Genomic DNA, 57671 nt, shown 5'->3' on the forward strand with positions numbered 1-57671 from the left:
CGACGTAGGGGCGCCGTCAACGAACCTGTCGCCTGTCGCAAGCGGGACCCTGCGGTTTGGTTGAACCGCAGTTTCAGGTGGTTCCACAAGCGCGTTCGCGGACTCGATACACTGTGGCGTGACTGACGGAGAACAGTTCGGCGAGGTCGGCGATGGGGTGCTCACCGGTGACCCGCCGCTCGGCCAGGCGGGCATGCCGGCGGGTGGCCGGCTTCGACTGCTTGCCTTCATCCCCTTCCCCCAAAGTGTCTGATACGCGCCCGCGACCGCCCGTCAGGTTCCACCGGCATCCGGAAACCGAGGCCGGCGGCCCCGCACACGGCCAGGTACCAGCCGGTGCCGAACCCACGACGGCGCGTGCTGCCGGCCGTGCGGCCCATGACCTCGTGCGCGCGACCGGCCGACAACACGGCCGAGCCCACGGCCCCCGAACCAACAGCCGTCCGGGGAATCCTGACGATGCACCAGTCGCCTGAAGCCTTGTGCATCGCAGCGGAGGAGCGGTCAAGGACGTCCGGGCGGCCGGTAGCCGTCTGAAGCGGTGCACGCACCGCTCGAGCGAAGCTTGCGACTGCAGGTCTTGGCGATCGACACGAGGTCTGACAATGTGATGTGACTCACAGATCGACGATCGAACTTTCGAACGTCCCCTCCGTCATGCCTTTCATCCGGCTCGAGCAGAATGGAAGGTCTCCATGCCATTCCCAACGTCACCAGCCTCGGACGGCGGCAATCACCCCGCGGACGGAGACCGCGCGCGTTCGGCGGGGGGCCTCGTCGGGCGGTCCTCGGAGCGGGCTCTCATCAACGATCTCTTCGATTCCGCCGCCGGGGGCGCCGCACTGATGCTGACGGGAGAGGCCGGGGTAGGGAAGAGCGCCTTGCTGGACGCCGCAGCGGAACGGGCGTCCGACGCGGGCTTCACCGTCGTCAGGATCGTGGGCTCGCAGTTCGAGCAGAGTGTCAGCTTCTCGGGCCTCACCCAACTGCTCCAGCCGCTGGCCGAGGAGATCCCGGCTCTGCCGGCGCGGCAGGCGGAGACGCTCCAGGCAGTGCGAGGCCTGTCCGACGAGCAGCCGGCCGAACTGCTCGCCATCGCCAACGCTGTACAGGTCCTGCTGTCCCAGACCGCGGCGAAGCGTGGCCCCATCACGCTGGTCATCGACGACTCAGCCTGGCTCGACCGCCCCAGCGCCATGGTTGTGGGCACCGTCGCCCGTACCATCCGGTCCGGCTCCCTGATCCTGCTCGCGGCATCCCGGACCGGCGACGAATCCTTCCTGAGCAGCACCGGGATACCCTCGTACGAGGTTCTGCCGCTGGACGAGGAGTCCGCGATGGCACTGGTGGCGGAACGATTCCCCGCCATGACGGCCAGGGTCCGGCGGCGTCTTGTCACGGAAGCCGCCGGCAACCCCCTGGCACTGCTGGAACTGCCCGTCCCCCTCAACGAGGCCCAGCAGACGGAACGGGGACCGCTGCCGGCTGTGCTGCCGCTCTCCGAGCGCCTCAAGAAGATCTTTTCCGTAAGGGTCAGTGCCCTGCCGCGCGCGACACGGGAGCTGCTCCTGCTCGCCGTTCTGGACGGCTCCGGTGATCTGCACGTACTGGAGCGGGCCGTCGACAGCTCGGATGTCCTCACCAGGCTGGGCCCCGCCGAGCGGACGGGCCTGGTACGGGTGGACTCCCTGACGGGCCGCCTGGTCTTCCGGCACCCGCTCACCCGTTCCGCGGTCATCGAGCTGTCCACGAGCGCGGAGCGTCAACGGATGCACCTGGACCTGGCCGAGGAGTTCCCGGAAGGTTCCGAACGCCGGGTCCGCCATCTGGCCGCCGCGGCCGTCGGCCCGGACGATCAGGTGGCCGCCCTCCTGCACGATGTGGCCTACAGGACGCTCCGTCGCGGCGACGCCGTCGGCGCCATCACCACCCTGCTCCGCGCTTCCGAGCTGAGTAGCTCCGGGAAGACGAAGGGGCGCATGCTGGCTGAGGCAGCCTGCCTCGGCGCCAACATCACCGGTGACCTCCGCAACGTACGCTCCCTGCTGGACAACGCCATGTCCGCCGATCCCGTGGGCGCGGATTCCCTGGCCGCCGCGGCCGCGGCGGCCAGCCAGCTCCTCAACGGCGAAGGCGACGCGGACACCGCCCACCGGCTTCTCGTCGGCGCGATCCGCAGTCATGCCCAACCCAACCGGACGGACGACAACATCCTCCGCGAAGCTCTGCACACGCTGCTCATGGTGTGCTTCTTCAGCGGCCGGCCGGACCAGTGGCAGGCCTTCGACAGCGCGGTGGCAGACGTCCAGCGGCACTCTCCCGATCCCCTGCTGAGCGTGCTTCGCGGCGCCTTCGGTGATCCCGCCCACGCGGCGTCGTCGGTACTGGACGTGCTGGACGACCTCATCCTCGGCCTCAGCCGGGAGAGCGATCCCCGGCGTATCGTGCGGACCGCCATCGCGGGCGCCTATGTCGACCGCCTGCCCAACTGCCGTAGCGCCCTGCGGCGTGTCGTCGACGACGGCCGCAACGGAGGAGCCATCGCCACGGCGATAGAGGCCCACTTTCTGCTGGCGAACGACGCCTACGCCGGCGGACAGTGGGACGACGTTCCGGACGTCATCGACGAGGGTCTGCGCTGGTGCGAGACACACAACTACCGCCTGCTGGGATGGTCGGGTCACTTCATACGGGGCCTCCTGGCAGCCGCGCGAGGTGACAACCGGACCGCGCTGGAAACCGCTGACCGTCTCGATCGCTGGGGGAACCCCCGAGGACTGGGCACGCTGCATGTGTACGCCTCTCACATACGGGCGCTGTCCGCGCTCGGCAGCGCCGACTTCGAGAGCGCGTACCGCTGTCTCAGATCCCTGAGCACACCTGGTCAGCTGCCCTCGCACATGCCCCATTCCCTGTGGCTCTTCTGGGACTTCACCGAATCCGCGGCTCGGACCGGTCACCATGGCGAGGCCGTCGAACACGTCGCGGCGGTCAGAGCATCCGGCATCCCGTCCATCTCACCACGCCTGGCCATGATGAGCGACGCCGCCGAGGCCATGGCCACCCCGGACGTCATCGACCACGAGCTGTTCGAGAGAGCCATCGCCACGCCCGGCGCCGAACGATGGCCTTTCGACTGGGCGCGGATCTGTCTGGCCTACGGCGAGAGGCTGCGCAGGGCCAAGGCAGGAGGGACCGCCGGCGTCCACCTGGAGGCCGCGCTCGGCACGTTCCAGCGCCTGGGGGCCCAGCCGTGGTCCACACGAGCCGCCAACGAACTACGGGCGAGCGGTGTCCACGTCACAACCGTGACCTCGACCGAGGACGGCAGTACGCCGCTGACTCCGCAGGAACAGCAGATCGCGCAGCTGGCCGCCACAGGACTGACCAACAAACAGATCGCCGCCCAGCTCTTCCTGTCCCCCCGCACCGTGGCCGCGCATCTGCGCAGTGTCTTTCCGAAGCTGCACGTCACCTCTCGTGCGGGACTGCGGGACGCGCTCACACGAAACATGCCCCCTGTATGACACGAGGAACGCAGGTGCGCGTACTTCGGGTCAGCCCCGGATGCCCGCGGCCCGCTTGATCAGTTCCGCGACGGCAACGGGGCGGGAGATGTAGACGGCGTGGCTACCGGGGACCTCGCTCACGGTGCTTCCCGCTCGCTCCGCCATCGCGCGCTGCACCGGCGGAGGGATCATCCTGTCCAGGGTCGCCACGAGATACCAGCTCGGCTTCATACGCCAAGCGGCCTCCCCCACCGCCCCGTTGAGAGCGTCGACGCCCCAGGGAGCCTGCGAGTCCGCCATGAACCGCGCGTCCTCCAGTGGCACATCATCCGCGAACGAGCCCGCGAACCTGTCACGGTCGAGGAACAGGAAGCCGTCCTGAGGCGGCAGAATCGGCGGAACGGGTGCGCCCGGCGCCGGGTCGGCGATCAGCGTGCTGACCGACTCGCCCTTGTCGGGGGCGAAAGCAGCGATGTAGGCGAGCGCGGCGACCTTGGGGTGCAGGCCGGCCTCGGTGATCACGACGCCGCCGTAGGAGTGGCCCACCAGCACGGTCGGCCCGTCCTGGGCGTCAAGGACCTGCCGCGTGACCGCGACGTCGCCCTCCAGGGAGTGGGTCGGGTTCTGCACGATGCTGACACGGAAGCCTTCGCGGGTGAGGAGACGGTGCACGGCCTGCCAACCGGAACCGTCGACGAATCCTCCGTGCACGAGGACGACGTTCTTCAGGGGGCTCAAGTCATGGCTCCTATTGCCGGTGAAAACCCTGTGAGGCAGGTGAAAAGCTAGCCCGTCCCGTCCTTCTGGGCTTCGGCCGAATGACCTAGTGACCTGAGTCTTGACCTGCAATTCAGAATGAGGTTCGGAGGCATGTCAGGCAGATGATCTGTAGGCGAGGCGGAAATAGGCCGAGGTGGAGGTCGGCGCGTTTCTCCTGCGGGTCGGGAGCGCCGGCCCGGCCGGTGGCGATGGCGCCCACGAGCGCCGCGGATGCGGGCTTTCGCGTCGAGCAGCGGCATCAACTGGATGGCGTCGTACCGGCCCTTTCGGCGGTTACGACCGAGTCCCCTTCCCGGCACCGGCCGCTTGCCCGTGAGCCCGACAGGCAGGGCGATCCACCGACGATGTCCAGCCGCCACGGCTCGACACAGGACCCGTGCGTGGACGTGATACCTCCGCGGCACGCCGTCGATGTCGACGGTGTGGTTACCGGCCGTCAGGGGGGCGGTTCGGGGATGGTCATGGAACTCTCCATCCCGCATGCGCTCACACCCCTTGGAGCCCGGCCTGAGCGAGGGCACGTGTGGGCCGAGGGTTCTTGCCGAACCGGTCCGCGCAGGTGAGCACCTCGGCGGAGGCGACGAGCGTGGTGGCCAGAGCGACCGGGAGCAGTGGGCCGGCCGAAGGCCGCCGGGTCGGTGCGCGGAGCCACTCGTAGCGGTCGCCGAGCACGGCCCGGGGGCCGGGGACGACGACCACGCAGCCGTGGCTCAGGTAGCGGTGCGCGGGAGCCGCTCCCTCTCCTCGCGCGAGTTGGCGAGCGAATTCCTGCCGGCTCTTCGAGGCCAGGAGGAAGCCCATTCTCCGCGCCCGGTGGTCCATCACTATCGGCCCGAAGGGCATTCCCCGGCGTAGCAGTTGATCGAACGCCTCGATGCCGACACGCTCGTCGACCGACACCACGTCGAAGACGCGGCCGGTGGGCAGCACGTATGGCGTCCGGGGGTCGCTCGCCCACGTGGTCAAGCATGCTGACGGATCATCAGCCGCCTCGGACAGCCAGGCGATGTCCCTCCATGTCATCCTCTTCACGTCACTCACCTCTGTCGGATCTCGGTTTCGGCAGCGGGGCCGCCCGACGCTCAGGCTGAGCATCGGCCACCTGGCCAGGGCAGATGACGAGGGGTGACAGGGAACGACGTGTCACGCGTGGAGTCGTCTCTCTGCCGCGAGTCAGCCGTCCCCGGCCTGCGGACACATGCGCCGCGCGGCGATGAACGACATGCCGTTCCGTCGGCGACCGACCAGTGACTCTCTCAGCTCCCTCAACGGGGTGCTGCGCAGTAGTCCGCATGACGCCGGCCTTTGCCCCTGCTCATGAATTCCCGCTGCTGCTCACAGGTTTCTATGACACCCCAGGGTAGGCAGCGCCATCCCCCACCGGCTTCGACCAAATGGCCTAAAAGTGCTCACCCGGCCCGACGTTCGGGGCTGTCCACGGGCAGTTGGTCAAGGCCTGTCAGCGCGTCGCGCAACCCGCCGCGGGAGGCGATGTCCAGCTTGCGGAAGGCGCCGCGCAGGTGGGCGGCCACGGTGCGGTGGGACAGGAAGAGCTGGGCGGCGATCTGTTTGTTGGTGAGCCCCGTGGCAGCGAGCTGGGCGGTCTGCCATTCCTGCGGAGTCAGCGGCGCTTCGACACCCGCTGCGGACATGGCGGGGGCCGGGACCTGACCGCTCGCCCGCAGTTCACCGGCCGCGCGTGCGCTCCACGGGGCGGCACCGAGGCGTTCGAACGTGCGCAGGGCGGCCTCGAGGTGGGGGCGTGCCGCGACGCTCGCCTGGTCTCTGCGGAGTCGTTCGCCGTAGCCCAGGCGGATCCGGGCCAGATCGAAGGGCCAGCGCTCCGCGCCGGGTGTGGCGATGGCCTTGTCGAAGAGATCGCGATCGACGACGTGCGGGTCGGCCAGAGCGGTCGCCGCCTCCGTGATCATGGCCAGTCGCGGCGAGATGGAGGGGATGCCGGCGTCCCGGACGGCCGCCAGATGTGCGGCTGCCTCGTCGTGGTGACCGGTGCGGGTCGCCGCCTCGGTGAAGTCCCAGATGAGCCACAGGGCGTGCGGGACGTGCGGCGCCGGCCGGCCCGCCGGGCTGACGGATGTCATATGCCGGTAGGCGCTCTCGAAATCGGCGCGTCCCAGCGCGGACAGGGCCTTGATGTGGGACGAGTAGACGCGCAGCGTGCCCAGGCCGCGGGGGTTGCTCCAGGAGTCGAGGCGGTCCGCGATGCTCCGGGCGGTTTCGTCGTCACCGCGTGCGGCGGCCAGCAGGCCCTGCAACAGACGACCTGCCCAGGCCTGGAGCCGGTAGTCATGGGAAGCGCACCACTGCAGGGCCTCGTCGGTCAGTTCGGCGACATCGTCCCACCGTCCCCTGGCGTAGGCGTCGTCGGCCAGCAGGAGGAGGGCCTGTATGGCCGACGCCACGGCTCCTCCGCCGCGGCCGTCCTCGACGACGCGCAGCAAGGCGCTGTGGCAGCCCGGCAGGCGGTCGACGTAGGCGGCGCAGGCGGCCGTACGGACGATGCGAGCGGGGTCGGTCTGCCGGTGGAGTCCGGAGATCAGCTCGTCAAGGCGGGGCAGTACCGGCAGCGCCTCGTGGGCCGGGTCGCCGAGGGCGCCGCGCAGAACCGGCAGCAGCGGGTCGGGCACGTGCGGACGGAATCGAGCCAGGATCGCGTCGAAGGACCGCCACAGTTCCGGCCGCCCGCTGTATGAACACACCATGAGCAGGGTGTGGAGTGCCTCGCGCAGCATGATGTCATCGGCCGGGCGCCCGGGGGCGTGGTCGGTGATCGCTCCGACCAGCAGCCGGTAGGCGCCGTCCACGTCACCGTCCCAGTTGAGGAGTTCCCCGGCTTCCGCCGCCGCGGCGGCCGGGGACGTGGCGCCGGGCGGATCGACGGCCGCGGCGTCGTCGAGAAGTGCGCGTACGTTGCGCAGGTCGCCGGTGACGTTGGCGCTCAGGCAGGCAGCCTCGGCGAGTCTGCTCCCCCGGGCTGTACCCGAGCTGCTGAGCTCCGAGGCGCGCAGCAGGGCGGAGACAGCGCCGACGGCGTCGCCGCGACGCAGGGTGGTGTAGGCGGCCTTGTGCAGCAGAGCGGCCACCTGGTCGTCCGGCCCCACGGTGGCGCGGGCCAGGTGCAGGGCTCGGCGCTCGGATCCTTCCGGGAGTACGTCGGCGAGCGCCCGGTGCGCCCAGCGGCGCTCGGCGCTGGTCGACAGTTCCATGACGGCCGAACGGGTCAGCGGGTGCCGGAAGAACAGGCGACCGGTGCGGGCGTCGACCCGCACCAGCCCGGCACGTTCGGCAGGAGAGAGGTCGGCGAGAGTCCCTCGTGCGTCGCCGGTCCGCGACAGGAGGTGCAGGTCGCCCGTGTCGTCCAGAACCGCCAGCAGGAGCAGTTTCCGTGTGGCGTCCGGCAGGACCCTGACCCGCTCGGAGAAGGCCGTCCTCAGGCGCTCGGTGAGTGGAAGGAGTGTCGGCAGAGTACGTCGCTGCGTCTGCTGCGCGAGGCTGAGCGAGACAGGCAGCTCCAGCAACGCGAGGGGGTTGCCACCGGCCTCCGCGAGCAGCCGTCGGCGAACGGTGGAGGTCATGGCCGGAAAACGCTCCGCCACCAGCTTCGTCGCCGACTTCGCGTCGAGGGGCTGCACTTCGTGTACCTGGGTCCCCGTGTCGGAGAGAAAGGCCTCGTCCCGCCGGGAGGCGGTCAGCAACGCGACGCGCCCGGTGCCGGTATGGCGGGCCAACGTGTCCAGCACCACCGCGCTGGGCCGGTCCAGCCGTGCGTAGTCGTCGATGACCAGCGCCAGGGGGCTGCTCGCGGTACTGATCCGGAGCAGCAGACCGCGCACCGCGTACGCGACAGCCGCCAGTTCCTCCGGTTCTCCCGCCGAAAGGCCGAGAATCACCTGAAGGGTGCGCGCCTGCCGCGCCGGCAGGGAAGCGAGTTCTGCGGCCAACGGCAGGAGGATCTGATTCAGCCCCGCGAAACCGACATGCTGATCGAACTGCGCCCCGGCAGCCCGCACCACACGGAATCCACGGTGCTCCGCCCGTCGCGCCGCGACATCGAGCAGCGCGCTCTTGCCCACTCCGGCCGCACCGGTCAGGAACAGCGCGGCACTCCGTGTTGCCGCCTTGGCGAAGAGCGCGTCGATCAGCGCCAGCTCCGCCGATCGCCCGACGAGACCGCCGGTGCCGCCGTGGGGCCCGCTCCGAGCGATGACGTGCTCGGCCAGGGGGACGACGCGGGATGTGCCGGCCGTCGCGGAAGCGCTGGTAGAGGGCGTCTGAAGAAGATTGATCATTGCTTTCACCTGCAAGCGGCGGTCGGAGATGCGAGATGCGCCGCGACAGCCGAAGGGCGGGAGTCGGCGGCGGCCCGCGTTTGCGTGGCCGGTACGGGAGAAGTCGGTGAGCCCGGTCCCGGCCGATACCGGACCGGTCGCCCTGGGATCGGCGGGAGCGGTGCGCCGGGCGGCAGGTGGCCGGGTCGGCGGGTCGACCGGCTCGCCCCGGTCGGGGGCGGACACAACGACCTGGGCGTTCTCGCGGCCTGGGTGTGACCGTGCCGCCGTGAACATGACCAACCAGGGCGACCGCGCTGTCGACACTGGTTCTGCGCGACGGCCACTCGGTGGCCGTGGGCACGATGTCCCTGTCCGTCCCCCGTGATCACCCCTGCCCGGAGGGACTGCCCCGGGCTGCCAGGCCATCTGCGCCGTGAGGGACCGGGGGCGAACTCACGGCGCGAAGCGCCGCGTCCGCTCCTGCGGTCAGGCGGTGGCGGCCTCGCGGATGAGGCCGGCCACGGCGCCGGGCTGCGAGACGTAGACGGCGTGGCTGCCGATGGCCTCGACGACGGTCGAGCCTGCGCGCTCGGCCATGGCCCTCTGGGCCGCCGGCGGGATCATGCGGTCCTCGGTGGCGACGAGGTACCAGCTGGGCTTGTGCTGCCAGGCCGGTTCGGTGACCGCCCCGCCGAGGGCGTCCACGCCCCAGGGGACCTGAGCGTCGGCCATGAACGCGGCCTGCTGTACGGGCAGATCGGCGGCGAAGGCGTCGTGGAACTTGTCGCGGTCCAGGAAGAGGAAGCCGTCCTGCGGAGGCAGGATGGGCGGCACCGGCGCCCCGGGCGCCGCGTCGGCGATGAGTGTGCCGACCGACTCCCCCTTGTCCGGGGCGAAAGCGGCGATGTACGCCAGCGCCGCGACATTGGGGTGCGTACCGGCCTCGCTGACGACGACGCCGCCGTAGGAGTGGCCGACCAGGACGGCCGGACCGTCGAGCGTGTCCAGCACCTGGCGGGTCGCGGCGACGTCACCCTCGAGCGACAGCGTCGGGTTCTGCACGATCCGGACGCGGAAGCCGTCCCCGGCGAGGTCGTCGTAGACGCCCTGCCAGCCCGATCCGTCCACGAAGCCACCGTGCACGAGCACGATGTTCCCGATGGTCGACATGCGCTCTCCCCGGGTGGATGGACAGGCCCCCACAGGCCCGTCGGACTGGCTCCAGTCAACGCGCCCGGCAGTGGAGAGGCCACGCAGAACAGCACGCAGAAGTTCTGCGCCCCGAACGCTGCTCGACCCGTCAGGGTGCGGTGGACGCCAGGTCGTGGCATCGGCGGCCGGCGTCGGCGTCACCGACCGCCTCGAACACCTCGGCCGCCCTCGCGTAAGCGCGGCTGCTCTCGTCCTTGCGGCCCTCGTCGGCCAGCAAGGACCCCAGTGTCTCCAGGGCGTGGGCCTGCGGGACGTGCGACTGGGCCTGCTCCATGAGGCCGATCGCCTCGACGAGCTTGGTGATCGCTTCGGGCCGGCGGCCGAGCAGTCCGAGACATTCGCCGGCACGGGCCAGCGCGATGGGACGGGCGAACGCCGCCACGCTCGGCGTCACCCCCGACCCGGCGTCGTCCAGGAACGCCAACAGGTCGAGGTACCGCTCCAGGGCCTCGGCGTGGTGTCCGGCGTCGCGAAGGCAGGTGCCAAGGGCGCCGAGGCAATGGCAGTACGCGTCGAAATCGCCGTCGGCCTTGAACATCTCCGCCGCCCGGGTCTCCGACGCGGTGGCCTCGTCAAGCCGTCCGAGTCTGCGCAGCGCGCCTCCCGCGTGGTGGAGGGCGGAGGCGGTTTCTGCCGTGGAGCCACTGCGCGTGGCGAGGTCCATCGCCTCGGTGGTGTACCGCAGTGCGGACTCCGGGTCGTCGCGCGGCAGCAGATGGACCCAGGCCAACGAATTGAGCTGGCCGGCCTGCCGTACCGGATCACCCAGCACGGCGGCGGCCTCGGCACCGAGGGTGAACACCTCGTGCCAGTGCGGCGCGTGCATCCAGCGGTCGGAGAACCAGTCCAACGACTCCACGCAGTCGAGGACGGCGGAGTGGCGGCCGTCGCCCGCTGCCGTCGCCAACGCACCCAGCCAGCTGTCCACGTTCACGCGCAGCCAGTGGTCGGCCTCCTCCGGCGAGGACAGGCCGGCGAGGTCGCGGTCAGGCTGGTCGGGGTCAGGCTGGTCGGGGTGACCGTAAGCGGGTTCGAACCACCGCCCGGCGGTGGTGGTCATCCGCAGCAGCCAGGACGTCATCGTCCTGCCGATCTTCTCCTGCTCAGCCGCCGGGTCCTCGGCCTTGAGCCGCTCACGGGCGAACAGCCTGACCAGGTCGTGGAAGCGGTAGCGGCCGGCCCCGCTGTCCTGGAGCAGGCCGAGGTCGATCAGTTCGTCGAGCACGTCCCAGGCGTCCTCGATGGAGATCTCGCCGACCACCGCGGCGAGGGCGGCGTCGAAGTCATGGCCGGTCACCAGAGCAAGCCGGCGGAAGACCTTGCGTACGGACGGCGCGAGTTGCTCGTACGACATCCCGAACGCGCTGGCGATCCTGAGGTCCCCTGCCTTGAGCTGGTCGAGCCGGCGCTCGTCGTCGGCCAGTCGGGCGACGAGTTCGGCGGCGCTCCATGCCGGGCGGCTGACCAGCCGGTTGCCGATGATCCGCACCGCTAGGGGCAGGCCGCCGCACAGCTGCGCCAGCTGAGCGAGCACCGAATCGCTGTCCGAGGCGTCGCGGTCCCTTGTGATCCCGGCCAGTAGGACGGTCGTGTCCGGCAGGGGCAGGGGGCCCAGGTTCAGGCGGCGCACGCCCTCAAGGCCGGCCAGCAGCCGACGACTGGTCACCAGCGCTCTGCCCCGGCCTCCACCCGGCAGCAGGGGACGGATCTGCTCTTCCGACGCGGTGTTGTCGAGCACGACCAACACGCGCCTGTCCCTCAGCAGCGATCGGTACAACGACGCGCACTCGGCAATGTCGGGAGGGATCTTCTCGTCCGGGACACCCAGTGCACGCAGCAGCAGCGCCAGGGCTTGTTCGACGGGCAGGGGGCGCGAGGACATGCCGAACAGATCAAGGAAGAACACCCCGTCCGGGAAGTCCGGGCGCAGGGTGTGGCCGGCATGAATGGCGAACGCGGTCTTGCCCAGACCGGCAGGACCGGTGATGAGTCCCACATTGGCGACGGCCGCCGAGTCCTCGTCACGGAAAAGGTTCTTCGTCCAAGCCAGTTCCTCGGCCCGGCCCGTGAAGTCACCGATGTCTCGGGGGAGTTCGCACAGACCGGTCGGGCGCTGCCAGTGATCCCGCAGGCGGCCGTCGCGTGCCAGCTCGATGAGTTGTTTGCGGTCGGCCCCTTCCAGTGCGAGTGCGTCTGCGAGGGCGGTGACGGTGCGGTGCTGAGGCCCCCTGCTGCGTCCCCGCTCCATGTCCGACAGGGTGCGGCCGCTGACGCCGGAAAGTTCGGCGAGTTGCTCCAGTGTCAGGCGCGCCGCATGCCGGTGACGACGCAGCAGTTCCGCGAAGGGGGGCACGGCAGTAATGAGGAGCACTCCTTCTGCGCTGTATCACACCGGGTCCGTCGGGGCCCAGCAGCAGGCCAGCTTACTCAACGACACGGCAGGACCGAGGAGTTCAGGCGAAGAATGCGCGCCCTCGATGGCGACGACGACCCAGGCGGCACCGTCCGAGAATGTGAACCGCCCAGAGAATCCGCGATTCACGACGCGCACCGTCAACCGTGCACGAGGTCGTTGGAGATGGCCGAGAACACCACGCCCACGGGTCGATTGGCATCAGGTGAACCTTTGGGCTGCCGGTGGCTCTGTTCACATCCTGCCCAGACTTTCTACGCTTTGCCGGACGAGGGAAGCCGCGTGATGGAGGGCGGCATACTCTGATTCCTCCAAGTCCCACTCGACCACGCCGGAGACTCCCTGCGCGTCCATGGCGACGGGGACACCGACATTGACATTGCGGAGACCGTACTCGCCGTTCAAGGCTATGGAAGCCGTCCAGTCCGCCGGCCGCCCATGAACGATGTCGTGAATCATCCGGGCGATTCCCCCCGCCGTGGTCCACGCGGTAGTACGTGGTACCCCTAGGCGACCCCATCGAGCGTAGAAGGTGCGCAGGTTGTCAAGAATATCCGCTTGCTGGCAGGCAGACAGCTGTACTCGCCTGCCGCTCACCAGGATCCGGTTGAAGAGCGGAAGCAATGCATCCCCGTGCTCGCCGATGACCCAGGCTGTGATATCCGCCGGGTCTTCTCCGAGGACCTGGGCGATGGCCACTCGCAGGCGCAGGCTGTTGTTCCATGAGTAGCCCAGGATCCTCAAGCGGTCAATCTGCGCATGCTGCTGCAACCAGCTGCTGAACACGTCGATCGGGTTGGTCACGATGATAACGTGTCCACGCCAATTCGCGGAGATCTTGGCGATCTCCCGGAAATAGGGCAGCACAATTTCCGCATTGTCGGCCATCGAGTCCGCGCGTGATGCCTGGGCCGCGAAAGGAACCGACGCCGCCATGACAATGATGTCAGAGTCGTGGAAATCTCCTACCCCGCCGTATCTGACGACGGACGTCCGGCCCAGTGGCGCGAGCGATTCGGAATCCATCAGCAGGCAGCTGACGGACTGCGGACGCCGGCCGATGAGCGCGATCTCGTAACGGTCGCGTGCGTTGATGAGGAGATGGGTGAGGGCCGACCCAACCCCGCCCGCTGCGCCGACAATCGTCACCTTCGGGGGCTTCACCGCGGTCGCACCGCCGTCGTGTCCCGGGTGGCTCGGCCACAGACGGCCATCCAGCCAAAGGAGCACATCGGACGGCTGTCCCTCGTGTCGAGGCTCTCGAACTCGGAGATCAGGTCGGGTCCGGCCCAGGTACCCAGGCGCGGCTGGGCCGCATGGACGGTGGAGCGGTACAACTCGCCCCAGGGAGAGCCACCGCTGTAGAAGGGCACCTCCATGGTTGCGTCACGGAGGTCCAGTCCTGCTCGCTGAACGGCTTGGGGCAATTTGTGGCCGAGGCTGAAATCAATTCCCTGCACTCTCCCCCAGCGACACCAGGCGGACCAGAAGCGTTGATGCTCCGGCTCGCTGAACACCGCGGCAGTGGCATCGGGTTCAATCAGGACCAATACACCATTCGGCTTCAGGGCGCCCGCCATACGCCTGACGACGGATTCCCACTGCGGCAGATGGTGCAGGAGGGCACGGCAAGTGACCACGTCGAAGGCATTTTGGGGTATCTCGCCCGTGATGACGTCCAACTCGCGGACTTCCAGGTTCGGGCGGCGCAGGTCCTTCAGGAGCGACAGGTTGATGTCGGTGGCCAGTACGTAGCCTTCGGGCCCCACCTGATCAGCCATCCACTCGGCCATCGTGCCCGCCCCCGAGCCGAGTTCCAGGCAACGCAGCCCTGCGCGCATCCCGGCTGCTCTGAGCGTTCGCTGATGCAGAGGGTCCGTCAATCTCGCCAGCAACCGCAGACGATCGCGTTCCTTTGCTCCTGAGTCAGCGAATACGTAGGAGAGGTCCGGTGCCAGCTCTGGGGATATTTCACTGGTCATGAGAGATCCCTCTTCATTGCCGCCTCCTCGGTCGCTCTCTGCGCTGCGGGTCAAGTCGCATTGGCCGTGGGCCCCATGGCAAGCTCAGTCCCGGGTGGGTTCCGAAGTAGGCAAGCGGGGACAACTGCTCACGTATGGACGGAGAGATGCCGCCGTGATGAGCGGCATACCAGTCAACGCCTCTCGTGAGTGCCGTTTTCGGCCCCTCACCTTGGAGTACTACGGTACCCAGAACAGGCCATCGGGAACACCTTCTGAACTTGACTTTTGTGAGTGGCGGAGAGCGGAGGGCGGAGACCACGCAGGAAGGCGTACTGATCGCGAGGGAGCCGGTGAGTCAGGTGCTGTCCGAGTCCAGCAGGCCCGATGGCGTGAAAGTTTCCAGGGATGCCCGGCCGCCGGGGCGGCTCCCGGCTCCGTGGTGCCGGGGCGGCGGGCAGGTCCGCACGTGCGAAGCGGCCGGCCGTGCGGGGCCGGCTCGTCGAGGACGCCTCGGGCACCTTGACCGGCAGTGACGGAAAGGTCCGCGGCTCCGCTCCCCTGCGCGGGTGCGAGCTCGGCCGGGGCCAGGGGGAGGGTGTTCCGGGCGAGGCCGGCGGCGGCCCGACCCGGCCGGTGGTTGGTCCGGCCCTGGCAGGCGACCTCGTAGAAAGGGCCACCTTCATACGGCCGACGGAGCCGCAGGTACGGCTGCATAACAGGCGGATTGATCGCGGGTCATGCGGATCGCGGCCTGGACCATCGCATGGACGGCGGCGCGGACGGCGAGCACCGGCTCCAGGAACTCGTCTGCGGGCAGCGCTGCGGTCTGCCGGCCGGTGAAAAGCCGTGTCGCAATTCCTCGTCGGCGTCGGACGGCCGACGACGCCTGAGCGGTGCCCGCCGCCGGCCCTCGGGTGCCGTCTGCGCGAGCGTGACGGCGATCCGGGCCGGCCGGGACCTTGCGCTGCCAGGCGCGCCCGTAGCGGACCTGGCAGATCGGTCCGGCAGGGAACAAGGCACGCATGCCCACGCCCAGCGGTTCCGGCCGAGCCGAAGCGCCGGGGACCGGATCCACGTCAGCTCGGAGAGGTTGGGCCGCCCGGGGAATTCCACCCCGGGCGGCCCGGCCGGTCAGCTCATGGTGAGATACGGGCTGGTCGTGGAGCCCGCCGCGGTAAACCAGGTCGAACCCGGGTTCTGGGGGTGCCCGGTGCCCACGTAGAACGTGCCGGGGTTCGTGTTCCAGTAGCCCCAGACCTTGACGTAGCTGGTACCGGACTCCAGCGGGATATACTGGCACACTCCCCGGGGGATGTCGCCGGAGCTGCCCTGCTGGGGCAGCTCGTAGTGGACTTTGTAGTTGGGCGCGCAGATCGTGGTCGAGCCGGTCGCGGCAGACGCCGGGCCCGACGCCCCCATCACCACAGCCGCGGCGGCGAGGGCCGTGGCTCCGGCGGTGGCTCCGGCCCACTTGATGCGGGAGGTCGAGTTCATGAGGAATCCGTTCCTGGGGAGTTGTCGTGGAAGCGGCGACCTGGGGCCGGCTGAGCCTCCCCGGGTTTCCACCGTCGTGCGATTCTCGGGCCGTGCCGTCCACGGGAACGGCACGGCCCGACTCCGGAGATCCGCCGCACCTCGCGGTAGCCGGCTCCTGATGTCGTTCATGATTCAGGCGATGGTCGGCCACTAGGGCGGAACCAGCGGGATCCTGCCCGTTCAACGGGCGACCTCTGCTTGGACGGGAAGAGTTTCCCCGGCGCGCCAACCGGTGACGCCCAACGTCCGTTCTCTACACCGGGGTTACACCACACGGCTACCTGGATAAGGTTCTAGGCATGTACCAGTTGACCGCGGTCGGGCCCGTGCCCTCGGTCAGTGATTGGAACGACGCCTTCACTGGTCTGCACGGTGCGAGCCGCGTAGCGGTGGCCGACCGTGCCGCCCCGTGGACCGGTCGGCTCGACTGCGAGCATTCGCCTGACTACGCCATCGCCTGGTGCACCGGCGGACAGCAGACGTCACCCGGACGGCCCGGCACATCGGGAGCGCTCCACGGCGCACGTACGAACTGCTCGCCCCCCTGGCCGGGACCGCCTGGGTGGAACAGGGACCGGTCTCGGGCGAGATCGCGTCCGGCGCCATGGCCCTGTGTTCCAGCGACCGGCCGCTGGCCTTCGCACACCATGCCGGCTTCCGCTCGATCTCACTGATCGTGCCGGGTCGAAAAGTGCTCGCCCGCAGCCCGGCGCTCTCGCGCGAGCCGCAGCTGTTCAGCGGGGCCGACGGTCCGAGCCGGGTGGCCCGCACCATGGTGACCGCACTCAAGGAGGAGCGGGAGCAGCTCTCGAGGCCGCCTTCGACCTCGCCTGCGAACGGCTGCTCGACCTGGTGTGCCTGGCCGCGGAGGGCGTCGTCGACTGTGCCCACTCCGGGCAGCGGGCGACAGTCGAGGCCGACATCCGCCGGTACGTCCTCGCCACGCCGGCGACGACGGGCTGGACGTCGCGGGCATCGCGCGCATGGGGCTGGTCGACCCGCTACGTCCAGCAGGTTGCGGGAGGCGGACACGACCGCGCGCGACCTCATCCGCCGGGAACGGCTTCTCCTGGCTGGCCCGGACCCGGCTGTCCGGTCCGGGCTGGGCGGGGCAGTCGATCGCGGAGATCGCACACGCCTGCGGCTTCGGCAGTCACGCGTCCTTCAGTACCGCGTTTCGCCAGGAATTCGGCATGACGCCGCGCGAGGCCCGGCACCGCGCTCTGCCGCCTCCGGCGGATCGGGCGCCGGGCGGGGTGAAGTAAAGGCGCGGGTTGTCGACCAGCATCCTAGGTGATCAGCTCCTCGGTGACGCCGGACCGGCGCAGTGCGGGGAGCACCTGGTAGTCCAGGTGGGTGTGGTGCCAGTCCGGGGCGATTGCCTCGCGCACACCCGTCGGGAACCAGTCGATGTGGCACGAGGCGTCGTGCGACAGGACCATCCGGTCTGCCAGTCCCCCATGGGCGAAGGCCGCGGTCGCCACCCGCCGGTCGGCGAACGCAAACGGTTCCCGGTGGACTCCTTCCTGCCGCCGGTGGTCGACACGGCCACGTTCAAGGACCGGCTGTACGCCCCCCCTTACGTGACCAACGCCGGACTGCTGTACCACCGCAAGGACATCCTGGACAAGACGGGCGAGCAGCCGCAGCGGACCTGGGCCGAGCTGGAGCGGCAGGCCCGCACGCTCGCCCCCAGGTACGGAATCGACGGCTACGCCCGGCAGTTCCTCCCCCATGAGGGGCTGACGGTGAACGTCACCGAGGCGATCCAGTCGGCGGACGGCACCGTGCTCGGCGACGACGGGGACCGGTCGTGGTCGTCTCCGCGGCGGCCCGCGCGGGCCTGAAGTACCTGGCGGGCGGGGTGCGCGAGGGGTGGATCGTCCCCAAAGCCCTGCCCTATACGGGGGGAGTCCCGCATTGCCTTCCAGGACGGCAAGCTGCTCTTTGTGCGGAACTGGCCCTACGCCTACGCCGAGGCGAGCGCGCCCGGCTCAAAGGTTGCGGGGCGCTTCAACGCCGTGCCCCTGCCCGGCCTCGACGGGCCGGGCTCCAGTGGGCTCGGCGGCTCCAACCTCGTGGTGTCCCGCCCAGTCCCGGCACGCCGCCTCGGCGGCCGTTCTGCTGGCGTACCTGACCAGCGAGGCCGTGAAGCGCCGCGCACTGACCCAGGGCGCCGAGCCGCCGGTGCGGGCCCCTCTGTACGAGGATCCGGCGCTGGCCGCCGCGTATCCGTACCTGCCCACCCTGCGACGGAGCATCCTGTCGGCCGCACCTCGCCCCAAGAGCCCACGCTACGCGCAGGTGAGCCTCACCGTGCAGGCCGTGGGCCAGGACCTCCTGGCGCAGCGGAAGTCGCCGGAGCAGGCGGCCAGGCGGCTGGCCCGTGAGCTGAGGACGATCACCGGCGCTCGCTGAGCCAGGGACCTTGGATAGGCATGAGAGACATCCCTGCACCTTCGTGCAGACCTCAAGGGCAAAAACCCCTGGCTACAGCCGAGTCGACGGCAACATCGTTGGACATCCCCCGTCCGCCCCTCCGGGCGTGAGGGGGAGGCGGTCACGATGTCCGGGACCGCCTCCGCCGACGTGCTCGCCGGGCCAGCCCAGGGCGGGCTGGTAATCCAGCCGGACTTCTCCATTGCTGCTGGTCAACGGCTTGGCTGTGGGGGGTCGAAGCGGATCCACTCGCCATCCCCTTCGGTGCGAAAGCGGGTGATCCCGTCGGGGCCTGGCTCCAGGCGTGACGGCCCAGCGGCCACCCACACCGGATTACGCGTCCGGTAGGAAAGCTGGTGGGCCAGGTCCTGCCTGCCGGCCTCGGTCCCCTCCCCGACCAGGACGAATACCTCCGGGACCGCTCCGGCTCCGGCTCCCTCGAGTATGTCCGCGATGCGGTTCGCCGCCTGGTCGGGGGCGTACGTCTCCGGGAACCCGTCAGGGCCGGGGAGCCGCAAGTCGTCGCCTTCGGCCTCGAAGAGGAGGAAGCGCACCCTGTCGGCCGCCCAGGGCGCCGGAGCGGGCTGGGCAACGCCGTCCACGTCGCGGAGCAGGTGCCGGGTTCCCACCTGGGGGCCCATCTGCTCCTGGATGCCTGTGCGCAGGTCGGTCAGGGCCTCGGCGATGGGCAGGTTCAGCTCGGCCGGCCCGGTGGCTGTCCCCGGTGCCTGGTCCGTGTCCGGTTCGGTGTCGCTGTCCTGGCCCGGGCCCGGGCCCGGCAGCCAGCCGCCCGGCATCCGCCCCTGCAGGCCGCGCGCCGGAGGCTGCGAGCCCACGAGGGGCTCGGTGATGGCCGTCGGGTCGAGCGCGAGGAGCCGCTCGGCCCGTTCCTCGGGAGCGAAGAAGGTGAGCGCGTCCTGCACGACCGTGACCTGGACGCCGACCCCTGTTCCGTCCGACCGTTCCAGGCCGATGTTCCAGCGGGCCCGCCCCACGGAGAGCTGGACGAACTTCCGCTGGTCCGAGCCGTCCAGTCCCTCGCCCCAGGTGCCCATCGACTTGTCACCGCTTTCCAGCATGCTGGAGAGGCCGCCTCCGCTCTGTCCGGTCCCCCGGGTCCGTCCGGCCTCGGCGGTGACACCGGGCCGCAGGACGTCCGGGCCCTCCGTGGCGAAGCCGGAGCGCAGCGATCCCGATCCCCTCAGACTGAGGGCGGCGTCGACGGCGCCGCCGCCCGAGCGGTGCGAGCGCCGGAAGTCCTTGACGATGGTGCCGGTGATGGTCCCCCCGCCCTCGCCGTGCGTCGACGTAGGGCTCAGGTTCTCGTGGTCGAGGGACAGGACGAGGGTGAGCCCCTGGTTGGTGAACATGCCCGGGACGATGAATTGGACGCGCAGTGTGCCGCCGCTCAGCAGGTGGACGGCGCGCTGGTGCAGCCAGGCCATGCTGAACACGGCGGCGAGGCGGCTGGCGACGTGGGCGCGGGCGCCGTGCCAGCTGGTGCTGCCCAGTGCCGGGGACACGTTCTCCGCCAGCAGGTTCTCGGCCTGGGCCAGCAGCTCGCGCAGTCCGCCGATGGTGCCGATGAACGACTCGGTCAGGTCCTCGGGTGCGGGCCGCAGGCCGGTGCGCGGCGGGGCCTTGTGGGCCGGGGTCGACTGCGCCGCCGGGCGGCCCGGGCCCGTGGGAGGTTCGGGCTGCATCAGCTGCTGCGGGTGCGCCAGGGTCAGCTCCCCCGGCAGGTTCGTGTCGACGAGTTGGTGGCGGGTGTGCTTGCCGACGAGGCTGAGCACCGGTCCGATCACACCGGTCGAGGCGGTGGCCCCCCAGTAGTGGTCCAGATGGATGGTGATCCGGACGTCGTACGAAACGAGGGCGGGGCCGGCGTCCACGTGCAGCATGCCGGAACTACGGGTCTGCCCGAGCGAGGAGCCGAGCGAGCGGCCCTGCCCGTAGGTGGCGCTGAAGCCGACACCGCCACCCCCGTCCACGACGGGCCGGGACGGGTCGTGCGTGGTGTGCCCGTAGTTCCAGCCGACATTGCCGGAGTGCGACCAGGAATGCGAGGCCGAGTGGGAGACGCCGTCCCGGCGGACGTTCTTGCCCTCGATGACGTGGAGGGCGTCCGCGTCGCCCGTGTGGACGGGGTTGGTGAGGTCGATCCTGGCCGTGACCACGGCGAGCGCCGTGGAGACGGCCCCCCGGTACGGCACCACGATCCGGAATTCACCGGAGGCCATGGGCTCGATGGCGGCCTTGGTGCCCTGCCGTGCGCCCAGCGCGGCGTGCAGGCGCGTCAGCACGAGCTCGGCGTGATCGGCATCCAGCTGGCGGAAGAGCGTGTTCCGGGCCTGCTCGACCACCGGCCTGAGGTCGGGGATGTCGTACAGCACCGCGTGGCCCAGGCCGTCGGCCGGGTGGGTGGTGGGGAACAGGCCGCCGCCACGAGTGATCGAGGGCACCGGGGACAGCCGCGAGGGCCCCGGAACGCCCGTCTCGGCCGCACGCTTACGGCCCAGCTCGCGCATCCGCTCCGCGCGCCCGGTGGGCATGACGAGCAGGGCGGGCGCCTCGATGACCGCAGGGTCGGAGGTGCGCTCCCCGTAAGTGCGCGCGGTGGCCGGATCGGTTCCCAGGGGTACGGGGCTTCGGGAGGACAGCTTGGCGACGAACCGGTACTCCATCCGGGCGTAGATGTGCTCCTGGGGGCCGGTGACGATGTCCACGCGGTCGCTCTGCCCCTCGGCGCTGACCGACAGGGTGCGCGGCGCTCCCGTCCCGTAGCGGTAACCGGCCGTCGGGGTGTGGGAGTTGTCGGTGGCAGCCGCCCGTTCCTCGGCCGTGCCGCCGTAACCCTCGGGGCGGTGGTCCTGGGTGAAGGAGGCGTTCCCACCGATGGACCCGCTCATGGTGACCAGGTCGCGGGTGGCGCTGTCGCTCACCGAGGCCGTCGTCAGGGTGTGGTCGTACTGGTACGACGTCTGACTGACCCCCCTGGTCTTCATCTCCTTGACGATCGCCTGGAGTTGGAGTTCGAGCCTGATCCGCATACCGAAGGAGTCCCGGCCGACCGTGCGGGTCCAGAAGGGGTAACTGCCGCCGATGAAGTCCTCCACGCGGGAGCCCATGGCGTTCAGCGCCGTGTGCAGACCGACCCGCTCCGAGGGCTCCAGGTCCACATCCAGTTCGGTGAGGAGTCCGTCCACGGCGGTGTGCATCCGGCTGGTGTCCGCCAGGAACAGGGTGTGCAGCGGCGGGCGTTCGTTCTCACCGGGCACGTAGACGAGCGGCTCCTGCTGGACCGGGTCGAGCACGCGGTGGGCCATCCGGGTGTCGGGGTCGAGGTGCGAGCGCATGGCGACCGAGTCGTGCCACTGTCCGTCCGGCCCCTGCTCCTGAAGGAGATCGTCGGCGACCATCAGACGCAGCTCCAGGGCGACCGGCGCGGTGGTGTCGCCCTGTCCGGCCCGGCCCTCCTCCAAGGCGGCTGGCGTCGTTTCCGGCGCCACCGTGTCGGTGGCGGCCCCCAGGGGCGTCATCTCGATGGCGTCGCCACCGTCCGTGACAGCAGCGGGCTGCTCCGCGGGGGCGGGCTGCTCCGCGGGGGCCAGGGCCGTCGCGGGCCGCCCGGACTTGGTCACCTTGACGTGGACGTGGACCGCGCCCTCGAAGCCGGCCATGAACCGGGATCCGCCGCCCGAGGCGCCGCCCACGGAGAATCCACCACCGGTGGTCGTCACCCAGCTGGTGCCCACCCGGGGCGCGATACGGCCCCCCACGCCGCGGAACGCGAACTGGTCCGGGGGCGTGTTGTAGTTCAGCGGCACGTCGAAGCCGCCCTCAAAGGAGTAGGCGGTGGACCGGTCGCCCTGGAGCTCGTAGAAACCGCCGTAATACGTCTCGCTGTTGCCGTCCCACCTCCCCTTGTTGGTGAAGTCGTCCGGGTCGAGGGTGCCGGAGAGGTTCAGGACCACCTCCTCCGGTCCGGTCAGGCCTGGCCTGCTCAGAATGACGGAGATCCCGCCGTTGAGGATGTCGTGCAGCCGCGCCGCGAGCGGCTCGGGACGCACCAGATTGGCGATGGTCATGAGGTTGGTGTGCTCGTGGGCCTTCACCCCACGCGGTGACCGGGCCAGGGCGGCCAGCAGGTTCGTCAGCGCATTCCCCTCACGCGGCTCCGGCGGCAGCATGTCCGGCGCCACCGCGCGCACCGCGCTCATCACCCGCTCCAGCAGGCGACCGGCATCGCCGTGGTTCACGTCGTCGACCCGGCTGAGCTGCGGCAGCCAGCTGCCCAGCACCGGGGCGAAGCGCAGCCGCCGGCCCGGCGAGGTACGGGCGTGCAGTTCGACGTTCCCGGCGTGCGGCCCGTCCACCGTGGCGCGGGGAGCGAGCTGTTCCTCGATCAGCCCCAGCCGCACGGCGTCCTGCAGCAAGATGCGCACCCGTGCGGTGCCCTCCACCGTCTTCGGCACGCCACGGCCCCGGACCGTGGTGAGGGTGCGTCCGGTGAGCACCACGGTGGGCTCTTCCAGCTTGATCTTGTGCAGGGTCACGGAGCCCGCCTGCTGCCCGGGGTCCGACACCCCCACCGAACGGCTGCCCCCGAGCGCCGGGACGGAGACGGTGGACGCCAGCTGCCCCTTGGCCGCGTCCCACAACGCCGCCGCGGACAGCGACAGGCTGTCGCTCCCGCTGTTGCGGTGGGCCACGTTGTCGACGTTCACATCCTCCGTGTCGATGTGGATCATCCAGTCGACCCGGGGCTTGCCGTCCTCACCGGTGACCAGCTCCGCGTCCTGGAAGACGGTGCTCAGCTCGACTGACTCGGTCGCCCCACCACCCGTGTTGAAGGGAACCGACAAGTAGCCGCCCGACATGGCCCGGTGGAGGGCACCGGCGATCGACTGGACGCTGGTGAAGGCGTCGATCGCGGCCTTCTCCGGCGTCCCCAACCGCGACATCGAATCCGGCAGCACGGAGTACACGGCCCGGCGCAACTCCTCGGTGTGATCGAAAGACTCGACCACCGACGTACGCGGCACACTCAACAGTTTGGCCTGTTGGACCGGGCCCACCTGCGTGGCAGCCGGGTCCGCACCGCCTGCTCCCTCCGGCCGGTCGAACGGCGACCACTCCTGGTAGGCCGTGCTGTCCGGGGCGGTGCGCCCCCGGTGCTGCCCCAGAGTCTCCAGGGCGTTCTTGAGCAGGCCGGTGCCGGTGTCCGAGGGGGCGGGCGTGGCCGGGGTGTCGAGCGCGGGAGCTTGCGACGGACCCGCCTCGTGGGTGACCGGCACAGGCGCACGCCACCACGCCGAGGTCGCGTGAGTGACCTCCTGGTCCGCGGGCTTGCGCCGGCTCCGCAGCAGCGACCGGTCGTGCCGCCCCACCAGCGCCCCTACCAGGACGTCCTGCTTCTGCCCCGGCGCCGCGGATCCACCGACGCCCTGGACGGTGACGTCATACAACACGTCGTAGAGGAAGTCGACGGCCCGGAAAGTGCCCTTCGTGTAGCGGGCGGTGGTCGCACTGGAGGAAACCGTGCTCGTCGAGGCCGCGCTGTACCCGGCCAGCACCGAGCTGAACACCGCCGCGGCCGAACTGAGGTGCGGGATCGAGGAGAGCGTGTGATTGAGCATCATCGCTGCGGGCAACCCGACGCCGTGGGCCGTGGTCCGGCTGCTGCTGACCGACTCGCCCGACTCGAAGACCTGGCGGGTGCGCGGCTCCCGCTTCTCGGACACCGTGGGCGCAAGGAGATTTTCGGTGCCGGGCAGGCGCCGGCCGTGCGGATCGGTGATCTGCCGCCAGTCGCCCACCCGGACGCGCACGGCGGCCTCGAAGTACTCGCCGTCCACGTGCAGGCCGAGCACGAGGCGGTCGCCGATCGCCTGCGGCAGCTCACTGATGAAACTCTCCACCGAGAACCGCTCGTCCAGCGCCCGCCCCACCCCGTCGCGGGCCGCCTCGGGGACCGCTGCCAGGATCGCGTTACGGATGCCCGTGTGCAGGTCCTGGTTGGGCAGCTCGAAGGTACCGGCCCCAGCGGACTGCCTCAGACTCGAGGCGGTGAACGCCTCCGGCGGCGCGAAGAGAAGATCCGCGTCCCGGGCGTCCTGGGCCCGCACCCACTCCGTCGGGGTCTTCTCGGAGACAGGAACGGGCACCGCCACGGGCAGGGGCGCGGGGGCCTGTTCCTGGTCCGCCGGGGTCTGCTCCGGCCGGGTCACCGGGCTCAGCTCGCCCGCCAGGTCGTCGGGTTCGCCGCTCATGAGCGCGCCGATCCCGGGGCTCTGCGGGAGCGCCACGTCCTCGGGATCCCGCTGGTCCGGGGAGCGAGGGCCGGAGCCCGAGGCGACCGGGGTGGCGATGCCGTCCTCCGCCGGGGCGCCGTCCGGCTGCGAGCCGCCCTTGCGGGGGCTCTGGCCCACGGGCAGATCGCGGAGCACCTCGTGCAGGGCCGTGAGGAGGGCGGTTCCCCGGACGGGCGGCTCGCCCTTGTAGCGGCGCTGGGCGCTGTGGTGCTCCAGGAGGGCCTCCGTCTCGTCCAGGGTGTCGTGCAGGGCCGCGGCGGTCAGCACCACCGCCTCTCGCTGCGCGAAGCGGTCCTGCGCCGTCACGGCCAGGGGCAGGGCGAGGCGGCGCGAGGCGCCGCCTAGCTGCCCCCGCCAGGCGTCGGGAAACTCGCGGCGCAGCCGGGCGAGGGCCTCCACGGCCAACTGGCTCAGCTCGCCCGTTCCCTTGAACTCCTCGAACTCTTCGGTCTCTTCGGGCACTTCGCGCTTTTCGGAGGTGCCGGACTCTTCGGTGTCGTCGGCCGTGTCCGTGGACCGGCGCTTGCCGAGGGACTTCTCGGAAGGCTGCCGCGACAGGCCGTCCTCGTCGGCCCCGTCGGTCAGGGCCTCGGCGGTGGGCAGGTTCAGCTCGGCCGGCCCGGTGGCCGGCGCGGAGGGTGTCCCCGGCGCCTGCTCCGTCGCCGTCGCCGTCGCCGTCGCCGTCGAGGAGACGTTGGCGAGGTTGAGGAGGTGATGTTTGAGTTCGGTGGGCACCCAGACGCTGACTCGGCGTGGCAGGTCGTTCTCGAAGAGTTCGCGGCTCTTGGGCCGGTAGGTGTGCGGGTTGAGCCAGTTGCCGACGTTCCACCAGGTGGTGGGGTTGTGTGGGGTGAGTGCGGCTTTCCAGTTGACGTCGAGGTGGAGGAGGGTGAGGTCGCGGCCGGTGGTCTTCAGGCCGGTGGCTTCGGTGTTCTGGGCGCTGAAGGGGGCTTCTTCGGTTTCCCAGGCGAGGTGGTCCAAGCCCAGCATGGGGCCGACGTTGTCGTGTCCGCCGAAGGGCACGAGCTGTCCCGCGAGCTGGAGCCAGGTTCCCGCGTAGAAGCCCTCGAGGACCTCGGTGTTGAAGCCAGCTTTGGAGGAGTTGGCGAGGGAGTTCTTCAGCATCGCCTCGTTGACGGTGCGGTTGCCCTCGTGGACTTCGGTGACGTCCATCATCAGCTCGAGGTCGGCCTTGAGGGTGGAGAAGCGGCCGGGCACCTCGATCTCGACGGCGACGCCGTCGGTGACCAGCTGTTTGAAGTGGGCGCCGAGGAAGGGCTTGTTGACGACCGCGCCGGCCTGCCGGAGCAGGTTCATTCTCGGGTTGAACCAGCTTGAGCCGGGGGGTGGGTTGGAGACGTAGTTCTGCCACAGGGCGGAGACGTAGGAGGAGAAGTCTCCCGTTCCGTGAATCCTGGCGGGGTAGAGCGCGGCGGGTGGCAGGACGAGTCGGGAGATCTTCTCGCGCAGGTCCGGCAGGCCGGAGAAGCCGAGCGGCTGGACGGCCTTGAGCAGCCCGGGCCTCGTCTCCTCGGCGCGGGCGAAGTCCAGGCCCTCGCGTACGGAGGACAGAGGCGCGTTCGCATCGAGCGGCCTGGTGGTGATCTGGGGGAGCTTGGGGTCCCAACTGGGCGCGACGAGCTCGTCGCCGTCGGGGGTCTCGGTCGGCGCGGTGTTCTCGGCGGTCGGGGTGTCGGGGTTCTGTGTCGGGTCGGTCGTGGGTTGTGCGAGGCCGGCTTCGAGGTCGGGCGCGTCCTGGGCGGTTTCGGTCGGGTCGGCGGCGACGGGCGGCGCCGAGGCGGTGTCGACAGCGGTCCGCGGTTCGGGAGCCGTGACCGGTTCGGGAGCGCCTTTGAGTCGGAGCATGTTCAGGTCGTGGCGGGTGATGAGCGTGCCGGTCCGGTCGGGGTTGACGTCGTAGGCGCGCACCCCCTGAAGGGCTCCGAGGGTGGCGGCGTCGATCATCGCGCTCGGTGCGCTCTCCTCGGTGATCTTCGCTGACCAGGTGACCGTGCGGGTGAACTCGCCGGTCTTGAAGTCGGCCAGGTCCAGCGTGGTGCCGATGCTGGTCTCTTGCCCCTCGGTGAGCGCGGCTTTGCGGGCGGTCTGGCCGTAGTGGGTGAGGTTGAAGTTGTTCCACCAGCTGTTGACGGTCTTGGCGTACGGCATGTAGCCGTACCAGAACCGCACGAAGTCCACGCCGTGGCGGGCGGCTCGCTTGCTGTTCTCTCCCTGCCAGGTCTCGGCGCCGTGCCGCAGGCCGTGTCGGTTGTGGGGCACCAGGCCCTGGAACTTCGGGTCGGACAGCTCAGCCTTCAGCTCGACGTGGAACGTGCGGTTGACGGGGAGGAAGGTCGGCACGTCGATGCCGGCGCGTTCGACGACGATATGCGCCCGGTGGGTGACCGGGACGGTGATGGTGTGGCCGTCGGGCAGCAGCTCCATGGCGGCCGCGGTGTTCAACGGGCCGAGGACCTTCCCGACCTCGTCCAGCACCACCTCGGCGGTGTGCTCGTCGTACTCCGCCTTGATCCTCTCGTGGATGGCGTCGGTGAGCACACCGATGTCCGGGGCCCGGTAGATCGACTCGGCCTGGAGCGAGCCGACCTGCTCCGCGGGCAGCTCGTAGGCAACGGAGGTGTCACGGTGCACCTGCAGGTGCTCGGGCATCAGCCCGAGCTCGGTGGCCTGCAGCGCGGTCATCACCGCCCGGCCGTGGCTCACGACCTCGCCGGTGGCCTTCTGCTCCCCGTAGGTCTGCAGCCGGTTGGTGTGCCAGAGCTTGACCGTGGCCGTGAAGCGGACCGTCGCCCGCCCGACCGCCATCGGGGAGACCTCCGTGTTGCCGCGGCCGATGTTGCCGCCCCGGCCCGTGACCTGCCCGGTGGTGTTCTCCTTCCGGTAGGTGAACTGCGGCTGCCACATCAGCTCCCACGGCTGGTACGGCTCCGGCGCATGGGACTCCTCACCGCCGTGGCCCTGCTCCGACTCCTCAACGCCATGGCTCTGCTCCGGCTCCCCGCCGCTCACGGTGTGCGCGTCGGGTTCCTGGTGGGGCATGACCGGCTCGCCGAGCGAGAACGGCAGGCGCAGGCGCAGTCCGGAGAGGAAGCCGGTGGTGGTCTCCTTGGCGACCTCGGCAGCGGTGATCGCGCCCACGTCGTTGTAGGTGCCGAAGCTCTTCGGCACGGCGACGGTCCTGACCTGCTCCACCACGGCCTGGAGCTCGACGGAGCCGTGCACCTTGTGGCCGGTGGTCGCCCATTCGAGGGTCAGCTGGTGTGCGAGCTCGCCCTTCCAGATCTTCGTCGGGCGCTGCCGGAGAGTGGGCATCGCCACCACAGCGGCCGCCACGGCCTGCTCGATGCTGGTACGGGTGTGCGGCGAGATGTGGAGATGGAAGTCCTTGCCCAGCTCCTGGAACGTGGAGACGATCTCGGCGGTCACGCCGTCACCAGTCGCCTCGACGAAGATCTCCAGCGGAAACTCCTGCGCGCCTTCTTCCAGGCTCTGCCCCGTGCCCTCCCCGGCGTTGTCGGCCGGAGACCAGACCAGTTCCTCCGCCCCCAAGTCGTCGGCAGCGTAGGGAACCCACACCTCCTCACCTGTGAGCGGGTCTATCACCTTCTTGGAGGTGATGTCGGCGGGGACGATGACCTTGTAGGAGGCCTGGACCGGGCTGGCGGCATGCACTTCCGGGAGCGCGGGCGGCAGCGGCTTGTACTGACCCTCGGTGCCCGGCCACGTGCCGGGCATGTCCTGCGCCCGGTCCTGCACATCCTGCGTGTTCTGCGTGCCCTGCGGATCCTGCGTGTTCTGCAGCTGCGGGTCCGTCGACCGGTCGACGACGACCTCTGTCAGGGGCAGGTCCCCAACCTGCGTCCCGTCCTCCACCTGGGCGTCGTTCCCCTCCTGCGCCGAGGTGGTGTCTCCGGTCGCAGGTTCGTCGGCCGGTGGGCGTACGCCTTCGACGGTGAGGAGCAGGACGGTCTTGCCGGTGAATTCGGCGAGTCCGTCCAGGGCGAATCCCTGGAGACCGTAGGTGGCCTGGCCGGCGGTGATGCCCTTGGTGTTGACGTATCGCCCGTGGAGCATCGGCCTGGTGTCGAACCCCTGCAGGGGGCCGCTGGCGGCCTTGCTGATGCGGTACGTGGCCTGGGGTCCGGCCCACAGGCCCAGGATGGTCGCGACGCTGAGCAGGTTGTCCTGCTCTTCGGTGTGGTTGACGTCCAGCTCGGAGTCGGGCAACCAAGCGGACATCTCGGGGACGTCGGCGCCGATGGTCCCGTCGTCAAGCACCTCGCCCCGCACGGCTCGGACGCGGACCATGACGTCCTCGCCGAACCGCCCGAAGGCGCTCTGCTTCGACAACGGGAAGGAGTAGCCGCCGGAGGAGAACATCTCGTGCTGGTGGGTGCGCAGCGTCTCCGGGTGCAGCCCCTTCTTGAGCTGCTGTTCATTACTCCCGGCGAACTTGTTGTCCACCAGGTAGCCCAGGGCTCCCTCGGTCCAGCCCTCCCGCGCCGTCTCCTGGTTCGGCAGGATCCCCGGGAACTGGTCCCGCAGGAGGGTGGTGGCCTGTTCCAGCAGGCCGTCCGCGCCATCCAGTTCGGAGAAGCGGTGCAGCGCGCCGAACTCCAGGCCGACGCCCTCGTCCAGCCGCAGCTCCGGATCCCCTTCCCCGCCCTGTGTCTCGGGCTCGGGGAGCTCCGCCCACTCCGCGGCGTCCTTGCGCAGCGTGCGCAGCCACAGCGGGCCCAGGTGCGCGTCGACCGGGGCGGCTTGCGGTCGGTCGCTGCGGCTGAGCTGGGCCTCGACCGCGAATTCGGTGACGGCGGTCGGCTCGCCGGTGTAGCGGATGCCGTGCATCGCGGTGGTGGTCATCCCCATACCGCTGTGGGCCGCCTCGGCGTCCAGGCTGGCCCAGAACCACAGCCACGGCGTGAGCGAGTCGCTGGCCAGCACTTGGAAGTCGAGGGCGAACAGCGTCAGGCTGGGCGGGATGTCCATGGAGTCCTCGTGCGCCAACGCCCACTCCACCAGACGCGTCACCCGGTCGTCGACGTCCATCCACGTGGCCGTGTCGCTCTCGATCATCACCTGCGGCCGCTTGGGCTTCAGTTTGATGTTGATCGAGACCGGCGTGCGCCCGTCGTGGTCGCCGAAGGTGAGGTCGTACCCCTGCTTGCGGGCGGCCAGGTGCACGATGTTCTTCAAACCGACGTAGCCGATCTGCGCCTCAAGGCGGCGGCGGGCCGCCGAGCCGGGCAGCGCCAGGTCACCCGCCAGCGCCAGGATCTCCGTCTTGAGCCTGCGCGCCCCGGGGAACGCCTCGACCGTCGAATTCGACGGCAGCCCCACTATGGGATGCGTCAGTGTCACGGGGTCCGGCGCGTACTCTGCCCGCACCCGTACCGGCGCGTCCTGATCCATCACGTGTCGTGATTTCTGTCCGGCCGCGGCCGCGTCGTTGAGGGGACGCGCGCTCTCCACCGAGGAGAAGATGTTGATCGCGTCGGCCACCGTCGGCGGGCGCTCATTGCGCCACACTCGAGGCTCCGGGTCACCGCCGCGCAGCCGCGAGAACCAGATCTTCTGCTGCGGCTCCTCCACCCGCACGTGCACCGCCGCGTCATAGGCGAACAGCAGCGACTGGTAGGAGGAGTTCTTGACGGTCTTCTCCTCCGTGGCGGTCACCTTGATGTTGTTGGTCTCGACGTGCTCACCGGTGACGATCGTCAGGAAGCCGGAGTAGTCCTCGATCGCGTCCATCTGGAACGGCTCGCGGCCCGCCATCTCCTCCACCGCCCAGGCGACGTTGAGGTTGGCGTCCGCGAAGTAGCCGTGCCCGTAATTGCGACCCATCGCCCCGCGCCGCTGACCGGTCTCCCTCAACCGGATCTCGATGGCGTCCGACAGCTGCCGCCACGTCTTCAACCCCAGGTCGACGTGGACCTTGTGGCCCTGCACGGTGAAGCTGTAACTGTCGTTGATCAGCGATGTGGCGTTGCGCGTGAGCGCCTCACGCGTGGTGTGCTGATCGATCAGCTTCTTGTTGGCGTCGCTCTGCACATGCTTCGGGAGCGTCCCCCAGATCTCGGATCGGATCTGCTCGATCGTCTCCGCCCTGATCCACTGCGGCACCTCCGTGCCCAGCACGGCATCGTCGCCCGTCATGTGCTTCGGAGGCGCGTACGTCGCCTCCGGCGCCCAATCCTGGCGCACGCCCGCGTCATCCCACGCCGTGAGCCCCTGGCGGGCGGCGACCTGCTCGCCCACCTCGTCCAGCAGCCCCTCCAGCGCCTCCTTGGCCTCCCTCAGATTCTCGACCGACCGGTCGAACAACGCCCGCTGCCCGGCGTCCAGGGAGAGCGACACCGCATCCTGGCCCAACGGGTCGGCGGAGGTGATGTAACCGCTGCCCGTGGCAGCGGCGACCTGGGCCGCCGCCTGCGCATACGCCGCCGCCGCCTTGTTCATCGCCGTGTTCAGCGCCTCGCGGGCCTGCACCCGGTACCACCTCGGGGCATCGCCGTCGCCGCCGTCCGTCCCCGCATGCGCCCTGGACGGCAGCGACGTCAGGCCCGGCAACGTCTCGACGACACGGGCCACCAGATCGTCGTACCACTGCGGCCGGTCCAGCAACTCGCTGGGCAACGCCGTCTGCCCGGCCATCTGCGACGGATGCGCCTTACGCGCGTCCCGCCACGCCTCCACCGTGGAAAACAGCTGCCCCAGCCGCGACTCGACGGCATCCAGATCCGCCTGCGTGCTCGCCTGCTCCAGCGCCTCGACCTGCTCGGCGATCGCCTCATGCAAGTGGCTCCGGTCCGTGGCGGAGTCGGTGGGGACAAGCTCCGTCACGGTGCCGCTCAGTGGACCGAAGGCCGCGCCGAGCCGCTCGGCCCGCTCCGTGTGCGCCGCGTCCACCTGGTCGGCCGCGGCTACGAGCACCTCGGCTTCAGGATCCGGACCGATGCCACGACCCGCGACACGGTCCTGCATCGGCATCCGCTCGTTGGTGCCGGGCGGGGCGGGGCTCAGCCGGTCCTTCAGCCGCGCGGCCACCTGTTCGGCGACGTACGTTCCGTAGGCGTGGACGGCGTGGAGCACCCATGGCCGGGCCCAGTGCCGCTGGGCAGTAGCCGAGGGGCCGTCCGGGAAGTGCCTTTCGAGGATGAGGCCGGCCTCCGCCGACGTCTCGGTGAAGACGTCCGGCTCCGTGTCCTGCAACCGGTGCTGCTCGTCGAGCACGCTTTCGGCGGAAAGCTGGTCGGCGATGGAGATCGCGGTGCGGTGCGCGGGCTGGTAGTGCGGATTGGGGAGGAACGTGACCGGCGTCGTGTACCTGCCCGTCACGCCGTCCAGCTCCGCACCGTTCACGATCTCCGCGCCGACGATGAACTGCGGCGCGATGCTGTCCGGGTGGAGCACGGTGTTCGCGTGGTCCGCCGACGCCGTCTCGGGGAAGGTCGCCGCGACGTCGAAACCGCCGGGGACGTCGATGAGCAGTCGCACGCCCACGCCCTGCGGCACTTCGCGGATACTGTCGGAGCGGGTGGTGGCGATGTAGCCCGTGGAGTCGGGGTCGAGCAGATACGTCTCCAGGTCCGGCAGGGATCCCTCGTTCAGCGCCGGAAGCCCGTTGACGAAGACGTGGTTCAGGACGTTCGTGTCGTCGCTCTCGAGGTCGAAGAAGAGCAGGCTGTCGTCCTGGCGGTACTGGGGGACGACGGTGCCATCCGTGTTGGCCCGGATCGTCGTGAAGTCGATCTCCGTCAGGGAGGCGTAGCCGAACGAGAGGTCGTACTCGGGGTCCGCGGACCGCTCTCCGGGCAGGGGGATGAAACCCGCTGCCGGCGGTACCGCGTTCTCATCGAGGTGCACGTTTCGGCTCCGCAGCAACTCGGCCGACCCGGCGTCGAGCGGAGCCGGCCCCTGCGGCGGAGTGAACACCGGGGCGGAGTCCCGGGACTGGCCGGCGGGCGGCGCAAGCGGCGGTCGCGGAGCCACCCACCCGTCACCCTCGGGCAGGAACACCTGCCAGGGGCGCCAGTCCTTGCCGCCGGTCCGTACCACATCGCCCGGGGGGTCCACTGCGATCACCGGCTGCATCTCGGCGTCGGGATTGCCCTGGTGTATCTGGCCCCAAGGCCCGAAGACGGGAGCGTTCAGCTCGGGGACGAGGCGCTCCGCCATGCTCGGCGTCCATCCCGTCACCTCTCCCGCGTTGTGAGCCCCCTTCGGTGCCACCTCGGCCACATCGCCCATGCCCGCGTTGTCCCAGAGCAGCAGAACGGGCTGACCCTCGACGTACAGACGCCCCTCGATGTCCGGGGTCTCGCGGATCCACCGCGCCAACTGGCTCTCATCGATGTCTTCGCCGTAGTTGTCCGTCTCGGGGTCATAGACCCGCACATGCGGACCGAAGCCCTTGGCGTGAACGATGAACGGCCTGCCACCCGGAGTCCGCTCCTCGACGAGACCCTCAAGAATGTCGTCCGGAACGAACGGGAAACGCATCCGGGAATTCCCGGGCCCGTCCAGCGAGATCGCCCCCGAGAACAGCGGCGATCCCACGCCTACCCGCTTCCACCCCGGCGCAGCCGCCGAGAACTGGATGAAGGGCTCATCGGGAACATCCGGAGCATCCGTGATGACGGCGATGTGGCCCGCCCTCCCAATGCCCACAGGATACTCAGCGGCGTAGGTCTTCGTGCTCTGGAGAGCGTCGGCGACGGCCTGCGCCGCAAGGGTCGCCGCGAAGGTCTGCTTGCCTGCCCGGCAACCGATGATGACGATGTTGGGCTCGATTCGACGCGCCCTCCAGGAGTCCACGAAATCCGTGAACTCCGGCATCCGCTGCAGCAGGTTGGTGATCGTCTCCGGCGGTACCCGAACCTGTCCGTGTTCGTGCGTCTCGGGCGAGAAGCTCTCCGGATTCGCGTGGAGGTCGAGATAGGCGGTAGGGCCCCGCCACTGCTGCCGCTTCCGGCCGAGGATGGTGTTCATACCCGTCTCCGGGTCGTCCTCCGAGGACAGCTGGCGGATCACGGGATCCAGCGAGTCGGGGTTGTGCAGCGCCCATTGGACGGAATCGTATTTGGGGCCGTCGCCGACGAACTCAAACACTTTGGCATGCCGCACAGCGGTGGGCAGCACCCGCACCTTGAATGTCTCGGTCGTCAGCGATCCGGGATGCTCCGCATCCCACCCTGCCGCGCGATCAAAGGCGGCGTGCGAAGTGTTACCGGGATCCTGCAGATCGTTCGCGATCTGCATCAGCTTCTGGTGCCGCTCGGCCTCACTGAGGTTGAGCGTCGACCATCCCGCGTAATGCTCCTCGATGATCTCGTACGCGGTCCCCAACTGGGCCTTGAGCAGCGCCGGATCCGACAGAGACGTCCGCAGGACCTCCTCGTGCCGCAGTTGGTCGGCCAGCTTCGCCGCCGCCCCGAGGCCATGCGACCAGTGCTCGTGGGCCACCAGTTCCACCGCGGCGTCCTGGCGCTCTGAACTCACCTGTTCCCACAACGGATCCTGGGAGAGCGCCTCACGGACCCTCGCCCTCAGCTCGGCGAGCTGGTCAGGCGTGAGGTAGAGATCCTCCAGACCCTCGCCCTCAAGACTCCGCGGCGGAGTCTCCTGCGCCAGCCTCTGCGCCAACGCCGTCAGCGCGCCCGTCCCCTCCGCAGCGGCCTGCTCCAGCTCCGCCTTCGCCTTCACCGCCCCCGGCTGAAGATCCCGTCCGTGCTCGCCGATCGTCTTCAATGCGAAGCCGACGACGCCGTCCTTGGTCGGCGGCTCCAACCTCGTGAAACCAACGGCGTCACCCTCCGAAGACAGCCCCGAGCCCAGTGCGATGAAATCGGCGTTGCCCTCCGCTACGCGCTCGTCATCAAACGCATGGACGTCTTCATCACCGGGCCCGGATGACCGTACGAGTACCTCGTCCTCGGGTCCGGTGAGGCTCAGCCGGTCCTTCAGCCGTTCGGCCACCTGCTCGGCGACGTCCGCGCCGTAGGCGTGGAGGGCGTAGAGCACCCATGGCCGCGCCCAGTCCCGTTGAGCGGTCGCTGAGGGCCCGTCCGGGAAGTGCCTTTCGAGGATGAGCCCGGCCTCCGCCCACTGCTCGGTGAAGACGTCTGGCTCGGTGTCCTGCAACCGAAGCTGTTCGTCGATCACGATGCTGGGCTGATCAGCGGTGATGATCGCCGGGCGATGCGTGGGCCGGTAGTGCGGATTGGGTACGAACGTGACCGGCGTCGTGTACCTGCCCGTCGAACTGTTCAGCTCCGCACCGCGCACGATCTCCGCGCCGACGATGAACCGCGGCGCGATGCCGCCCGGGTGGAGCACGGTGTTCTCGTGACCCGCCGCCGCCATCCCGGGGAGGGTCGCCTTGACGTCGAAGCCGCCGGGGACGTCGATGAGCAGTCGCACGCCCACCCCCTGCGGCACGGAGCGGATGCTGTCGGAGCGGGTGGTGGCGATATAGCCCGTGGCGTTGCTGTCGAGCAGATACGTCTGGAGGTCTGGCAGGGGTCCCTCGTGCGGCGCCGGGAGCCCGTGGGCGAAGGCACTGTTCAGGATGTTCGGGTCGTCGGTGTCGAGGTCGGAGAAGAGCAGGCTGTCGTCATAGCGGTACTGGGGCGCGACGGTGCCGTTGGCGTTGGCCTGGATCGTCGTGAAGTCGATCTGCGCTGCGGAGGCGTGGCCGAACCAGGGGTGGTACTGGGGGTGTGCGGAGCGATGTCCGGGCAGGGGGATGAAGCCCGTTACGGGCGGCGCCGCGTTCTCGTCGAGGCGCACGTTTCGGCTCTGCAGCAACACGGCCGACCTGGGGTCGAGCGGAGGTGGTCCCTGCGGCGCAGTGAACGCCGCGGAGGAGCCGTGAGACTGGCTGGTGGGCGGCGCGAGCGGCGGTGACGGAGCGAGGAATTCCGGGAGCAGGCCCGTCGTCTGCGCCGTCGTCGATCCCGTGCTCGACGCCGACGGCGGTACGGGCAGCGGCTGCGGACCTACCGCCCCGTCACCCTCCGGAAGGAAGACCTTCCAAGGTTCCCAGTCCATGCTGTCGGTCCGTACCACGTCGCCCGGGGTGTCCACAGCGATCACCGGCTGCATCGTCTCGGAGTCGTGATCGCCTTGGTGCACCCGGCCCCAGGGACCGAAGACGGGAACGTTCAGCTCCGGGGCGAGGCGCTCCGCCATGCTCGGCGTCCATTCCAGCACCTCTCCCGCGTTGTCAGCCCCCGCCGGCGCCACCTCCGCCACATCGCCCATGCCCGCGTTGTCCCAGAGCAGCAGAACGGGCTGACCCTCGACATACAGCTGCCCGTTGACGTCCGGGGTTTCGCGGATCCATCGCGCCAACTGCTTCTCATCGATGTCTTCGCTGTAGTTGTCCGTGCCAGGGTTATAGATCTGCACATGCGGACCGAAGCCCTTGGCGTGAACGATGAACGGCCTCTCACCCGGCTCGGTCCAATCCTCGATGGATTCCTTGAGTATGTCGTCCGGAACGAACGGGAAACGCATCCGGGAATTCCCGGGCCCGTCCAGCGAGATCGCCCCCGAGAACAGAGGCGACCCCACGAATACCTGCTTCCGTCCCGGCGAAGCGGTCGAGAACTGGGTGAAGGGCACAGAGGGCACATCCGCGTCATCCGTGAGGACGGAGATCTGGCCCCACTCTGCAAGGCCCACTTTGTAAGCCGAAGCGTAGGTCTTCGTGCTGTTCAGAGCGTCGGCGACGGCTTGTGCCGCAAGGGTCGCCGCGAAAGTCTGCTGGCCTGCCTCGCAACCGATGATGACGATGTTGGGCTCGATTCCCCGCACTCTCCAGGAGTCCACGAAATGCGTGAACTCCGGCATCCGCTCCAGCAGGTTGGCGATCGTCTCAGGCGGTACCCGAACCTGTCCGTGTTCGTACGTCTCAGGTGAGAAGTGCTCCGGAGACGCGTGCAGGTCAAGATAGGCAGTGGGGCCCCGCCACTGCTGCACCTTGCTGCCAAGGAATTGATTCCCACCCGTCGGGAGTGGAAGTGATTGGTGGAGAATCGCGGCGTTCGGTGCGTCGGGGTTGTGCCTCGCCCATACGGCAGGAACGTATGCGGTGTCGTTGGTGTCGAGGAACGTGAACACTTTGGCGTGCGGGACAGCAGTGGGCAGCACCCGCACCTGGAATGTCTCGGTCGTCAGCGATCCGGGGTGCTCCGCATCCCACTCTCGCGCGCGGTCGACTGCCCGAGAGTTCCCGGACTCATACAGATCGTTCGCGATCTGCATCAGCTTCTGGTGCCGCTCGGCCTCACCGAGGTTGAGCGTCGGCCATCCCGCGTAGTGCTCCTCGATGACCTCGTACGCGGCCTCCAACTCAGCCTTGAGCAGCGCCGGATCCGACAGGGACGTCCGCAGGACCTCCTCGTGGCGCAGCTGGTCGGCCAGCTTCGCCGCCGCCGCCAGGCTATGCGACCAGTGCTCGTAGGACACCAGCTCCACCGCGGCGTCCTGGCGCCCCGCACCCACCTGGGCCCACATCGGATCCTCGGAGAGCGCCTCCCGGACCTTCGCCCTCAGCTCGGCGAGCCGGTCAGGGGTGAGGTAGAGGTTCGCCAGACCCTCGTCCTCGAGGCTCCGCGGCGGAGTCTCCTGCGCCAGCCTCTGCGCCAACGCCTCCAGTGCATCCGGCCCCTCCGCCGCAGCCCGCTCCAGCTCCGCCTTCGCCGCCGCCGCCCCCGGCTGAAGATCCAGCCCATGCTCGTCGATCGCCTTCAAAGCGAAACCGACGACGCCGTCCTTCGTCGGCGGCCCCAGCCTCGTGAACCCAACGGCGTCACCGTCCGAAGACCCCTCCGAGCTCGGGTTGACGAATTCCCCGAGGGACTCGGGGCCGCCTCGGTGGATGTGGGGGGTGAGGTCGTCGGTGGTCGCCCGCAGGTGGTCGTCGCTGAGGGGGAAAGGCTGTTCGTCCTGGCTCCGCACGGACTCCTGGGGCGCGGACAAGGTCTGCGCCGGGGGCAGAAGACCGGCGGGGGCAGGAGCGGTACCGGCGTCCGCCTGCGGCGCGACGGGCGTCGGCCGGGTGCCGTCGGCGAGCTCGCGCAGCAGCACGTTCACCGGGTTATCGCCGCCGGCCGTAGAGGTGTCCTGGGCCAGCAGGAAGACCGCGTACTCGTGCATGGCCGCCGTGGTGAGCGGCCGGCCGGCGAACTGCGGGTGCGCCGTGCGCTGGGCCTCCAGGGTCGCGTACACGGTCAGCATCGCCGTGTGGAAGGCCTCTTGGTCCTCGATGTCGACCCCGTGGACGTGCCGCAGCAAGCGCACCAGGCGGAGCGCGGTCTCCGCGTCGGGGATCCGATGCGTGCCCATCAGCTGGTGCAGGCGGGCCTGGTCGGGTTCCGGTCGCCGCTCGATCCACCGCGGGTCGGGGACATCGCTCTGGAGGTCCAGGAACGGACCGCGGGGGTCTCCGCCGCGCGATCGCTCCCGGGGGGTGAGTCCCACCGAGGCGTTCGAGGCGTATACCCGGCGACCGAGGTCGTTGGCGAGCGCCCCGCCTAGCGTCAGATGGGTGAGCGGATCCTCACCGGGGAGCAGAAGCTCGGCCTTGCAAAAGAGAAGTACGACCGGATCGGCCGGCGGCCGTGCGGACAGACTCGGCCGACGGCGAAGCACCCGCCCGAAGCTGACGCGGTCGAGCAGGACTCGACCGGCGTCGGCGTGCACTACCGCTACCACCTGGTTGCCGCCGTGGGCACTGAAGAAGTACGGCTGCTCGCCACGCTGCACCCAGGGCAGCGGGACGTCGGAGTGCACGACCGAGGTACCCGCGGCGTCCCGGACGAGGTAGGTGTGCAGGGAGTTCAGCGATTGGTAGGTGCGCTCGAACCCTGCCCAGTGGGCCGAGGGGAGCGAGACGCGGCCGATCGCGTATCCGTCGCCGTCCACGATGGGTTCGCTGATCACGCTGTCGGACGGGTCGGGCGTGGCGGGGAACAAGTACCGGTCGCCGACATCGGACCTGACCCAGAGCCCGGCCGGCCGGGCCGTGCGGTCGCCACCGTGCGCGCCGAAGTGCAGACGGGCGACGTCCACGCCGTCTACGCTCGCCCGGATCACCTCACGCTGGACGAGCGTACTCGTGTACGACCAGGTGGGCCTGCCCACTTCGTTCGCGACCGCGCGCGGGGCCACCAACGGGCCGCTTCCCGTGCCGGATCCGGCCAGCACCACATGCACCCCGCCGGGCTGGTCCGCCAACAGCGGATCGCGGGCCAGCAGGTCGGCCAGCTCCTCGTCGTGAAGGTGGTAGTCGGCGCCCGCGTGGTGCAGCAGGGGTCCGAACTGGTCCCGTCGCAGCAGCACCGGGTAGGCGCTGCCGCCCGCGCGGACCCACGGCGCGGGCACCAGCACGTCGAGCCTGATCCGGTAGGGGTCGGGGATCCGGACCTCGTCTGTGACCAGCTCGCCCAGGTCCGCCTCGGGGTCGCGGACGTCCCAGTTCCGGCCGGGTCGGCCGTGGGCGTCGTGGAAGACGGAGTCCTCCCCGAGCAGCGGCTCCAGGTGATGCATCGGCAGATCGCGCATGGAGGTCAACTCGTCTGCCCGGCCCGCATCCAGGATCTCGACGACCAGGTCGAGCAATGCGGTGCGGTGGGAGGCGTCCACCTCGGTGCCGGGCCGCAGGTGCAGTACGGCGCCGGCCACCATGTCCAGGTCCATCGGAGGCTGGTACACCTGGTTCCACAGGCCCTCCAGGACGGCCATGGCGTCGGCCTCGCCCGTGGGGGCCGACTCCTCGGGCGTGGAGAAGACGTCATTGGGCGGAGCCGGGAGGGCCGAGGTCACGGCGGTCTGATCGGACGACAGGGTCGGGACGGGCGGCTGCGGTGCGGAGAGGACGAGATCCTGAGGGGCGGGGAGGGCCGAGGGGCCGGCGAGGCGCATTGGGGCGGGGGCGGGAACTGGGACGGGCTCCGGCCGGGTGCCGGCGCCGATCTCCCGTACCGTCCGGACCAGTTCGTGCGACACCTGGCCGAGCACCGCTTCGTCGGACAGCATGTACTGCGCGAAGTCGTGCACGGCCCGGATGGTCAGGTCACCCGCGAAGCCCGCCGCGCCCGCGCGTAGCTGCTCCAGGGCCACCGACGCGTTCATCAGGTACGCGTACTCCGGCTCGGCGAGGTCCTCGACCTCCGCCCCGTAGACGTGCCGCAGCAAGCGCACCAGTCGCAGCGCGGTCTCCTCGTCGGGGATCCCGTGCGTGCCCATCAGCTGGTGCAGGCGGGCCTGATCGGGCTCCGGCCGCCGCTCGATCCAGCGCGGTTCGCGATCCGTGCTCGAGAGGGTCATGAACGGGGGCACGGGCTCGCCATCGGGCGCGTACTGCCCACGACGGAAGCCCACCGCGGTGTTGGCTCCGTAGACGCGGCGGCCGAGATCGTTGGCGAGCTGCCCGCCGAGCGTCAGATGGGTCAGCGGATCCTCGCCGGGCAGCAGCACCTCGGCATTGCACGCCACCAGCACGACGGGGTCCTGCTGCGGCCGGGCGGACAGGCTAGGCCGCCGGCGCAGGACGCCCGGGAGGCCGGTGCGGGGGAACGAGTGCAGCACGCCACCGAGGCCGAGCATCACTGCCATCTGGTCGGCCGCGTGCACGCTGAAGAAGTACGGGCGCTCGCCGTGTACCGCCCACGGCAGCAGCTCGCTGCGGACCGCGGGGCCGTCCGGCTCCGCGACAACGAAGAACTCGGTGAGCGAGGCCAGTCGCTCGTAGGAGCGTTCGTGTTGAGCCCACTGGTCCACAACGACGGACGCCCGTCCGACCGCCAACCCGTCGGCCGTCACGATGGGTTGGGTCACCCATGGGTCGTTCTGGCCCCGTACCGCGGGGAACAGGTAGCTGTCCCCGACATCGGACCTGACCCACTGTCCGGCCGGTTCGGCATCGCGGTCGCCCAGGTGCGGAGCGAAGTGCAGGAAGGGCACCTCGACGCCGGTCGCGAGCGTGAGCGGTACCGCACGCCGGTCGACCATGCTGGTGTACGACCAGGTGGGCCTGCCCACCACGTTCGCGACCGCGCGCGGGATGGCCAACTCGCCCGCGCCCACGAACGATCCGGCCAGCACCACATGGACCCCGTGCGGCAGCCCGGAGAGGACCTCGTCGCGGGCCAGCAGGTGGGCCAGCTCCTCGTCGTAAAGGTGGTAGTCGGTGCCCGCGTGGTGCAGCAGCGGACCGAAGCCGTCCCGCCGCAGCAGCACCGGGTAAGCGGTACCGCCCACCCTGCTCCAGGGCGCAGGCGCGAGGACGTCCTGCGGATTGGCGTGATCGGGGTGGCCGACGAGGACGGTGTCGGTGGCCAGTTCGCCATCGCCGACCGGCCTGCCGCTGATGCCCCAGTTCCGGCCCGCCCGGCCGTTCGCGTCGCGGAAGGCGGTGTCGTCCCCGAGCAGTGGTTCCAGCTGGTACAAGGCCAGTTGGCGCACGGAGGCCAATGCCTCGTTGCGGCCCGAGCGGAGCACATCGGTGACAAGGTCGAGGAGGGCCATGTGTTGGGCGGCCTCAACCGGGCCGGGCCCCAGGTGCAGGACGTCGGCGGTCATCCGGTCCCGGTCCAGCGGGGCGCCGGCCGCCTCGGACTCCCGCCGCCACAGGTCGTCCAGGGCGTCGCGGGCGACCTGGGCCTCGGAGAGGTCCGGGGAGAGTTGCTCCTCGGGCCCGGGCCTCAGAGCGTCCGAGGACCCGGCGAGCCCCTCGGCGAAGCCCGGCGGCGGCGCTTGCGGGGACGGGTGGGGGGCGGAGGGGGTGTCCTCGGCTGGTGGGTGGTGGTCAGGGGTGCGTGTTTCATCGCGCGATGCGTTCGACAGTGAGCTGGGGACGCCGCGACCGGCGATGAAAGCGGCGAGTTCGGGTGTGGGGCGAGGGCCCAGGGCAGCCAGGGCTGTGGCGACGCTGTGGGCTGTGGCGGCCGGGAGGTCCTGCCGGGCCAGCAGTACGTTGATCTCCGCGAACGTGACGGGGTTGATGGCGGCCGCCGGGCCGGGCTCGGCTTCGGCAGCGTGGCGGGCGTCTGTGACCGCAGTACGGAACTCCTCGTCGGTGACCGGCCCGGGCCGGTCCGTGGCCCGCACATGCCAGTCCAGGCGGCGCAGGGCCGTCACGGCGTCGGCGGCAGCGCGAGTGCGGACGGTGAGGTCGGTGGTGTCGAAGACCACGGCGGCCAGGGCCCGGACCAGCTCGTCAGGCCTCAGGGAAGGCAGGTTGATGCCGGTCAGGTATGCCTCGACACCGGCACGGACCACCTCCGGAGTGGCCAGGTCGGCCAGGACCTGTGGGCTGATCCGTGGACCGGAGAAACCGGTGAAGCCGGGCTGGAAGACGTGGGCCGGCCAGGATTGCCGTGAAACCACCTGCAGGACCGGTTCGGCCAGGTCGGCGCCGCGCTCGCCCACGACGTACGGGAGGACGTGCCGCAGGACATGGACGAGGACCGGGACCGCGGGACGTACGTTCTGCGGGGTGCTGCCGAGCAGGTTCGCCGTGTCGGGCGTCAACCGCAGCACCCGCGCCACGGTTTCCGCTTCCGCCGGCGTCAGTGGCGCCTCGCCGAGCAACCGCAAGGCCTGGTCCTGCGTCACCTTCGCCCACCGCGCCCCGTCAGCGCTTTGCTGATGGATCAGATAGGTGGGCTGCCCCGCCCCGCCGGTGTTGAAGTATTCCGTCACCTGACCGGTGTCGCCGAGACGGACGACATGCAGCACCCGGCCCTCGGCCTCCGCGATACGCGTCAGCACCTGCTGCTCCGTGGCCACCCCCGTATCCGTCGTACGGTGACCGGAAGCAGCTATATCCTCTGGCAACGGAACGTCCTGGCCCGCCTCAGACGGTGCCCACGTCGACTGCGTCTCCTCGGGGGACCGGCCCGTCACAGGGCCAGGATCAGCTGCGGCGACATCGGCGTCGGCCCCGCTTGAGCCCTCTTCCTGGTCGGCCACCGGCCCCGGCATCCCGGCCCTCAACGCCGGTTCGTCAGCGACTGCGACTTGAATTACCTTGTCGCGGAAGCCTTCCTCTGCCAGTTTCCCCGCCACGCGGTAATCAGCCAGCGCATTCGCAAGGAACGCCGAATAGTCCGGATCCTGGCTCAGCCCGCGAATATCGACGAGCACAACCATCATTGCGGCATACGCCACCCCGGTTTTACCGAATGCCCGGTATTCAGCCCCTTCCAATTGAGTGAAGGAGCGACGATCGAGTTCCGGGTCGATGAGTGCGACAAGGCCCCGCACTTTGATGTCGCCGCGCAGCTCTCTGCGCCCGGTCGGAGGCAGAGGCACCGGCGTGGCGTCGACAGCGGCACGGATTACCTTGTCGTGGAAGCCTTCCTCTGCCATTTTCTCCGTCACGCGGAGATCAGCCAACGCATCCGCAAGGAACGTGGAATAGCGCGGATCCTGGCCCAGGTCTTGGATTTGGACGAGTATGGCATTGATCGCCGCATACGCCACCCCGTCCGCGCCCGACGGCTTCGCACCCAGTCCTCTCTCCCAGTCGGACACAGATGCCCCAGAGAGTCCCGGGCGGATGAGGCGGGCGAGGGTCTGCTGTGAGATTGAGATGCCTTCGCGCAGGTCCTTGAGTCCGGTCTCGGGGAGAGGTACCGCCCCGGCCGTCGCGATCAGCTTGGCGTCGACTGCGACTTGAATTACCTTCTCGCGGAAGCCTTCCTCTGCCATTTTCTCCGTCACGCGGAGATCAGCCAACGCATCCGCAAGGAACGTGGAATAGCGCGGATCCTGGCCCAGGTCTTGGATATCGACGAGTATGGCATTGATCGCCGCATACGCCACCCCGTCCGGGCCCGACGGCTTCGCACCCTGTCCTCTCTCCCAGTCGGACACAACGCGCTGAAGGAATCCCGGGCGGATGAGTGTGGCGAGGGCCTGCTGTGAGATAGCACCGTGCAGCTCTCTGCGCCCGGTTGGGGGGAGAGGCACTGGCGCGGTCGGCGCGGTCGGCGCGGTCGGCGGTATCGGCGCGATCAGGTTGGCGTCGACTGCGAGTTTAATTACCTTGTCGCGGAAGCCTTCCTCTGCCATTTTCTCCGTCACGCGGAGATCAGCCAACGCATCCGCAAGGAACGCGGAATAGCGCGGATCACCGCTCACCCCCCGGATATCGACGAATATGGCATTGATCGCCGCATACGCCACCCCGTCCGGGCCCGACGGCTCCGCACCCAGTCCTCTCTCCCAGAGGGACACAGAGCCCTGAGGGAATCCCCGGCGGATGAGGCGGGCGAGGTCCTTGTACTTAATGGTGCCGCGCAGGTAATCGAGTCCGGCCGGGGGGAGAGGCACCGGTGCGTTGCGAGTGGCTTCGCTGGAGGTTTGTGGTGCGTCGAGAGGGGAGTCGGTGGGGTAGGTGCCGCGGGTCCCGCCGTGGGTCCTGGGGAGTCCGCTGCCGCTGGCCGTCGGCTCCATGCGGGGGGTGAGGTCGTCGACGGCCTGCGGATGTGTGTCCCGGGGATCGGACGCACTCTGCGCGCTGGTCGGCACGGGCAGGGGCTGTGGGTCGGGGTGTGAAAGATCGGTGTGCTCATCGCTCTGGCTCCGCACGGACTCCTGGGGCGCGGACAAGGTGTCTCCCGGGGGCAGGAGACCGGCGGGGGCAGGGGCGGTTCCGGCGTCCGCCTGCGGCGGGACGGGCGTCGGCCGAGTGCCGTCTGCGAGCGCCCGCAGCATCACGTTCACCGGGTGATTCCTACCGGCCGCGGAGGAGGTGTCCTGGGCCAGCAGGAAGACCGCGTACTCGTGCATGGCCACGGTGGTGAGCGGCCGGCCGGCGAACTGCGGGTCCGCCGTGCGCCGGCTCTCCAGCTTCGCGTACAGCCTCAGCAGATTCGAGCGGACGGCCTCTTGGTCCTCGATGTCGACCCCGTGGACGTGCCGCACCAGACGGACCAGGCGGAGCGCGGTCTCTACGTCGGGGATCCGATGCGTGCCCATCAGCTGGTGCAGCTGGGCCTGGTCGGGTTCCGGTCGCCGTTCGATCCACCGTGGGTCGGGGACATCGCTGCGGAGGCTCAGGGACGGGTCGCGGAGGTCTCCGCCAGGCGATCGCCTCCGGTGGGTGAGTCTCACCTGGGCGTTCGAGGCGTATACCCGGCGACCGAGGTCGTTGGCGAGCTGCCCGCCGACGGTGAGGTGGGTGAGCGGATCCTCACCGGGGGGCAGGAGCTCGGCGTTGCACACGAGAAGTGCGACCGGGTCGGCCGGCGGTCGTCCGGACAGACTTGGCCGGCGGCGCAGCACCTGCCCGAAGTTGACGCGGTCGAGCGGGAGTTCGTCGCCGTCGATGTGCCGTACGTGCACCGTCTGGTTGCTGCCGTGGGCACTGAAGAAGTACGGCTGCTCGCCACGCTGCGCCCAGGGCAGCGGGACGTCGGAGCGCACGACCGCGTCAGCCGCGGCATTGAGGACGTGGTGGGTGCGCCAGGAGTTCAGCGATTGGAAGGAGCGCTCGGACCGTGCCCAGATGTCCGGGGCCAGCGAGGCGCGGCCGATCGGGTGTCCGTCGCCGTCCACGATGGGTTCGCTGATCAGCCCGTCGGACTGGCTGGTCGCACCGGGGAACAGATAGCTGTCGCCGACGTCGGACCTGACCCACACTCCGGCCGGCAGGTTCCGGCGGTCGTCACGGTGCGCCCCGAAGTGCTGACGGGCGACGTCCTCGCCGTCCGCGTGCGCCTGGATCACCTCACGCCGGAAGAGCGTGCTCGTGTACGACCAGGTGGGCCTGCCCACGGCGTTCGCGACCGCGCGCGGGGCCACCATCGGGCCGCTTCCCGTGCCGGATCCGGCGAGCACCACATGCACCCCGTCGGGCCGGTCCGCCAGCAGTGGATCACGGGCCAGCAACTGCGCCAGTTCCTGGTCGCCCAGGTAGTAGTCGGTGCCCGCGTGGTGCAGCACGGGGCCGGACGGGTCGCGTCGCAGCAGGACGGGGTAGGCGGTGCCACCCGCGCGGACCCACGGCGCGGGCGTCAGCACGTCGAGCTCGATCCGGTCGGGGGCGGGGTCGGGGACCAGTACCGAGCCGGTGATCAGCTCGCCCCGGCTCGTCGCGGGGTCGTGGAGATCCCAGTCGCGGCCGGGTCGGCCGTGGGCGTCGTGGAAGACGGAGTCCTCGCCGAGCAGCGGCGCCAGGTGGTGGAGGGACAGGTCGCGCAGGGACGTCAACTCGTCCGCCTGGTCCGAATCGAGAATCTCTTCGACGAGGTCGAGCACCGCGATGCGGTGGGATTCGTCGACTGTGCTGCCGGGCGGCAGGTGCAGTACGGCGCCGGCCACCAGGTCCAGGTCCAGCGGACCTCGGAACTCCCGCCGCCACAAGCCCTCCAGAGCGGCCACCACCTCGGCCTCGCCCGTCGAGTCCGAACCCTCGGACGGGGAGAGGCCGTCACCGGGCGGAACGGGGGGGGCCGAGGGACCGGCGAGTCCACCAGGGGCCGGCTGCCCCTGCCCATGGGAGACGCCGGCGAACCTGCGGAGGGCCGCTCGAACGGCCGACGCGGCCTGCTCGAAACTCGACCGGACCCGGGAAGCGGGGACGGATTGCAGGGCGTCCAGCCCCTGCTGGAGTGTCATGTGGAGCGCATTCAGCCGGCGACCGACCTCCGGCGACAGGGGTTCGGCGCGCCCGGCATGGGCGGCGACCTTCTTGGCCAGCAGGGCTTTGTCGAGGGCGGGCAGAACCTGATACCTGTTGCCCTCGGCGTCGTTCAGCGTCAGGTTGCCTGTGCGTTCGAAGACCTCCGCGATCTGGACGACCAGGGGATGCTGGAGAACGTCCGCGGCCCATTCGGGGGCGAGCCTCAGGCGTGTGGCCTGTTCGTAGGCGTCGACGGCGAGTTCACTGATCTCCTCGAAAACCCCTTGGAGGACGGGGTCCGTCAGGTACCGGCGGTCCTGGCCGAGGCCGGGCACGTCGGGGTCCGCGTTGTAGTCGCGCAGTTCGATGAGGGCCAGCGGGTGGGTGATGCGCCCGCCGTTGTCATCCAGATCGGGGTAGTCCTCCATCCCGAGCATGGCGTGCTGGGTGACCGCGGCGCCGGAGCGGGCAGAGCCGATCAGGGCCGTCTCCAGGTAGTCCCTCGTGGATATCGTCCCCTCTTTCCATCGCTCCTCCAGGATGTGCTCCGTGCCGCCCGCAGGATCGGCGGCGTCCCCGAGGAACTCGTCCATGAGAGCGCGCACTCGGTTCTCGAACAAGGCCGTGATGTCGCCCTCGCGATCCACCAGGAAGTCCTTGACCTCTTCCTCCAGTGAACCGCGCAGGACATCGAGGGGTGTCCGGGACGCGGCCGGGACCACGTTCTTCGCCAGCACCTTGAACCCGTTCCTCTTCCACATGGGAAGCGCGGCGACATGGTTGAAGACCAGCCATGCGTAGCCGTGCAGTGCGTCCAGGCCGACGAGATCGGTCAGGAACAGCGCCTCGTTCGGCGTCACCTCCCGTTCGAGCAGCCGCTGCGCGTACTCCGCTGCCAGACGGTCCGCGAAGTCACGTCCCGCATCGATCAGCACACCCAACCACGGGTTGTTCAGGTGGGAACGCGCCAGCTCGAGCAGGGGGTCGAGTCCGGCGGCGGGAACGCCGACGGTGAACTGGGTGTAGGCGGCATGGCCCGCTCCCGAGACAGACGGAAGAACCTCGACGGGCGCCTCGTACTCGATCTCCCAGCCGTCCTCCTCGGTCAGGAGCTCCGACAGAAGGAACGAGTGACCTTCCCGGTCCGTTCTCTCCAGGAGCCGGCGTGTGCGCATGTGCTGCTCGAACCCGTCCTCCCCGTCCACCCACCCGGCGTCCTCCTCCAGCACCGCCAGGGGCGAGGTGACCAGCTCGGCGATCAGACGCACTTCCGACCGCGGTTCTCCCCCCGCTTCGGCTGCCTGGTCCCGCGTCAGGTACAGCTTGTCGTCCTGGCCGCGGAAGAACTCGCGTTCGTCGGTGACGATCTCGAACCCGGTGCCAGGGTGCCTGGCCACAACCTTCTTGGGAAGAAGTCCTTCCGCGACGAGTATGTATTCGAGCTCGGCTTCCCAGCCGATCTTGCCCAATTGGTGACTGAGGGCAGGGTCGACGAGCGCGTGTTCCGGTGAGGCGGATTCGATGTGGTCGGGGAGGGCGTGGGCCGCGACCCTGGCGGTGGCGTCGACGATGACCGCGCGCGCCTCGGACGGCGCGATGGGCGGCGGGACGTCACTGACCCGGGAGGCTTGAACGTCGACCCAGACGACCCTCGTCTTCGCCTTGCCGTCGTCACCGGCGGGGTTCTCGCCGGTGTCGCCGACGGGAAGCGCGTACGCGGCGAACGCGTGTCCCATGCGGTCGAGGCGCCGGGCGAGAACGAACGCGACGCTGCCAGGACCGGTCTTCACGACCGCGGTCTCCACCGTTCCCCAGGAGCCGACTCGTTTCCAGCCTTCGCCGAGAGCCAAGGGGCCTTCCTGCGGACGCACATCCAGCACGCTGTCGTCCACGCCACGACCGGCGGGGGCGACGCCCTCCGGGAACAGCCTGTTCCGCAGCGAGTGCAGCAGGACCAGACATTCCTGCGCCGACATGTCGTCCGCGGACAGCCGTGCCGCCGGCCCGGAATCGTCCCGGTCGCGCGTTCCCGCGCCGCTCTGTCCCTGGTGAGCGGCCAGAACATCCGCGACCGCCCGCTCCAGGTCCTGCCGGTCCAGCACGCGGCGTACGCGCGGCCCCACCTTCCGCCGCACTTCCTCCGCGATCTCCGCTTGTCTGTGAGCGGTCTGCAGGAAGTGGTCGCGTTCGGGGTGGGTGATGCCGTCGTCGGACCCGGTCTCGCTCGGAGACAGGAGACGTGGCCGTTGGGCAGGGTTCGGCTCGATGCCGCGAGCCGCCATCTGCGCCTGCGTCGGCACCTGCTCAGCGGTGACGGGAGGGGCGGAGCTCAGCCGGTCCTTCAGCCGCGCGGGTACGCCGAGATCCTCGTCATCCTCCTCTACGAGGGCGTAATCAACCGCAGGGTCGCCCTCATCCCGCCACGCCTCCACCGTGGAATACAGCTGCCCCAGCCGCGACTCAACGGCATCCAGATCCGCCTGCGTGCTCGCCCACTCCAGCGCCTCGACCTGCTCGGCGATCGCCTCCTGCAGGTGGATCCGGCGCACGGCGGAGTCGGTGGGGACGAGCTCCGTCACGGTGCCGTTCAACGTACCGAAGGCCGCGCCAAGCCGCTCGGCCCGCTCCATGAAGGCCTGCTCCCCGAGGGACCCGGGCTGTGGGGGGGCGACGCGGATCCACTCGGCGTCCGCTTCGGTGCGGACGCGGGCGATCCCGTCGGCGCCTGCCTCCAGGCGTGACGGCGTGGCGGCGACCCATACCGGTGTGCGCATCCGATGGGACAGGTGGTCGGCGAGGTCCTGCCAGCCGTCCTCGCCCCCCGCTCCGACCAGGACGAATGCCTCCGGGACCACTCCGGCTTCGCGGTCGAGTCGGAGGATTTCCGCGATGAGGTCCGCCGCCTGGTCGGGGGCGTACGGCTCCGCGATCCCCTCCGGGCCGCGGAGCAGCAAGGCGCCGCCGTCGGCCTCGACGAGGAGGAAGCGCACCCGGTCGGCCGCCCAGGGCGCCGGAGCGGACTCGGACACTCCGTCCGCTGCCGGGTGCAGGTACCGGGTTTCCACCTGGGTTCCCACTAGCTCGTGGTCGTCCGGGCGCAGGTCGGTCAGGGCTTCGGCGGCGGGCAGGTTCAACTCGGCCGGCCTGGTGGCAAGTTCGGGGAGCGGCGCGGGGGCCTGCGCGGAGGTGAACGCCTCAGGCGGCGCGAAGAGGAGATTCTCGTCCCGGGCGTCCCGGTCACGTATCCAGTCCGTCGGGGACATCTCAGGAACCGGAACCGGACCGGCAACAGCAAGAGACTCGGAGAGCGAGGCGGGGACGGACTCGGGAGGAGACGCAGAGGCCGGATCCTGGTGCACCGGGGTCTGCTCCGGCCGGGGCACCGGGCCCAGCTCGGCCGCCAGGTCATCGGGTTCGCCGCTCATGAGCGCGCCGATCGCGGGGCTCGGCGGGAGCGCCACGTTCTCGGGATCCGGCTGCTCCTGGGAGCGGAGGCCGGAGCCTGAGGCGCCCGGGGTGGACATGCCCTCGTACGCCGGGTCGGTGTCCGGACGCGAGCCGCCCCCGCCGGGTTTCTGGCCCACGGGCAGATCGCGGAGCACCTCGTCCGGCATCCAGGCGGGATCGGATGCCACGGCCGGCCACCGGTCGCGGTTGTCGCGCTCCTCGTCGGTGGGCAGGTTCGGCTCGGTCGGCGCGGCGACCGGTTCCGAGGTCGGCGCGTCGGACGTCCGCTGCGCCTGCCCCGTGTCCGACTCCGTGTCGCTGTCGCTGTCCGGGCCCGACTGCCAGGCACCCGGCATCAGGCCGCGCAGGCCGCGTGACGGGGGCTGCGCCCCCACGAGGGGCTCGGTAATGACCACCGGTTCGAGCGCGAGGAGCTGCTCGGCCCGTTCCTCGGGCGCGAAGAAGGTGAGGGCGTCCTGCTCCACCGTGACCTGGACACCGGCCCCGGTTCCGTCCGACCGCTCCAGACCGATGTGCCAACGGCCCCGCCCCACGGACAGGTGGGTGTACCTGCGCTGGGACGAGTCGGCCAGTTCCTCGCCCAGGGTGCCCATCGACTTGTCGCCGCTCTCCAGCATGCTGGAGAGACCCCCGCCACTCTGACCGGTCCCCCGGCCCCGCCCGACGTCCACACCGACACCGGGCCGCAGGACATCCGGACCCTCCGTGGCCATACCGGAACGCAGCGATGCCGAACCCGTCAGACGCAAAGCGGCATCGACCGCGCCACCGACCGAGCGGTGCGAACGCCGGAAGTCCTTCACGATGCTGCCGGTGATGGTCCCCGCACCCTCGCCATGCGTCGACGTAACACTCAAGTCGTCGTGGTCCAGGGACAGGACAAGAGTGAGCCCCTCGTTGATGAACATGCCAGGGACGGTCAGCGGGACGCGGAGCGTGCCGCCGCCCAGCAGGTGAACGGCCCGCTGATGCATGAAGGCCATGCTGAACACGGCGGCCAGACGGCTCTCCACGTGGGCGCGGGCACCGTGCCAGCTGTTGCCGCCCAGCGCCGGAGACGCGTTCTCCTCCAGCAGGTTCTCCGCCTGGGCCAAAAGTGCGCGCAGTCCGCCGATGGTGCCGATGAACGACTCGGTCAAGTCCTCAGGGACAGGCCGCAGACCGGTGCGCGCCGGGGCCTCGTGCGCGGGGATCGCCTGCGGCCTGCGCCGGCCGGGGCCCGTGGGAGGTTCGGGCTGCATCAACTGCTGCGAATGCGCCAGCGTCAGCCCCCTGCGCAAATTCGCATCGACGAGTTGGTGCCGGGTGTGCTTGCCGACCAGGGAGAGCACCGGACCGATCACACCGGTCGACGCGGTCGCCCCCCAGTAGTGGTCGAGGGAGATCCTGACTCGGATGTCATAGGCCACCAGGGCGGGGGTGTCCACGTGCAGCAGACCGGAGCTGCGCGTCTGACCGAGAGAGGAACCCAGGGAGCGTCCCTGCCCGTAGGCGGCACCGAAACCGACACCACCACCCCCGTCCACCACGGGCTGGGTCGGGTCGTGCAACGCGTGCCCGTAGTTCCAGCCGACGTTGCCGGAATGCGACCAGGAAGAGGACGCCGAGTACGACACGTCCTCCCGGCGCACGTTCTTGCCCTCGATGACGTGAAGAGTGTCCGCGTCACCCGTGTGGACGGGGTTGGACAGGTCGACCCGGGCCGTGACCACGGCCAGCGCCGTGGACACAGCACCCCGGTAGGGCACCACGATCCGGAACACACCCGAAGCCATCGGCTCCATCGCGGCCTTGGTGCCCTGCCGGGTGGCCAAAGCAGCACGCAGACGCGTCAGCACAAGCTCAGCGTGATCGGCATCCAGCTGCCGGAAAAGCGTTCTCCGGGTCCGCTCAACCACCGGCGTGAAGTCAGGAATGTCATAGAGCACCGCATGGCCCAGACCATCGGCTGGGTGAGTCGTGGGGAACAGGCCATCGGTCGTGATGGAGGGCACCTCGGGGAGCCGCGAGGGCCCCGGCACGGCCGCCTGAGCCCTCTCGGCCGCGCGCTCGTGGCCCCGTGCACGCATCCGCTGCGCGCGCCCGGCCGGCATCACGAGCAGGGCGTGGGCGTTGTTGATCGTGCGGTTGGCCGTGCGCTCCCCGTAGGTACGCGCGGTGGCCGGATCGGCCCCCAGCGGTACGGGGCTGCGGGAGGACAGCGTGGCGACGAGCCGGTACTCCATCTGGGCGTAGATGTGCTCCTGGTCACCGAGGACGATGTCGACCCGGTCACTCTGACCCTCGGCACTCACCGTCAGAGTGCGCGGCGCTCCCATTCCGTAGCGGTAACCGGCCGTCGGAGTATGCGAGTTGTCCGTGGCCGCGTTCCGCTCCTCGGCCGTACCACCATAATCCTCCGGGCGCGGGTCGGAGGTGAACGAGGCGTTCGCACCGACAGACCCACTCCAGCTGATCAGGTCACGGGTGGCGCTGTCTCTCACCGAGGCCGTCGTCAGAGTGTGGTCGTACTGGTAGGAGGTCTGGCTCACACCCCTGGTCGTCATCTTCTTCACGGTCGCCCGGAGTTGGAGTTCGAGCCGGACCGGCATACCGAAAGTGTCCCGGCCGACCGTGCGGGTCCAGAAGGGGCGGCTGGCGCCGATGAAGTCCTCGACACGCGAGCCCATCGCGTTCAGCGCCGTATGCAGACCGACCCGTTCCGAAGGCTCCAGATCCACATCCAGCTCGGCAAGGAGTCCGTCCACCTCGGTGTGCATCCGGCTGGTGTCCGCCATGAACAGGGTGTGCAACGGCGGACGTTCGTTCTCACCCGGCTCGTAGACGAGCTCCTGCCAGCTCGGGTCGAGTTCCCGGCTGGCCATCCGCGTGTCCGGGTCCAGGTGCGAGCGCATACCGACCGAGTCGTGCCACCGCCCGTCCGGCCCCAACTCCTCCAAAAGGTCGTCGGCAACCATCAGACGCACCTTCAGCATGACCGGCGCGAGGACGTCCTCACCGACCCGGCCCTCCTCCGCCGCGTCCAGGTCCGCCCCCTGCGTCGGCTCGCCGGTCGTGGACGGGATCGTCGTCAGCTCGATGACGTTGCCGCCGTCCATGACAGCCACGGGCGGCTGAGTCGCCACGGGCGCGGGCCGGCCGGACCGGGACACCGTGACATGGACGTCGACCGCACCCTCGAAACCCGCCATGAACCGCGACCCGCCACCCGACGCGCCCCCCACGGAGAACCCGCCGCCCGTGGTCGAAACCCAACCGGTCCCCACCCGCGGCGCGATACGGCCACCCGCACCACGGAACGTGAACTGGTCAGGAGTCGAGCTGTAGTTCAACGGAACATCGAAACCGCCCTCCAGAGAGGACGCGGTGGACCGGTCGCCCTGAAGCTCGTAGAAACCGCCGTAATACGTCTCACTGTTGCCGTCCCACATCCCCCGATGCGTGAAGTCGTCCGGATCCAGGGTGCCGGACAGAGTCAGAACCACCTCCTGCGGACCCGTCAGCCCGGGCCTGCTCAGCACAACGGAAATCCCGCCATTGACGATGTCGTGCAACCGCGCCGCCAGCGGCTCGGGACGCACCAGGTTGGTGATCGTCATGAGGTTGGTGTGCTCATGCGCCTTCACCCCACGCACCGGGGCAGCCTGCGGGTTCCCCCCGTCCAAGTCCGGCGGCAGCATGTCCGGCGCCACCGCACGCACCGCACGCACCACCCGCTCCATCAGACGCCCCGCATCACCGTGATCCACAGAGTCGACCCGGCTCAACTGCGGCAGCCAGCCGTCCAGCACCGGAGCGAAACGCAACCGCCGACCCGGAGAAGTACGGGCATGCAGTTCGACATTCCCCGCATGCGGCCCGTCCACAGTGGCCCGGGGAGCGAATCGACCGTCCACCAGCCCCAGCCGTATCGCGTCCTGCAGAAGGATCCGCACCCGGGCCGTGCCCTCCACGGGCACCGCCGGGCCACGGCCCCGGACCGTGGTGAGGGTGCGTCCCTCGAGCACCACGGTCGGCTCTTCCAGCTTGACCTTGTGCAAGGTCACCGAACCCGCCTGCTGCCCCGGATCCGACACCCCCACCGAACGACTGCCCCCCAACGCCGGAACAGAGACAGTCGACCCGAACTGCCCCGCACCCGTACCCAACAACGCCGCCGCGGACAACGACACAGCATCACTGCCACTGTGACGGTGAGCGACGTTGTCGACGTTCACATCCTCAGTATCGATATGGATCATCCAGTCGACCCGAGGCGTGCCATCCTCCTCGGTCACCAGCTTCACGTCGTGGAAGTCGGTGCTCAGCTCGACGGACTCGACCACCCCGCCACCGGTGTTGAACGGAACGGACAGATAGCCGCCCGCCATGGCCCGATGCAGGGCACCCGCGATCGAATGAACAGCCGTGAACGCATCGACCGCACTCTTCTCCGGCGTCCCCACCCGCGACATCGAATCGGGCAGCACAGAGAACACAGCCCGGCGCAACGCCTCAGTGTGATCGAAAGACTCAACCACCGAAGTACGAGGAACACGCAGCGGGATGTCCCGCTGGTTCGGGGCCACCTCCGTGACGGCCGGATCCGTGCCGTCCCCTTCCTCCTGCTCAACCGGCCGCCACTCCTGATAGGCCGTGGTGTCCCGGGCGGCGAGCGCCCGGTGCTGCCCCAAAGTCCCCACAGCTTTGCGGAGCAGGGCGGTGCCCCTGCGGGACGGCGGCACGGGTTCCTGCCACCACTCGGAGGTCGCGTGTGTGACGTCTTCCGACGGCTTGGGCCGGCTCTGCAGCAACCGCCGGTCGTGCCGGCCCACCAACGCCCGCTCCACAACATCCTGGTGCTGCCTCGGCGCCACCGACCCGCCCACACCCTGAACGGTCACGTCATACAGCACGTCATACAGGAAATCGACAGCCCGATAAGTGCCCTTCGTATAGCGGGCCGTGGTCGCACCCGAGGAGACCGTACTCGTCGACGACGCGCTGTAACCGGCCAGCACCGAACTGAACACCGCAGCCGCCGAACTGAGATGCGGAATCGCATCGAGCGTGTGATTGAGCAGCATCGCAGCAGGCAACCCAATGCCATGAGCCCGGGTCCGGCTGCTCCCCACCGACTCACCCGACTCAAGAAGCTGACGAGTACGCGGCTCCCGCTTCCAGGACACCGTCGGCGCCAGGAACTGTTCGGTTCCGGGAAGACGACGACCATGCGGATCAGTGACCTGACGCCAGTCACCCACCCGCACCCGGACAGCCGCCTCAAAATACCTGCCGTCCACATGCAGACCCAGAACGAGACGGTCACCGATCGCCTGCGGCAACTCACTGATGAAACTCTCCACCGAGAACCGCTCATCCAGCGCCCGCCGCACACCCTCACGCACACCCACGGGGACCGCCCGCACAATCGCCCCACGAATCTCCCCGTAAAGACGCCCATCAGGCAGATCGAACGTACCCGCCCCCCCGTACTGCCTCAGACTCGCGGAGGTGAACGCCTCAGGCGGCGCGAAGAGGAGATTCTCGTCCCGGGCGTCCCGGTCACGTATCCAGTCCGTCGGGGACATATCACGAACCGGAACCGGACCGACAACAGCAAGCGGGTCGGAGAGCGAAGCCGGGAGAGACGCGTTCCCGGGATCCGGCTGCTCCTGGGAGCGGAGGCCGGAGCCCGAAGCCCCCGGGGTGGACATGCCCTCGTACGCCGAGCCGGTGCCCTGCAGCGAGCCGCCCTTGCGGGGGCTCTGGCCCACGGGCAGGTCGTGGAGCGCCTCGTGCAGGGCCGTGAGGAGGGCGGTTCCCCGGGCGGGCGGCTCGCCCTTGTCAGGGTTCCGGGAGCCGTGGTGGTCGAGGAGGGCCAGCGTCTCACGCGGAGTCTCGTACAGGGCCGCGGCGGTCAGCACCGCCGCCTCACGCTGCGCGACCTGTTCTTCCTCCGTCTCCGCCCAGGGCAGCGCGAGGAGTCTGGAAGCGTCGCCCAACTGCTCCTGCCAGGAGTCGGGAAGCTCACGGCGCAGCCGGGCGAGAGCTGCCACGGCCTGCGGGCTCAGCTCGTCCGCTCCCTCGAACTCCGCCTCCTCGTCGGCCGCATCCCGCTCTACGTCAGCGCCGGACTCTTCGGTGCCGGACTCGTCTGTGGACCGGCGCTTGCCGAGGGACTTCTCGGAGGGCGGCCGGGACAGGCCGTCCTGCCCGGCCCCGTCGGTCAGGGCCGACAGCAGGTCGTCGACGGTCTCGTCGACCATCCGGCCCTCGCTGTCGAGCCGGATCAGCATGTGCAGACCGGCGGGGACGTCGAAGCGCAACGCTCCCCCGACGGTGACGGTGAGGTCCGCCTCCAGTCCGCCGTAGACGGCCTGGGAGACCGCGTTGGTCTCCTCCGTACGGCTCTGCCCGCCGGAGGTGTCCTCGCCGACCGTCCGGCCGTAGGAGCCCACGAGCCGCTCGAAGAGGCGTACGCCGTCCGAGTCGCCGCCGCCGTCGGGCCCCAGGGTGGTCTCCACGCCGGAAGAGGAGTGGGTGGAGGCCTCGGCGGCGCTGTCGGCCTGCTGGTAGCGCCGGGCCGTGAGGTCGGTACCCTCCGACGGCCCGAAGGGCCGGACGCGGGAGAGTTCGAAGCGGACCGTCCGGGTGGTGTTCCCCACGGGGACCTCGTAGCTGCCGCGCAGCAGGTCCTCCAGCCGAGGCCGCATCACCTCGGCACTGGTGGCGTGCGCGTACCGCAGACCGGCCATCGTCGTCAGCTCGGACGGGGTCGGCCCGGACTCCTCGTCCGCCGCGATCCTGGCGAGGTCGGGGCGCCGGCCCACGGGTGCGGGGGCGTACCTCGCCCACTGGCGCACGGCGTGGGCCGCGGGCATGTCGAGCGGAATGACGTGCTCCGCGAGCAGGTCGGCGATGTCGACGGCCGTCCGGGCCGGGGTCTGGCCGGCGCCCGCCGGTGCCGGACCGACCCAGCGCGGGTTGTCGCCCTTGGGCCGGTGGATCAGCGGCGGCGGCGCCGCGGCCGTATGCGGATTCGGCTCGGTGAACCGCGTGGGGACCAGGATGCGCATCGAGCCTTCGGTGGTCCCGGACCGGTGCCATTCCGCGTACCTGCCGAGGCCGGTCCCCAGGGTCGGACTGAAGGGCACACCAAGGCCCTTGGCCAGTACGGGCGTGTTCATCGCCGCGCCGAACGCGCCGGTGATCAGGCGGACGGGCGCCGAGACGAGCTCCATGGGCTGCTTCGACATGCTGATGTCGACGCGCAGGGTGAAGGCGTGGGTGAAGGCCGTGGCCCCGCCCACCGTCATCCGGTGGATGTCCAGCTCGGAGGCCGAGTTCGTGGTGCCGGCGCCGCGGCTGCGTGAGTATCCGATGCTCGCTTCGAGACCGCCGTTCCTGTGACTCCCGCCGGAATCCTGGTCGGCGATCCGGAGCCTGATCCCGGCCTCGCCTCCCAGGGAGTATCCGGTCGTCGTGGTGTGCGCCACTTCCGAAGAACCCTGGGCGCGGCCCGTGAGCTCGACGTCGGGGTGGTCGGCCTGCTCGGTGGCGGCCGCCACCGACTCCATGCGTACGTTGACGGCCAGGTATTCGGTCGTGCCGAACGGCGAGGGCTTCGGGATCACCCGCAGGACGCCCGAGCCGAGCAGCGCCGGTACCTGCGCGGCCAGGGCGCGCGGGGAGAACGCCGAGCGGACGGCGTCGAGCACGCCGGGGGAGGTGACCCCGCGGGCGGCCAGCAGCCGCTGGATCACACCGAGCACGCCGTCCGCGCGGAACACCTCGGGGTGGGCGACGCCGACGCGCAGCAACTGCCCGGCGTAGGTGTGCGTCGGGGTGGCCGGATCCGGGGTCACCGGCCGCGATTCCGCGGAGCCGGTGCCGTCGGAGGGCCCCGCCGGCGACTCCGGCTCCGAAGAGGGTGTGGGGGCCGGCCGGAGGATCTCCGCCGCGCGCCACGGCGGCATCAGCATCTCCAGCCCGCCGTTGACCCGCAGCCACCGCTCCCCGGTCTCGGTACGGGACCCCTTGCGGCGTTCGAGCCGCACGTGGAACACGGGGTCGGCGGTGAGCCGGTCCTTCGTGCCCCCGT

Annotated in this window: 14 protein-coding genes and 2 pseudogenes (2 of these 16 running past the window's edge); 6 read left to right on the top strand and 10 right to left on the bottom strand. The window is 69.8% G+C overall.

All coding sequences use genetic code 11. The features are described 5' to 3' along the window. The 3 genes from ACWD5D_RS25385 to ACWD5D_RS25395 all read left to right on the top strand — a co-directional run. A protein-coding gene (locus ACWD5D_RS25385; RefSeq protein WP_451375038.1) for a hypothetical protein crosses the window boundary here: on the top strand, window positions 1–64 show its 3' portion. It extends 827 nt beyond the left edge of the window; only the last 64 of its 891 coding nucleotides appear in the window; the start codon falls outside the window, past its left edge; its stop codon occupies window positions 62–64. Between the two features lie 54 nt (window positions 65–118). Next, a complete protein-coding gene (locus tag ACWD5D_RS25390) occupies window positions 119–253 on the top strand; it encodes a hypothetical protein (protein ID WP_451375039.1) in 135 nt (44 codons plus the stop codon). 442 nt (window positions 254–695) lie between these two features. Next, window positions 696–3527: an ATP-binding protein gene (locus tag ACWD5D_RS25395; protein ID WP_451375040.1), complete on the top strand. Its 2832-nt coding sequence runs from the start codon at window positions 696–698 to the stop codon at window positions 3525–3527. A gap of 30 nt (window positions 3528–3557) precedes the next feature. Here the strand turns inward: ACWD5D_RS25395 and ACWD5D_RS25400 are convergent, their stop codons facing one another. The 8 genes from ACWD5D_RS25400 to ACWD5D_RS25435 all read right to left on the bottom strand — a co-directional run bounded on the left by ACWD5D_RS25400 (window position 3558) and on the right by ACWD5D_RS25435 (window position 15664). Further along, a complete protein-coding gene (locus ACWD5D_RS25400) occupies window positions 3558–4247 on the bottom strand; it encodes an alpha/beta fold hydrolase (protein ID WP_451375041.1) in 690 nt (229 codons plus the stop codon). Window positions 4248–4775: 528 nt separating this feature from the next. Next, window positions 4776–5384: a bifunctional DNA primase/polymerase gene (locus tag ACWD5D_RS25405; RefSeq protein ID WP_451375042.1), complete on the bottom strand. Its 609-nt coding sequence runs from the start codon at window positions 5382–5384 to the stop codon at window positions 4776–4778. Window positions 5385–5698: 314 nt separating this feature from the next. After that, a complete protein-coding gene (locus tag ACWD5D_RS25410; protein ID WP_451375043.1) occupies window positions 5699–8599 on the bottom strand; it encodes an ATP-binding protein in 2901 nt (966 codons plus the stop codon). Between the two features lie 468 nt (window positions 8600–9067). Continuing rightward, a complete protein-coding gene (locus ACWD5D_RS25415; RefSeq protein WP_451375044.1) occupies window positions 9068–9751 on the bottom strand; it encodes an alpha/beta fold hydrolase in 684 nt (227 codons plus the stop codon). A gap of 130 nt (window positions 9752–9881) precedes the next feature. Further along, a complete protein-coding gene (locus ACWD5D_RS25420) occupies window positions 9882–12146 on the bottom strand; it encodes a helix-turn-helix domain-containing protein (RefSeq protein ID WP_451375045.1) in 2265 nt (754 codons plus the stop codon). A 294-nt stretch (window positions 12147–12440) separates the two neighbouring features. Then, window positions 12441–13355, bottom strand: a complete 915-nt coding sequence (locus tag ACWD5D_RS25425) for a malate dehydrogenase (RefSeq protein ID WP_451375046.1) — start codon at window positions 13353–13355, stop codon at window positions 12441–12443. Between the two features lie 11 nt (window positions 13356–13366). Beyond that, window positions 13367–14188 (bottom strand): class I SAM-dependent methyltransferase, encoded by an 822-nt coding sequence (locus tag ACWD5D_RS25430; RefSeq protein WP_451375047.1) that lies wholly within the window; start codon window positions 14186–14188, stop codon window positions 13367–13369. Window positions 14189–15301: 1113 nt separating this feature from the next. Then, window positions 15302–15664, bottom strand: coding sequence for a hypothetical protein (locus ACWD5D_RS25435; RefSeq protein ID WP_451375048.1), 363 nt, complete (start codon window positions 15662–15664; stop codon window positions 15302–15304). 502 nt (window positions 15665–16166) lie between these two features. Here ACWD5D_RS25435 and ACWD5D_RS25440 point away from each other — a divergent pair. Continuing rightward, window positions 16167–16463, top strand: a pseudogene (locus ACWD5D_RS25440) (AraC-like ligand-binding domain-containing protein); the annotation flags it as partial. A 226-nt stretch (window positions 16464–16689) separates the two neighbouring features. Beyond that, window positions 16690–16971, top strand: coding sequence for a helix-turn-helix domain-containing protein (locus ACWD5D_RS25445; RefSeq protein WP_451375049.1), 282 nt, complete (start codon window positions 16690–16692; stop codon window positions 16969–16971). A gap of 24 nt (window positions 16972–16995) precedes the next feature. On the opposite strand, the gene ACWD5D_RS25450 is transcribed toward ACWD5D_RS25445, so the two are convergent. Beyond that, window positions 16996–17148, bottom strand: coding sequence for a hypothetical protein (locus ACWD5D_RS25450; RefSeq protein ID WP_451375050.1), 153 nt, complete (start codon window positions 17146–17148; stop codon window positions 16996–16998). A 57-nt stretch (window positions 17149–17205) separates the two neighbouring features. Here ACWD5D_RS25450 and ACWD5D_RS25455 point away from each other — a divergent pair. Continuing rightward, a pseudogene (locus ACWD5D_RS25455) lies at window positions 17206–18124 on the top strand (extracellular solute-binding protein); the annotation flags it as partial. A 233-nt stretch (window positions 18125–18357) separates the two neighbouring features. Here the strand turns inward: ACWD5D_RS25455 and ACWD5D_RS25460 are convergent. Further along, window positions 18358–57671, bottom strand: partial view of a scabin-related ADP-ribosyltransferase gene (locus tag ACWD5D_RS25460; protein WP_451375051.1) — the 3' portion only. The gene runs 30235 nt beyond the window's last position; the window shows 39314 of its 69549 coding nt (coding positions 30236–69549); its start codon lies beyond the right edge, outside the window; it ends in the stop codon at window positions 18358–18360.

Source organism: Streptomyces sp. NPDC002520, assembly GCF_053595235.1.

Bases quoted from the DNA above. Each gene is read 5' to 3' on its own strand.
- ACWD5D_RS25395 (WP_451375040.1), top strand. From the start codon at position 696: ATGCCATTCCCAACGTCACCAGCCTCGGACGGCGGCAATCACCCCGCG.
- ACWD5D_RS25405 (WP_451375042.1), bottom strand. From the start codon at position 5,384: ATGCTCAGCCTGAGCGTCGGGCGGCCCCGCTGCCGAAACCGAGATCCG.
- ACWD5D_RS25410 (WP_451375043.1), bottom strand. From the start codon at position 8,599: ATGATCAATCTTCTTCAGACGCCCTCTACCAGCGCTTCCGCGACGGCC.
- ACWD5D_RS25415 (WP_451375044.1), bottom strand. From the start codon at position 9,751: ATGTCGACCATCGGGAACATCGTGCTCGTGCACGGTGGCTTCGTGGAC.
- ACWD5D_RS25430 (WP_451375047.1), bottom strand. From the start codon at position 14,188: ATGACCAGTGAAATATCCCCAGAGCTGGCACCGGACCTCTCCTACGTA.
- ACWD5D_RS25435 (WP_451375048.1), bottom strand. From the start codon at position 15,664: ATGAACTCGACCTCCCGCATCAAGTGGGCCGGAGCCACCGCCGGAGCC.
- ACWD5D_RS25445 (WP_451375049.1), top strand. From the start codon at position 16,690: ATGGGGCTGGTCGACCCGCTACGTCCAGCAGGTTGCGGGAGGCGGACA.
- ACWD5D_RS25450 (WP_451375050.1), bottom strand. From the start codon at position 17,148: ATGGTCCTGTCGCACGACGCCTCGTGCCACATCGACTGGTTCCCGACG.